Source organism: Brassicibacter mesophilus, assembly GCF_050433385.1.
Classification (GTDB): domain Bacteria; phylum Bacillota; class Clostridia; order Tissierellales; family Proteiniboraceae; genus Brassicibacter; species Brassicibacter mesophilus.
The window spans coordinates 1-44,269 of record NZ_JBNPXI010000031.1 but is presented as its reverse complement, the minus strand read 5'-3'; the positions used below and the strand labels follow the sequence as shown (position 1 = coordinate 44,269).

The window sequence follows — 44,269 nt, the reverse complement described above, 5'->3', positions numbered from 1 at the left end:
GATGAAGGAAGAATACCTTCTTCAGTTACTTAGGTATAGAAAAGGTTAAATATGTATTAGCCTTAATGGCTATATCATTATTATACAAGGAGGTGAAGAGATGAATCGAGCTTTTGTTGGCATAGTTTTGGAACGACTACCACTAATAATTTCAGCAAATATAGGTTACAAGGGAGTAGTGTGTCCAAAATTAAATATTATGTCAACTTAAAGTAAGTAAATCACTTTACCAAATTATATAGTAATTTTGAAATGTATCGTGTCTAGGTAGGGATTTGCTTGCCTAGGCTTTTTTGTATCTATATATTAGTATTTGTGAAGCCTAGGCGAGAATTTACTTGTCTAGACTTTATTTTTTGAATGGAGGGAAATGATTATGATTGAAATCGCATTAAAGGATGTAAACAAATATTATGGTGCAAACAAGGTTTTTGACAATATTACCTTTGAGGTTCATACTGAAGAAAAGGTTGGACTAATTGGAAGAAACGGAACAGGAAAGACTACAGTTTTAAAAATAATAGCAGGAATAGAAAAGCATGATGAAGGAAATATGTCTATTAAAAAGGATGCTACTATCGGATATTTAGATCAGATACCTGAATACCCTGAAAGTTGTAAAGTTATAGATGTTCTCAATATGGCTTTCAAAGAGCAATTTGAAATAAGAGAAAAAATGAGCGAACTTGAAAAAGAGATGTCATCTTGTAATACTGAAGACTTAGAGCTAGCAATGAAAAGATATGGAGAGCTGCAGTATTTGTTTGAACATATGGGTGGATATGAAATAGATGAGAAACTTTCAAAAATCTGTACTGGTTTAAAGATCAGCGAAGAGTTTAAAGAAAGATATTTTAGCACGCTAAGTGGTGGAGAAAAAACTACTATTATGCTAGGAAGGATGCTGTTGCAGAACCCAGATATTTTACTGCTAGATGAACCATCTAACCACTTAGATATGGATTCTATAGAATGGCTGGAGGAATTTTTGAAAGATTATAAAGGTGCAGTATTGATTATTTCACATGATAGATATTTTCTTGATAGAGTAGTAAACAAAATAATTGAAATTGAAGATGGAGAAACATCTCTTTATCTAGGTAATTATTCATACTATTTGCAAGAAAAGGATAGAAGAATCCTTGAGCAGTTTGAGGCTTATAAAGACCAGCAAAAAAAGATTAAAGCCATGGAGGAAGCTATAAAAAGATTTAGAGATTGGGGTACTCGATCAGATGATCCTAGAATGTTCAAAAAGGCTGCAAATATGCAAAAAAGAATAGAAAGAATGGATAAAGTAGCAAGGCCAAGCACCGATAGGCCAAAGATTCAGATAAACTTTTCAGGGAATGAAAGGTCTGGAAAGGATGTAATAAAAGTCGTAGGGCTCAGAAAGCTATTTGACGATAAAGCTATTCTAGATGGCTTAGATTTTCATGTTAGATTTGCTGAAAAAGTATGTATAGTCGGGAAAAATGGTAGTGGAAAATCAACTCTACTAAAAATCCTACTAAACGAGTATGCTCCGGATTCAGGATGTGTTGAGATTGGTTCAAGAGTAAAAGTTGGATATCTAGAACAACAAGTATTATTTGAAGATGAAAACTTAAGTATTCTTGATACACTGAAAAGCAGTTTTACTATGACAGAAGGGAATGCTAGGAGAATACTTGCTAAATTTCTTTTTTTCGGAGAAGATGTTTTTAAAAAGGTTAAAAATCTTTCTGGTGGAGAAAAAAGCAGGCTTAAACTGTGCTTGTTAATGCAGAAAGATATAAACCTGTTAGTACTTGATGAACCTACTAATCATTTAGATATTGAATCAAGAGAGATGCTTGAAGAAGCATTAGAACAGTTTAATGGAAGTATTGTATTCGTATCACATGATAGGTACTTTATAAATAAGATTGCTCAAAGATTAGTAGAAATCAACAATAAAAAATTAAAAGAATATCTTGGTGGATATGACTATTATAGAGAGAAAAAGCTAGAAGAAAAAATTAAAATGGAAGCTATGTCTAAGAAGGCTGAAACTAAAATACATGAAATAAAGCCAAGACAAGAGACACAAAAAAGTAATAAGACAACTAATAAGTGGAAAGAAAAGAGTATACTAGAGCTTGAAGATCAGATTGAGGATATTGAAACTCAGATAAAGCAAAAAAATCAGGAAATGGAGGTTATGGCCAGTGACTATGAAAAGCTTAAGGAATTATTTTCTGAGAAAGAGGAATTACAAAACAAACTAGATGAACTGATGGAAAAATGGATTGAAATGAGCTCTTAAAAATTGTGTTTAAAAATTTTGGTAAAAAATTAGAGGAAATTTTAACAATTAGTAGAATACATATCATATAAAACTTCGGGGTGTGGGTGATGGTATGAATATTAAAGATATAGAGCAGTTTATAAAACAAATAAAATCCATTATTTCATGTAAAGTAGTTGTAGACGAAAACGAAAATATTGAAGAAATACACATACTTTCAGATGTTGGAAGAAGTCCAAAGCAGTTGTCTAGAGACATACAGTCAGGTCTTATTTCTATGTTTGATATAGATATAGACCATAAAAAGATTAGTATAGCTCAAATAAACGACAAAGCAATTAATGAAAAGGATTTTAGATTAAAAGTAAAAAGTATAGAATACTCTACTTCAGGGACAAAAGCTAATGTAAAAGTATTACTAGAAAAAGAAGAAGAGATTTTTGAAGGTGAGTGTTCAGGAGCAAATTCAACATACAACTCTCAGCGTATGCTAGCTAATGCAACTCTGAGGGCAGTTGAGAATTTTTTAGGGATAGAAGATAATTTTATACTTGAAGACATCAAGATAGTTCAACTAGCAAGCAGAGAAGTTGTTGTTACAGCTATCACGTTTATTGCTGAATATGGTGAGCAGATTTTTGCTGGTTGTTCCTTTGTAAATAGAGATAAAAAAGATGCTGTAGTGAAGTCTACCCTAGACGCAATTAATAGAAGAGTAGTAAAATATCACAGTGATAATTAGACCGGCTAAACTATTTGTAATAAGAACAAATTTTCAATCTAGCGAAGCGAATATAGCCTGCTGTCTATAGCGAAACAGCAGAGAATACTAAAAGGGGGCTATATTCAATGAAAAAGGCATTAGTAGTATTAATGAGCATTCTAGCTTTAATATTAGCAAGTGGTGCAAATTTCTCATGGTACTAAAATAAGTACAGCCGGTCTATTTATGTTAAGGGGGAAAAAGGATGCAGCAATTTCCTAAAAAACTAAAGATATACGTTATATTACTTGTTATTATGTCTGCGATTCTTGGACTTTTATTATTTAGCAAATATCATATTATGGATATAAAAGTGTTAGTTCTTTTTTCAGTATTGTCTATCGTAGTAGAGTCACTACTCATTCCATTGCCAAATGGCGGTGCTGTTTCAGTTGGGTTTGCAATTAGTTTATCTTCTATTGTTATTGGTGGTCCTCTAACTGCATATATTGTTAATGGTATAGGTGTATTATTTAGATTTGTTAGAGACCCTAAAAGAGGCACAGAACATGTATTTAATAGACCGATTTATAAAACCCTTTTTAACACATCACAATATACTTTAGCAGCAGGTCTATCTGGAATTATGTATATGGTTGCAGGAGGAACTATAGGAAGAGATAATTTGATATTAGACCCTCTTTCTGTTATTGTTTTAATACTTACATATCTTATAATAAATACATTGTTATTAAGTGAATTGATGTCATTGTTGACTAATCAATGCTTTGTTAAAGTATGGACTAACAATATTAAAGGAATGATACCCAGTGTAGTTTCTGTTGCTTTATTAGGAATAATCATTGCTCTTGCATATAAGTCATACGGAGTTTTTGGTGTACTCCTATTTTTCGGGCCACTATTACTAGCAAGATATTCATTTAAACTATATATAGATATGAGAAAGGTGTATATGGAGACAATTACCGCACTTACTAAGGCGGTGGAAGCTAAGGACCCTTATACAAGTGGACATGCTTCTAGAGTTGGAGAGTATGCTATTAGACTAGCACAGGAATTAAAGCTTCCTGATAATAGGATAGAAAAGATAAGAACTGCAGCAATACTACATGATATAGGGAAAATTGGCATAAATGATTCAATACTTAATAAACCTGGCAGGTTGACTGAAGAAGAATATGATAAAATTAAAGAGCATCCTTTAATAGGTGCTCAAATAGTTGATGATATAGATTTTCTTAAAGACGTAACAAAAATAATAAAATATCATCATGAAAGATATGATGGTAAGGGGTATCCAGAAGGGATAGATGGTGAGAATATCCCACTCGAGGCAGCTATTCTTTCTATAGCAGATGTTTTTGATGCTATGACATCTGATAGACCATATAGAAAAGCACTTTCTACTGAAGAGGCTTTATTTGAGATAGAAAGTAATTCTGGAACTCAGTTTCATCCTAAACTGGCAAATACTTTTGTTGATCTGGTTAGGAAAGACATAAAAAAGGAGATATTAGCTCATGTTAATTGAAACTACAGTTACATCGTTAGCAGTAGGGAAGGTTAGAGGAGGAAAAATAAGAAATATAGGGCAGATTGATTTAAAAGCATGGTATTTATTTATCATAGGTTTTATTTTAGAATTTGCATCCGTATACTTATCTTCAAAAAACATACCATATATGTCAGACTTCATAGGAAAATATTTTATTTTTATACATAGTGCTTCGTATATTCTTATATTAACTGCACTTATACTTAATTTTAGATATAAATCTATGATATTGATATTCATAGGAACGATACTAAATTTTATTGTTATAATTATAAATGGCGGGAAAATGCCAGTATCAGCAGAAGGCTTGAAAGCAGCTGGGTTACATGAATATCTAAAGCTACTTGTAGATGGAAAGGTTATTACACATACCATTATAGATGGTGCAACTAAACTACCTATTTTAGGAGATATCATAAAGATTCCTAAACCTTATCCATTACCTAAGATGTTAAGTATAGGAGACATATTTTTAGCTGTAGGTATATTTTTGTTCTTACAAAAAGCTATGATTAATAAGAATATGTTTAAGCGAGACAGCAAGTTTATTTCATTTGAATATAAAAGTAAAATATAGGCTAGAGTACTTCTAGTCTATTTGTTTTTTTGATATTATCATTATTAATTATTATTAATTTTTATAAATGCTTTTAAGGTATTGAAATATATCAGAAATATGCTATTATATATATTATTATTTGGACAACTTTTGAAAAGGCACTAAGTCAAATACGAGTTTTTAAACAGAAATTAGCTTATATTGGGAAATGAGCTAATTTTTAACAATAAATTGATAATGGCTTTGGGGTTTGATAGGAAAATGTTTTCATGACATGGTAACAGAGGAGGGAAAAAAGTGAAAAAGGTAGATATTATACTTAAGCATGAAACGGATTTGCATGCTAGATCAGCAAGTTTGTTTGTGAAAGAAGCATCAAAATATATTTCAGATATAAGAGTTGTAAAAGAAGGAAACGAATATGAAGCTAAAAGTATCTTGGGAATAATAGGCTTAGGTGCTGAAAAAGGTGATAAAATTACTATTATTGCAAGAGGTGAAGATGAAGAAGAAGCTATTGCAGCTTTAATTAGCGTTCTAGAAAATGATCCAGAAATGCAATAATGATATAGAAACAATGGTTCAATAAAATTCATCCTTCCAACTAATATGCTATCGATTTGTAAGCATATTAATACTAAAAATAGAACATAATAAAAATAGAATTCAAATGGAAGGATGAATAATATGGAAGATACTAGAACTATGCAAAACCTTATTAATGAATTATCAAACATTGAACGAAACAATCAAAACAATCTTGAACATATTACAAGTATTGACTTATTACTTGTCTCAAATAACAATGGAACTGTTAAAGATGCAGAGATTTCAAAGAAAATCTCAAATCTTAAGGAAAAGATTTGGGAAGTTTCTGAAGTCTCAAATCAGTTAACCTCTTTATTAAATCAACATAAGTAAATTGCTCTAAAAGAGCAAAAGGGGACGGTTCTTGCTTGCCTTTTAGGCAAGCAAGAACCGTCCCCTTTTGCCACTTTTACCATAATGATAGGAGGGAAAATGATATGTTCATGAGATTGTTTATAATTGCAATTACACCTGCCATTTCAATAGCCTATGCTGTTTATCTAAGCGATAGATATGATAGGGAGCCTATTTCGCTATTATTTAAAACATTTGCTCTGGGTGCTTTATCAGTTATACCAACTATTGTAGTTGAGAGAATTCTAAATGGGATAAATATCTTCCCAGGGATACTTGGTATTGCTTTTACTTCATTTATTATAGCTGGATTTACAGAAGAATTTTTTAAAAGAGAGGTAGTAAAGAGGCTTATATACCATAATAGACACTTTAATGAAAAGCTTGATGGAGTAGTGTATTGCATATTTTCTGCATTAGGATTTGCAACTGTTGAAAATATAATCTATGTTGTATTCAGATTTAGCTTCAATTCATATGTAGGACTTTATAGAGGGATTTTATCTGTACCTGCGCATAGTATTTTTGCAGTTACTATGGGATATTACCTGTCTCTAGCAAAGTTTGCAAAAAATGACGCAGATGAAGCTCTATACTTAAAGAAATCTTTATATATGCCTCTCATATTACATGGTATATTTGATTTTATGCTTATGGCAAGAATACCTGCATTTGGAGTTGTTTTTATCCCTTATGTAATATATCTTTGGATAACAAATCAAAGAAAACTAAACAAGTACATCCATGAGTCAAAGATGAAATTTGATATTATTGATGAGGATAAGTATGATGATGAGTTATGATCTATGGACTATATCTCATCAAATGATTTCAAAATCTATTTTTATATCAGCTAAAAATCTTGAGAATGTTATGGAAAAAGAAATTAATAAGATCAGCTATGTTATGGCTGATTTTTATTATTGCAATGATTACCTCATTAGACTGAAAACATTTGGAATTTTCCAATAATATATACTAATATATAATAACTATTGAAGAGTGAGTTTTTAATAATTAACTTAATTCCCATAGCTTTATATTATAGAGGAGAATGGTTTATGACCTTATTAACAAAAAGACAAAGAAATATAGTTTTATACCTTACTAAGGAGATAAGATTTTGTACAGTAAATGAAATTGCCTCAAAGTTTAAAGTAAGTAATAGAACCATTAGGTATGACTTAGATTATATTGAGGACTGGCTAAAAGAGCAGAATATACTTCTTGTTAGGAAGCCAAACAAGGGAATTAAAATTTCGGGTATTGAATCAAAAAAGAATGACATAATAAAGCTTTTATCCTGTTTTGAGAGAAAAATTCTATCAATAGAGGAGAGAAGATTCTTTATTATGATTTATCTTCTATTGGCAGAAGACAATACTACTCTCCAACAACTTGCTGATAAGATTTATGTTAGCAAAAATACTGTGATGAGTGACATAGACTGTATAGAAAATATTTTGAGAATTAATGGCATTACACTAGAGAGAAGACCACACTATGGTTTGAGTATTAATAGTGACGAAGAAAACTTGAGAAAGTATTTAGTAAAGCTTTTAATGAATGGGTTAGGAAAACACTTTTTAGCAAGTCATGTAATTATTGATATTTTTAATCAGATGAAATTTGATGATTTTTTAGATGCAATAGATTCTCATGAGAAGGAGTTAAGTATTTTTTATACAGAAGAAGCAAAAAAGGAGCTTATGTTTCATATATTAGTCTCTATTAAGAGAATACTGATTGGCAAGGATATTATTTATTCTGAGGAAGTGATTGAAAAATCCATTAATAATAAAAATTTTAATTCTATAAGGTCATTATTAAAAAAGATAGAGGGAAAATACGATGTGTCTTTTAGAGATGAAGAGATAATTTATTTAGTTAAGATATTTCTTGGAGCAAAAATAAGAAATACCCAAGGATATGGGAAAAGAGACTATGAATCTGATTTTGAAATAATGAGTATTACAGAAGATATAATAAATGAAGCAGAAGGGTTTTTAGGGATAAAATTAAAGGAAGATATTGAATTTAGAAGCGCATTAAATCTTCATCTACAAATAGCCTTTTATAGATTAAAGAACAACCTAGGGATAGTAAATCCTCTAACTGAAAAGGTTAAGTACAGGCACCCTTTTATATTTGAAATATCTAAAAAAATTGTTGGTAAATATGAGAATCTGATAAAAGGTGAATTTCCCGACGAGGAGGTTGCATATATTGCAATGCATATAGGGGCAGCCTTTGAGAGAAATAAGCAAAATGGATTTATGCCAAAGGTACTGGTGGTATGTGGAAGTGGTTTGGCTACATCAAATCTTTTGAAAACTAGACTCAATATTATGTTACCAGAGATTAGTTTAGTAGGACCTGTTGGTATTGATGAGATTAATGAGGTTCTTAAACAGGATAGAATAGACTTTATTGTTTCAACAATAGAACTAGACATTAAAAATCCAAAGGTAGTTATAGTGAATCCTTTATTAGAAAACAGTGATATAAATAGGCTGAAAACCTTAATATTTAAGAATACAATGAGGAAACAGCTAAACTATTTATCTAACCAGAATATATATGAGGAACAGAAGGAGTCTATTATTCTTGGGAATCTAATCCCAGAATTTGCAGTAACACTAGACTATGATTGCAATGATTGGAGAGACGCAATGGAGATAGCAAGCAAGCCAATTGTGAAAAAGGGTTATATTACACAGGAATATGTTAAGGCCATGATAAAGTCAGTTGAGGAATTAGGTGCATATATGGTTATTATTCCAGAAATAGCTTTAACTCATGCATCACCGAAAAAAGGAGTTATAAAGGATTGTATTAGCTTATTAACTTTAAAAAATCACATAAAATTTGGAGATGAAAGTAAAGAACTAGTAAAAATGATTATCGTATTTGGTACAAATCGATCTGGCAATCATTTCGAAATATTGAGTAATTTAGTGAAAATTTTAGAAAATAACGAGAATATAAATAAAATCGCTAATGCAAAAAAATATTCGGACATAAAATATCTAACAAATTATTAATATAAAGGAGCACAAATAGAATGAAGGAATTAATCGAAAAGGAAAATATAGCGTTAAATGTTATCTGCAGCAGATGGGAAGATGCGATTATAAAGGCTGGTGAGCTATTAGTTAATACTAGCTATATAACAAATGAATATGTAGATGAAATGGTTGAAACTGTAAAAGAGCTAGGCCCATATATTGTAATAGCTCCTCATATTGCTATAGCTCATGCAAGACCAAGTGCTAGTGTAATAAAAGAAGGTATTAGCATGATGACTTTAAAAGAACCAGTTAGATTTGGGAATGAAGATAATGATCCTGTACAAATAATTTTTTGCTTTGGAGCAAAATCTCAAGATAATCATCTAGAGGAGCTGAAGGAACTGGCTAGCATTATTGAGAACAGTGAAGTAGTAGAAAAGATAAAAACATCCAATAGCAAGGATGAGATATACAATTTAATTAACAAACAATAATGACAGAAAGGAGGAATAAAATGAGTAAGATAAAGGTATTAACAGTATGTGGCTTTGGCGTTGGTTCATCTATGATACTGAAGATGAAGATAGATGAAGTATTGAAGTCTAATGCAATCAATGCAGAGGTTTTTACAGCTGATGTAGGTTCAGCAACTTCAACGCCTTGTGATGTAATATTTACATCAAAGGAACTAGAGAAAGGGATAAGTGAAAAGGTAAAAGTACCAGTAATAGCAATCAAGAATTTTATTGATAAGAAGGAAATTGAAGAAAAGGGACTACAAATTCTTAAAGAAATAATGAACAAGTAAATAAATAGAAAGGGGGAAGAACATGGATATTGTGATGTTTTTTATTAATCAGATTTTTAGAGAAGCGTCTTTGTTTTTAGGACTTATTGCTTTAATAGGTCTTATACTACAGCGGAAATCAGTATCTGAAATAATTAAAGGAACTGTTAAAACAATTATAGGTGTTGTTATACTGACACAAGGAACTAATATTCTGATTAGTGCAATGATTCCATTAAGCGACGGATTTAATTCTCTATATGGTATTGCTGGAGAAGCAGCTTTAAAACCAATGGGACCTGATAAATTCATTTCAAGCTTTGGTTCTCAGATTGGAATTGCAATGCTTTTAGCATTTCTAATTAACATTTTAGTAGCGAAATTTACAAAGATAAAAAATGTATTTTTGACAGGACATCATTTATTCTGGTTCGCATTTATATTCGTAGCAGTAGGTGTTGAAAGTGGACTTAGTGGGATACCATTGATTTTATTTAGTACAATATTATTATCAATATACATTATATTTGCTCCTGCAATCATAAGACCATATGTGAAAAATGTTATAGGGGATGACTCCTTTACTTTAGGGCATCCAACAGTTATCCTATCACTTGTTTCAGGTTTTGTTGGTAAAATATTTGGAGACAAGAGTCACTCAACAGAGGATTTAAAGATTTCTGAAAAATGGGATTTTCTAAGGGAAATCACAATTACATCTTCTATTGTAATGTTAATCGTATATGTTGTAATAGGTCTCTTAATTGGAGAAGGTGCAGCAGAAGTATTTAAGACAGATAGAAACTTAGTAGTGTACGCATTGATGCAGGGCATCCTTTTCGGAGCAGGATTAACAGTACTTCTTTCAGGGGTTAGAATGATGCTTGCTGAAATCATTCCTGCTTTCAAAGGCATTTCTGACAAATTAATACCAGATGCAATACCTGCGTTAGATTGTCCAATTATATTTCCATATGCTCCAAATGCAGTAATTATTGGATTTATTGTCTCAATGATAACTTCTGTTATTACGATCCTACTAATAGGAAGAACAGGGATATTTCCATATGCAATCGTGCCGCTAACTATAACATGTTTCTTTGAAATAGGTACTGCTGCCATCATAGGAAATGGTACTGGTGGAACAAGGGGTGCAATAATTGGCTCTGGGGTAGCCGGTGTACTTATGATATTTCTTGTAGGTTTTTCAATTCCATTCTTAAGCAATACTGTATCAGATTGGATTATAATATTTGGAGGAAACGACTTCTCGCTATGGTCTATAATTGGAGGAGTAATAGGAAAAATGTTTGGATTAGGAGTGTAACAAATGAGTAAATATGGAGTAGAGTATTTTAAGCATATACAAAACATGCTGGAGGATATATTAGATACACAATATGACAAAATTGAACAAGCAGCAAAAAGTATAGCAGATGCCATTGAAAATGGACACACAGTTTTTGCTTTTGGTTGCTCCCATGGGGGAATAATTGCAGAGGAATTATTTTATAGAACAGGTGGTCTGGCGTTAATCAATCCAATATTTAACCCAACCCTCATGTTAAATACAAGACCCGTTACCATGACTTCAAGGATGGAAAGATTAGAAAACTTTGGTGTGGAGATTGTTGATCAAAGCCCTATTAAGGAAGGAGATATAATAATAATTCACTCTGTATCGGGAAGAAATCCTGTTGTAATTGATGTAGCATTAAGAGCTAAGGAGAAAGGTGCATATGTCATTGGTATAACAAACATGACATATTCTAAAAACGTTACATCAAGACATAAAAGCAGAAAAAGACTTTATGAGGTTTCACATCTAGTTTTAGATAATTGTGGGGATTTTGAAGATGCAAGTATAAAGCTTGATGGATTTGAGCAAAAAATTGCACCAACATCTACTATAACAGGAGCAGCTATTGTAAATGCTATAATCGTAGAAGTATCTTCAACTCTGTTACTAAAGGGAATAAAGCCTCCAATATTCCATAGTGCCAATGTAGATGGAGGAGACGATTTTAATAAAGAGATTTTTCAAAAATACAGAGATAGGATATTTTATTTATAAAATCAACTAAGTAGAGATTAAAAAAAGTAGACATAAAAGTGTCTGCTTTTTTTAGTAATATTTTTAATGTAAGAAAATTGTAACTAGAAAAAGCTTTGGCAATAATGTAAAATGAGTGTATAATAAACTAATTAAATTTACGCCAAGGAGAAATATTATGAAGAAAAAAAAATCAATTCTAATATTTATGTTAGTAATATTTTTTCTAGCTCTCATATCAGTCGGATATATTGCAGAAAAATATAACAATGGAATTGCAGAAGAAGAGAAAATAAAAGATTCTCAAGGAGAAATAGCAGACAGTAGTACTGTTATTGAACAAGAGCCTGTGGTAGAAAAAATCACCTCAACAGTAGTAGCTACTGGTGATATTATGTTTCACTCTACACAAGTAAAGGGAGCATATAATCCTGAAACAAAGGATTATGACTTTGAGTCTACATTTAGTCGTATAAAGAAATATATAGAAAGTGCTGATTTGGCACTTGCTAATTTTGAAACAGTTACAGCTGGTCCAGAGCATGGCTATAGAGGATACCCTACTTTCAACACTCCTAAATCTGCAATCCAAGCTATTAAAAATGCTGGTTTTGATATACTTTCAACGGCAAATAACCATAGCTTAGATAAAGGAAAAGAGGGAATTATAGAGACTATCGACAATATTAATGAATATGGCTTAGAAAGCTTTGGAACATACAAAGAGCCTAGTGAAGACATAATGATTCAAGATGTAAATGGTATAAAAATGGCTTTATTATCATATACCTACGGATGTAATGGACTTGAAACTCTTTTAACTCCTGAAGAACTGAACTATATGGTAAATATAATTAACGAAGATAAGATAAAAAATGACATACAGAAAGCAGACGAATTAGGAGTAGATGTAACAACTGTATTTATACATTGGGGAAATGAGTATCAGAGAGAGCCATCTCAGCAGCAAATTGATTTAGCAAATAAAATGATTGAATGGGGTGCAGATATTATATTAGGTAGTCATCCTCATGTTGTTCAAAGGTCTGAAATAGTAAACTATAATGGTGAAGATAAATTTATAGTATATTCAATGGGTAATTTTATATCGAATCAGAGACGTGAAACATTGACTAATAAGAATAGAAAATATACTGAAGACGGAATAGTTGTTAAGCTCACTTTAGAAAAAGATGTACTAGAAAACAAAACCATAGTAAAAGACATCGATTATATACCTACATGGGTTTATAGATATAGTGAAGGTGGGAAATTTAAATACTCTATAATGCCTACTACAGAATATTTAGAAAAAAATGACGATGGACTTAGTCAAGAAGTTCTTTCTAATGTGCAAGAATCATATAGCAATACTATTAATTTAATGAACCAGAGATAATCATATTCTCTGGTTCAATTTTATATAATAAAGAGTCAACGTATATTTGAAACTCTAGTTCGCAAATAGTATTTCAATTAAGTGGTATTTATTATATAATCAAGTTAGAGATTGTTTTAAATATTAAAGGAATAATTATAAATTGTTTAGAATTAAATAAAATTAACGGTAAAAATATATTTTTTACAGGGGTGTGTAGATTGCAATATTTTCAAGATTTATTTCTAAATATTAGATTAAGAGATATCATAGATATCGCCATAGTAGCTTTTGTTTTTTACAAGCTTTTTATGTTAATAAGAGAAACAAGAGCTGAACAGCTAGTAAAAGGTATAGTGGTTTTATTAGTAGCAACAAAAATTAGTGAAATCCTACAGTTATACACAGTTTTTTGGATACTTGAAAAAACAATGACTGTTGGAGTAATAGCTTTACTAATAGTATTTCAGCCTGAGCTTAGAAGAGCATTAGAGCATATTGGAAGAACTAGATTCTTTACAAAGTCGCTTATTGAAATAAAAGATGAAGATATTGACATTATTACGGATGAAATTGTAGAAGCCACAGCCTCGCTTTCAAGACAGAAAATAGGTGCTTTGATTGTATTAGAAAAAGATACTGGTTTAAATGAAGTTGTAGAGACTGGCACTAAGATAAACGGAAAAGTTTCAAGCGGACTATTAATTAATATTTTTATACCTAATACACCCTTACATGATGGAGCAGTAGTCATTAAAGATGATACCGTAAAGGCTGCAGGATGCTTTCTGCCGCTAACTGATAATATGTATCTAAGTAAAGAACTGGGGACAAGACATAGAGCTGCATTAGGCGTAACAGAAAGATCTGACTCTCTAGCAATAATTGTTTCTGAAGAAACAGGAGTTATCTCAATTGCAGATAGTGGTAAACTTACTAGATATATAGATATAAAGACATTAAAGGAAATTCTAATAGATCTGTACAAGCCGAATTCTCAAAAACAGAGCTTATTCTCTAAATGGAGGAATAAAAATGAGCAAAGGGAAGTATAGAAACCTTACAATAAAAATAGTGGCTATTTTCATTGCCACAGTATTATGGTCTTATGTGATGAGTGAAGTTAATCCTCTTACTACTAAAGAGTTTACTGATGTAAAGGTCAATTTGTTAAATGAGGATTCACTGCAACAGGAAGGACTCGTTATTATGGAGCCAAAGGAAGTAAAGATATCAGTAAAGGTTAAAGGAAGGCGTAGTGATATTAATACACTGAGTAGTAGTGATATAATCGCACAAGCTGACCTTTGGGGATATTCAGAAGGTTCAAATAAGGTTCCTGTGGAAGTTAAGGTACCTGAAAAAATAGATATAGAAAGCACTACTCCTAAGCAAATATTATTTAAGTTTGACAGTATAGTTACAAGAGAGAAACCTGTTATACTAAAGCCAATAGGTGCAGTTGAAGACGGGTATAGTGTAGGACAAGGTCAAGTAAACCCAAATACTATCTTAATAAAAGGCCCTAGAAGTTGGATAAATTCTGTATCACAGGTTATTGCTAGTGTAGACGTGACAAAGCTTACAAGTGATATAAAAACAGATGTGCCTTTAAAAGTAGTAGATGATAAAGGAAAAGAAGTAAGAGGCATAGAAAAAGAACCAAACACAGTACAAGTGACTTTACCTATGCTTCCAACAAAAAATGTGGTTATAGAGCCTAAGACTAAAGGTTCACCACTAAATGGATATAAGATTACAAGAATTCAGACTAACCCAAGTAATATTTTAATTAAAGGGTACGAACAAAATATCAAAGACATTTCTTCTATTGAAACTGAACCTATTGATATAGACTTCATAACTAGTGACAAAGAAGTTGAAGTTGTACTTGTATTGCCAGAAGGAGTAGCGTTGGTAGACAGCAGTACTAAGCCAACGGCTACAATAAAGGTTGAAAAAATAGTAGAGAAAGAGCTTGAATACGACTTAGAAAAAATTACGTTTACTAATTTAAATCAACAGCTTACACTGGACAAATCTAACTCTACAGAAAAATTTAAGGTAACTGTAAGAGGCACAGAAAGCAGTATTGAAAGATTGAAACAGGAAGATATAACACTATATGCTGATTTTCTTGATTTAGAAGAAGGTACACATATTGTTGATATTCAGATAGCTAAGCCAGACAATATTGATTTGGTAGATGTAGAGCCAAGCAGCATACATCTAACTCTTAAGAAAGAGTTTTAGAATACCCTATTTGCTAGAGGAGGTCAAACTTGAGAAAAGAGTTAGAAGTTATTCTAAATTCAACGCACGATGCGATGATAGCAGTCGATAAAAAAGGAATAATTACATTGTTCAACAAGGCTGCAGAAAAACTTACTGGTATATCGCAAAGCTTTGCAATCAACAAGCCAGTAGTAGATGTGATAGTAAATACTAGACTAATGTATGTACTTGAGACAGGAGATCTGGAGCTTAACCGCCAACAGGATCTTGGTAAGATAAAAATCATAACAAATAGAATGCCTATTCGAGACGAAGATGGAAATATAATTGGTGCAGTTGCTGTTTTTAGAGATGTAACAGATTTTCTTGATTTAGCAGCACAAATTACAAACCTTAAAGAAATCCAAAGCATGCTTCAGGCTATATTTAATGCTACGCAAGAAGCAATATCTGTAGTAGATCAAAATGGAATGAATGTCATGATAAATCCTGCATACACGAAAGTTACCGGTTTAAAGGAAGATGACATAATAGGCAAACCAGCTTCTGCAGATATTGTTGAAGGCGAAAGCATTCATATGAAGGTGTTGTCTACAGGGAAGCCAGTGAGAAAGGCTAGAATGAAGGTTGGCCCAAGTAAAACAGATATAATAGCAAATGCAGCACCCATAATTGTTGATGGTGAACTAAGAGGAAGTGTGGCTATTCTAGATGATGTGTCAGAGATAATTAAGCTTACTAAGGAGTTAAAGGAAGCAAAACAAATTATTAGAAAACTTGAAGCAAAATATACCTTTGATGATATAGTTGGAAATAATAAGCTTATGTTGGGCGCTATAGAAAAAGCAACAATAGCAGCAGAGACACCTGCAACAGTATTGTTAAGGGGAGAAAGTGGTACGGGCAAGGAACTATTTGCTCATGCTATTCATAATTCTAGCTCTAGGAAGTTTTGTCAATTTGTTAGAGTAAATTGTGCAGCATTAAGTGAATCATTACTTGAAAGTGAACTTTTTGGATATGAGGAAGGAGCCTTTACGGGAGCAAAAAAAGGTGGAAAGAAAGGATTATTTGAAGAGGCTAGTGGAGGGACAATATTTCTTGACGAGATAGGTGAAATCAGCTCAAATACACAGTTGAAGCTTCTAAGAGTCTTGCAGGAAAGAGAGATAGTAAGAGTAGGCGGCATAAAACCAATCAATATAGACGTTAGAGTCATAGCTGCAACAAATATGAACTTAGAAGAGGCTATTAAAGATGGAAGATTCCGAGAGGATCTATACTATAGGATAAATGTTGTTCCAATTAATATACCGGCACTTAGACTTAGAAAAGACGATATTTACAGCTTAGTCCTTTATTTTATACAAAAGTTTAATCAGGAATATGGAAGAAGTGTCAAAAACATATCCCTAACTGCTATTGAAATGCTCAAAGAGTATGATTGGCCTGGTAATGTAAGAGAGCTTGAAAATGTTATAGGAAGAAGCATAATAAACATGCTGCATAATGAAAATACTATTTTAGAAGGCCATATGCCTAAGCTAAATGTTAAATACAATAACATTCTTGAACCTATTAAAGCCTTAGACGAAGCATATATTATGAATGAAGATGTAAAGCTTGAAGAAGTACTATCTGAGACTGAGAGAAAATTTATTCTCATGACATTAAATAAATATAAAAACAGTAAAACAAAAACAGCTAAAGCTTTAGGAATATCGATAAGGAATCTTTATTATAAGCTAGAAAAGCATAACATAGAAATATAATATGCAAAAAATTGCACGTTATATATAAATGCAAAAAAATGCATGCAAGTTTTTGCAAAATTATTGCCTTATATTATGTGAGAAAGGTATAAAAGCTATGATTTTATACCTTTTTCTCATATTAGAGTATCTAAGCTACAAAGCTTTGTAATTTGGCATAAAAGTTGCAAATATATTGCATGGATAACTTTAATACAGGGGTGAAAAGATGAAAAAAAGATACATATTAGCTATAAACCCAGGTTCAACTTCAACAAAGGTTGCGTTATACCAAGATGAGGAAAAGGTTTTCACGAAAAAAATAGAACATAAAAGCAATGATTTAGAGAAATTTGAAAAGATTCCTGACCAGTATGAATATAGGTTGCAAATGATACTTGATTGGCTTAGTGAAATAGACATTAATACTAATGAATTAAAAGCAGTAGTTGGTAGAGGTGGCTTACTAAGACCAATGCCAGCAGGAACATATATTGTTACAGAAAAAATGATTGAGGACCTGAGCATAGGAATAAATGGAGATCATGCATCTAACCTTGGTGGTATTTTAGCAAAGGGTATAGCAGACAAAGAAGGTATAAATGCTTATATAGTAGATCCTGTTGCAGTAGATGAAATAAATGATATAGCCAGAATATCTGGTATGCCAGAGATACAAAGAAGATCTCAGGTACATGCATTGAATATAAAGGCAGTGTCACATAGATTCGCTAAAGAAAATAATTCAAAATTAACAGAAATAAATTTAATTGTAGCACATTTAGGAGGAGGAATATCTGTAGCGCCTGTCGAAAAAGGTAAGATTGTGGATGTCAACAATGCTAATGAAATGGGTCCTTTTTCGCCTGAAAGAACAGGTACTTTACCTGTAGGTGACTTAATAAAAATGTGTTTTTCAGGTAAATATACATTTAATGAGATAAAGCCAAAGATAAAAGGAAAAGGTGGGCTAGTTGCTTACTTAGGAACAAATGATGCTAAGGAAATAGAAGAGAGAATAGTCAATGGGGATGAAAAAGCAAAGCTTGTGTTTGATGCTATGGCATATCAAATAGCAAAAGAAATAGGTGCAATGACTACAGTTATATATGGAAAAGTTGATACAATAATACTTACAGGTGGCTTAGCTTATGCAGAGAGACTTACACAAAAAATTAGTAGTATGGTGAAGTTCATCGCACCAATTACAATTTATCCAGGGGAAGACGAATTAGAAGCACTTAATAAGGGTGCTCTTAGAGTTATAGATGGCAAGGAAAGTGAAAAAATCTATGAAAACGAGGTGAAAATAGATGATTAGAAGTTTTGGAGATGTTTTAGAGCTGGCAGAAAAAAGAGGACCCAAGACAATATCTGTAGCTGTAGCTCAAGACAAAGAAGTTTTGCTTGCTGTAAAACAAGCTAATGATTTAAATATTGCAGATGCAATTTTAGTAGGAGATAAAGAAAAAATTATAGAAGTAGCTGCTGAAATAGAATTAGATACTAGTAAGTTTGAGATTATTGATATAAAGGACATAGTAGAAGCATCAAGAAAAGCAGTTGAGCTTGTCAGCTCAGGTAAAGCTCATATTGTCATGAAAGGACTAGTTGATACCTCTATCATCTTAAAAGCAGTTTTAGATGAGCAAATTGGGTTAAGAACTGGAAAAGTATTAAGTCACGTAGCAGTGTTTGATATAGAAACATATGATAAGCTTCTATTAGTTACTGATGCTGCAATGAATATAGCTCCAAATTTAAGTCAGAAGAAGGATATCATTGAAAATGCAGCTTTTGTGGCACACTCAATTGATATAGACAGTCCTAAGGTTGCAGTGGTATGTGCCAAAGAAAAGGTTAATCCTAAAATGCCAGCTACAGTAGATGCTCAAGCCCTAGAAGAAATGAATAAAAATGGTGATATTGAAGGCTGTATAGTTGGAGGACCATTTGCCCTAGACAATGCAATATCAAAAGAAGCGGCAAGACACAAAGGAATAGAGCATCCAGTTGCAGGTGATGCAGATATTATACTTGCACCCAATATTGAATCAGGTAACATTTTATATAAATCATTAGCATTTTTAGCCAAATCAAAGAATGCAGGTATCATAGTAGGTGCAAAAGCCCCTGTTGTTTTAACATCAAGAGCTGATAGTGATGAAGCAAAACTAAATTCGATAGCATTAGGCGTGCTGATGGCATCAAAATACTAAGGGAGGGATAAAATTGGCAGAAGTTTTCCGAATATTAGCTATAAACCCTGGATCTACTTCAACAAAAATAGCTATATATGATAATGAAAAGTTAGTGTTTGAAGAAACATTGAGACACTCTGCAGAGGAGTTATCTCAATACAGTACAGTTTTTGAACAGTATGAATTTAGGAAGAATATTATTCTTGAGATATTAAATGAAAAAGGAATAAATGTTACAAAGCTTAGTGCCGTAGTTGGAAGAGGAGGGCTATTAAAGCCTATATCTGGTGGAACATATGAAGTAAATGATGTAATGCTTGAGGATCTTAAAACAGGTGTTTTAGGGGAGCATGCTTCTAATCTTGGTGGAGTAATAGCATATGAAATAGCTTCACACTTAAATATACCTTCATATATAGTAGATCCAGTTGTTGTTGATGAAATGGAAGACATAGCTAGGATTTCAGGTATGCCTGAAATAGAAAGAAAGAGTATTTTCCACGCATTAAACCAAAAAGCTGTTGCAAGAAGAGCAGCTAATGATTTAGGTAAAAAATATGAAGAGGTTAACTTCCTTGTTGCACATTTAGGTGGAGGGATTTCAGTAGGTGCACATAAACAAGGCAGAGTTATAGATGTAAACAATGCACTTGATGGAGAAGGACCATTTTCTCCTGAAAGATCAGGTAGTCTTCCAGTAGGAGATTTAACAAAACTATGCTTCTCTGGTAAGTATTCATTAAATGATTTAAAGAAAATGATAAAAGGTAATGGTGGTTTAGTAGCATACTTAAATACAAATGATGCTAGAGAAGTTGGAAAGATGATAGATAATGGAGATGAAAAAGCTGAGCTAGTATATAAAGCGATGGCATATCAAGTTGCAAAAGAGATAGGCAGTCAAGCAGTAGTATTAGAAGGAAAAGTAGATGCCATAATATTAACAGGCGGAATCGCATATGACAAGAGATTTATTGAATGGATAAAAGAAAGAGTTAGTTTTATTTCAGATGTAATCGTATATCCAGGCGAAGACGAGCTAATAGCTTTGGCAGAAGGTGGACTTAGAGTTTTAAGAAAAGAAGAAAGTGCTAAACAATATATTTAATATTTAAATTACATTTAAACTAATATTCAAAAATGCATAGCATTTTTGTAGAGGGTGATTATATGCTAAAGGACAACAGAATAAGAGTTATAGTTGGACATTATGGAAGTGGGAAAACAGAATTTGCAGTAAACTATGCAGTTAAATTAGCTGAACAAGGCAAAAAAGTGGCATTGGCTGATTTAGATGTAGTAAATCCTTATTTTAGAAGTCGTGAAAAATCTGAAGAACTAGAGAAAATAGGCATAAAGGTTTTAGGTAGCTCAATAAAGGGCTCTGCTGTAGATGTCCCGTCTGTTTCTGCTGAAGTTTTCACGCCGTTACAGGACGAAAGCTATGAAGCAATTCTTGATGTTGGAGGAGACCCCGCAGGTGCTAGGGCTTTAGGAAGATACTACAACTATTTTCAAGAAGGCAAATACGATATGCTGTTTGTAGTAAATGCAAATAGACCAGAAACTCAAAATGCTGAGAATACCATTAAATATATAAAAGAAATTGAAAGAGTATCTAGAGCTAAGGTAACAGGATTAATCAATAATACTCATCTATTAAAAAGCACAACAGTTGAAGATGTTCTATCAGGTCAAGGACTAGTAGAAGAAGTATCGAAGATATTGAATATACCTGTAAAGTATGTAGCCGCTTTAGAAAAAGTTGCTAAAGAATTACCGGCAGGAATTAAGGGAGAAATATTCCCTATAAAATTATATATGAGAGAAGAGTGGATGTGCTAATCTCAATTTTAAATTTCAAGAAAATGGGAGGGTGAAAAATGGCAAAAGCAAAAGGTAAAGTTACTTTTAATGAAGACAGATGTAAAGGCTGTGAACTTTGTACTACAGTATGCCCAGTTAAAATTGTTGTAATGAACAAAGAAAAAATTAATGTTAAGGGTTATCATCCAGCTACAGTTAAGGAAATGGACAAATGTATAGGATGTGCAAACTGTGCAACAATTTGTCCTGATACAGTTATTAAAGTTGAAAGAGAAATGGAAGAATAATCATTTTAAGGAGGGGAATTAAATGGCTAAAGTCTTGATGAAAGGTAATGAGGCAATAGGTGCAGCTGCTATTAAAGCTGGCTGTAATTATTTCTTTGGTTATCCTATTACACCACAAAATGAGCTACCAGAGTTTATGTCAAGGGAACTACCAAAAAACGGTGGAGTATTTTTACAAGCAGAAAGTGAAGTTGCTGCTATTAATATGGTATATGGAGCAGCTGGTGCAGGAGCGAGAGTTATGACTTCTTCTTCAAGCCCAGGAATAGCACTTAAGCAAGAAGGTATTTCATATATTGCAGGAGCAGAGCTTCCATGTGTTATCGTAAATATAGTTAGAGGAGGTCCTGGTTTAGGGGGTATCCAACCAGCTCAATCTGACTACTACCAAGCTACAAGAGGAGGAGGAAATGGAGACTACAGACATGTAGTATACGCTCCAGCTTCACTTCAAGAAACTGTTGATATGGTAATGGAAGCATTTGATGTTGCTGACTACTATAGAACTCCAGTAATGGTTCTAGGTGATGGTATGATAGGTCAAATGATGGAGCCAGTAGAGTTTAATGAGCCTAAGAAAAGAGACCTTAAACCAAAAGATTGGGCTACAGTAGGTACTAAAGAAACTAGAAAGCCTAATATAGTTAATTCACTATATATAGATCCAAAAGTACTTGAAGATCATGTTATCAAACTAGAAAAGAAGTATGCTGAGATCAAAGAAAAAGAAGTAAGATGGGAAGAGTATAACCTAGAAGATGCAGATGTAGTAGTTGTTGCATATGGAACTACTTCAAGAATAGTTAAGAATGCTATAGCAAAATGTGAAGAGGAAGGCTTAAAAGTAGGTCTTATCAGACCAATTACATTATGGCCATTCCCAGACGAAGCATTCAACAAAATAGGCGAAAAAACTAAAGGTATATTAACTGTAGAAATGAGTACAGGACAAATGATAGACGATGTTAAGATAGCTATTAACGGTAGAAAGCCTGTTTATTTCTATGGTAGAACAGGTGGTATGGTACCAACACCAAACGCTGTAGTAGACGAGATTAAGAAAATTGCAGGGGGTGACAAATAATGACTGTAGTATTTCAAAAAACTAAAGGTTTAACAGACAAGCCATTTCATTATTGTCCAGGATGTACCCACGGTATTATTCATAGATTAGTAGGAGAAGTATTAGAAGAACTTGGAGTATTAGGAGATACAATAGGAGTTGCTCCAGTAGGATGTGCAGTTTTTGCATATGATTATTTTAATTGTGATATGCAAGAAGCAGCTCATGGTAGAGCGCCTGCTGTTGCTACAGGTATTAAGAGAGTTCATCCAGATAAAGTTGTATTTACTTATCAAGGTGATGGAGACTTAGCATCAATTGGAGCTGCTGAAATAGTTCATGCCGCTGCACGTGGCGAGAAAATAACTACTATATTTGTTAACAATGCTATTTATGGAATGACAGGTGGACAAATGGCTCCTACTACATTAGTAGGTCAAAAAGCTACAACTGCTCCATACGGAAGAGATGAAAATCACGCAGGTAAACCTATAAGAGTTTCTGAAATGCTTGCTACTCTAGATGGAGCTAAGTTTGTTGAAAGAGTTTCAGTTCATGATCCTGCAAATATTAGAAAAGCTAAAAAAGCTATTAAAAAGGCTTTTGAGCTTCAATTATCTGGAAAGGGCTTCGGAATCGTAGAAGTATTATCTACATGTCCTACAAACTGGGGATTAACACCAGTTGAAGCTTTAGGATGGTTGAAAGAGAATATGATACCTTATTATCCATTAGGTAACCTTAGAACTCCTGAGGAGGTGGAATAGCATGGAAGAAAGAGTAATAGTGGCTGGATTTGGTGGTCAAGGTGTTATGTCAATGGGACAATTATTAACTTATTCAGGAATGATTGAAAATAAAAACGTTTCATGGTTACCTTCATATGGTCCTGAAATGCGTGGAGGTACTGCTAATTGTAACGTAATTGTTTCTGATGGACTTATAGGTTCGCCTATAGTTACAGAAGCAACTACTGCCATAGCTATGAACAGACCATCTCTTGATAAATTTGAGAAGGATGTTGTTAGTGGAGGAAAACTATTAATTAACAGCTCACTTATAGATAAAAAAGCTGCAAGAGATGATGTTGAAGTTTATTATGTACCTTGTAATGATATAGCTCTTGAACTAGGTAACACAAAAGTAGCTAATATGGTTATGCTAGGAGCATATCTTGAGTTGACTAAGGCTGTTAAGGTTGATTCTATAATAGAAGCATTTAAAAAGGTATTTGGTGAGTCTAAAGCACACTTAATTCCAGTTAACCAAAATGCATTAGAAAAAGGTGCAGAAGCAGTTAGAAATAAATAGAAGAAATTCAAATTGAGGATAAATAAGAAAGAGCAAGAAATTTTGCGGTTTTGCTGCAAGAGTTCTTGCTCTTTTCATTTAAGCAATACCATATGCAAATGTTCTTGCAGCCAAACTGCAAAAATATTTGCATATGATACATGTAAACAAAGATTATTGAATCTATATTAAAACTAAAAGCCTTAAAATGACTTGAAATACTGACCTTAAACGATGTGATTTGTATTCGGGAAATTCAATGAATTGGCACAGAAATTGCTTATGTTCTATAATGGGTAGTATCTAGTAGATTATTGAGGCTACCTTGTAGAAAAACGTTTTCATGAACTGTACTGGAAAAATGCTAATAACTAATTACATAAAGGAGGAGTAAAAATGGCATTTAACTTAAAAGGAAGACATTTTCTAACATTAAAGGACTTTACACCAAAGGAAATAGAGTATCTTATCGATTTAGCAGCAGAGCTTAAAAGACTTAAATATGCAGGTATAAGACCAAGAACTCTAGAAGGAAAAAACATAGCACTTATATTTGAAAAACCATCAACTAGAACAAGATGTGCATTCGTAGTAGCAGCAGTAGATGAGGGAGCACATCCAGAATATCTAGGAAAAGGTGATATCCAGTTAGGTAAAAAAGAATCAGTAGCAGACACAGCAAGAGTACTAGGAAGAATGTTTGATGGAATAGAGTTTAGAGGATTCAAGCATGAAACAGTAGAACAATTAGCAGAGTATTCAGGGGTGCCAGTATGGAATGGATTAACGGATAGATATCATCCAACACAAATATTAGCAGACTTCTTGACAATAAAAGAGCATAAAGGATACTTAAAAGGAATAAAGTTTGCATATGTAGGAGATGGAAGAAACAATATGGCAAACTCCTTAATGATAGGAGCAGCAAAGATGGGAATGGATTTTAGAATAGTATCACCAAAAGAATTGTTCCCAGAAGAAGAACTAGTAAAAACAGCAAGAGAAATATCACAAGAAACAGGTGCAACAATAACACTAACAGAATCAGTAGATGAAGGAGTAAAAGAAGCAGATGTAATCTATACAGATGTATGGGTATCGATGGGAGAAGAAGAGCACTTTGCAGAGAGAATAGCACAATTAAAGCCATACCAAGTAAATATGGATATGATAAATAAAGCAGATAAAGAAGTATTGTTCTTACATTGCTTACCAGCATTCCACGATAGAAAAACAACAGTGGGAGAAGAAATATATAAGGAACATGGAATATCAGAAATGGAAGTTACAGATGAAGTATTTGAAAGTAAGCATTCAGTAGTATTTGATGAAGCGGAAAACAGAATGCATACAATCAAAGCTGTTATGGTTGCTACATTAGGGAAATAGTATATAAGGACAGGGGGATAAAATATGCAAAAGGTGGTAGTAGCATTAGGAGGAAATGCATTACAGGCGGCTGGCAAGCCAGCTACAGCTGAGGCTCAGTTAGAGGTAGTGTATAACACAAGTAAATACTTAGCTGATTTGATAGAAGAAGGATATGAAGTAATAATAGCTCATGGAAACGGACCGCAGGTAGGAAGATTAGTTCTACAAAATGAGGCAGCTGATAATATTACACCTGCAATGCCTTTTGATGTGTGTGGAGCTATGAGTCAAGGAATGATAGGATATCATATACAACAAGTATTAGGAGATGAATTAAAAAGCAGGGGAAGTAAAAAGTCCGTAGTTACATTAGTGACTCAAGTAGTTGTTGATAAAAACGATGAGGCATTTAAAAAACCGACTAAGCCAATAGGACCTTTCTATTCAAAAGAAGAGGCGGATAGAATAAAGGCTGAAAAAGGTTATGATATAGTTGAAGATGCTGGAAGAGGCTATAGAAGAGTAGTTGCTTCTCCAGATCCAAAGAGAATTGTAGAGATCGACTCTGTGAAAACATTAGTAGATAACGGATATGTAGTGGTAACGGTAGGGGGTGGCGGTATCCCTGTAATTGAAACAGAAGAAGATAAACTAAAAGGAGTAGCAGCAGTAATAGATAAAGACCTTGCTTCAGAAAGATTAGCGGAAGACTTAGATGCTGATATGTTGTTAATATTAACTGCAGTTGAAAAAGTTGCTATAAATTTTGGGAAACCAAATCAGCAAGATTTAGATAAAATAACTGTTGAAGAATTAGGTAGATATATTGAGGAAAAGCATTTTGCACCGGGAAGCATGCTGCCAAAGGTAAAAGCTGCTATGAGATTCGCAGAATCAAAATGTGGTAGAAAGGCTATTATTTCATCTTTAGATAAAGCCAAAGAAGCCCTTAGAGGGGAAAGTGGGACAGTTATATTTAAATAGAAAAATATATAAATATAGAAAGAGGCACTCAGTGCCTCTTTCTATATTCCATAATCACAAGGAGCGAAGATTTTATGGAATGACAATTGGCTCTTCAGATATTCCAGTAGGACCTTCAAGACCTAAAGCAAATATAACAACAAGCATGGAAACTATTGATAGAAGAAGAGTATGTTGACTTTCTTCGCTAATAAACAACATAATCACCTCGCGCTAAGTAAAAATATATACACACTATTAATTTATAATATGAAATGATAGCTTTTAGGTGATAGTTATTTTGGTAATATTATTTTAACTAATATAAAAAGATTTAGTAATAAGTGTTGAAATAATAGTGGGCTCTTAGTATAATGAAGGTGAAAACTCAATATAGCATTCAAAAAGAGAGGTATAGTATATTGCAAGCTGCTAAAAGGGTTATGCCCCGTCCAATTTTTGTTTCGGAATATATATATAAGCTGGCTATCATAATTATGGGGAATCTGCTATGTGCTATAGCATTTAATGGATTCTTTATACCTAATCATCTATTAAGCGGTGGAGTTGGTGGTATTTCAATAATGGTTTACTACCTTACCGATGTATCAACTGGATTAGTAGTATTTTTAATCAATATACCTATATTTATAATTGGAGCAAAGATAATTGATAAAAAGTTTACTGTATATAGTTTTATTTCAATGCTTTCATTATCTTTTTTATTAGGATTCACTCAAGATATTGGTAAATATATAGAACTAAACGATGTTTTACTTGGAGCTGTTTTTGGAGCTGTATTCAACGGACTTGGAATGGGTATATTGTTCAGGAACAGGATATCGCAAGGAGGCATGGATATAATAGCAGCTGTATTGAAGAAGAAGTTTAATATTAACGTAGGTACAGGACTAATGGCAGTAAATACAATGATAGTAGCTTTATCTTCAACATTATTTGGATTAAAGCCAGCTATGTACACATTTATAGCGATGTACATAGGTTATCAGATAGTAGATAAAGTTCAAGAAGGTATAGATACAAAAAAGAATGTTATTATTATATCGGACAATGCTGAAAAATTAGCTGAAGCAATAATAAAAAGATTGAAAAGAGGAGTAACTTTTCTTCAAGGCGAAGGCGGATATAGCAAATGCAATAAGAAGGTGATTTATTGCATAGTTACTTCTACTCAAATAGGAAAACTGAAAGAAATATTAGAAGAACTAGACCCTAATGCATTTATGACAATAAATAATATACAAGAAGTAAAAGGGACAGGATTTAAAAATGCCGGTATATAAGGTAAGACATTAGTCTTACCTTATATTGTGCGCAAAATTCGTCGAACATCTTATATTTGTAGATAGTGGTTGGTTATGGTATTATATGAAGTGTAACGTTGAAATAAGGAGGTATTTTTTTGTGGGAAGACTTTTTGGAACAGATGGAGTAAGAGGAATAGCTAATAAGGAATTGACCTGTGAACTTGCATATAAAATAGGTAGGGCAGGAGCATATATATTAACAAAAGAGAAAAAAGAAACTAAGATTGTTGTAGGTATGGATACAAGAATATCAGGAGATATGTTAGAAGCAGCATTAGTTGCCGGCATATGCTCCACTGGTGCAGATGTCATATCTGTTGGCATTGTTCCTACACCTGCAGTGTCTTATTTAACAAGAGTATATAAAGCAGATGCTGGTGTAGTTATTTCTGCGTCTCATAATCCAGTAGAATATAATGGAATTAAGTTCTTTAACTCTCAAGGATATAAATTAAAAGATGAGATTGAAGAAGAAATAGAAAATATAGTATTAGATAATAAAGATATTTTAGCTAATCCAATTGGTGAAGAAGTAGGAAGAAGATTTATAATCAATAATGCAGTAAAAGAATATACTGATTATATAAAGAAAAGTATAAATACTGATTTTAAAGGACTAAAAGTAGCTATGGACTGTGGCAACGGTGCCGCGTATCAGGCAGCTCCAATGCTAATAAAAGAGCTTGGTGCAGACATAGAGGTTATACACAATACTCCAAATGGTACCAATATAAACGTAAATTGTGGATCAACAAAGCCAGAGGAAGTACAGCAATTAGTATTGAAGGCAAAAGCAGATATTGGTATATCATTCGACGGAGATGCAGATAGACTTATTGCTGTAGATGAAAATGGAAGAATAGTTGACGGGGATCACGTAATGGCCATATGTGGTTTACACCTTAAGAAAAAAGGTAAGCTTTCTAAAGATACAGTTGTAGCTACAGTTATGAGTAATATGGGACTAGATATGTGTTTAAAAGCTGAAGGAATAAATACTGTTAAATCAAAAGTTGGAGACAGGTATGTTATAGAGGAGATGCTTGATAAAGGATATTCTCTAGGTGGGGAACAATCAGGCCATATAATATTTTTAGATCATAATACCACTGGAGATGGATTATTAACAGCACTACAGCTAATATCTGTAGTGAAAGAATCAGGTAAAAAGCTGTCAGAGCTTGCCGATGTTATGACTACTTTACCTCAAGTGCTTATAAATGCAAAGGTAAATAGTGAAAAGAAAAATAGCTATCTTGAAGATGAAGTAATAAATTCAGAGATTAAAAAGCTTGAAGAAAAATTCCATGGAGAAGGAAGAGTACTTATAAGACCTTCAGGTACTGAACCTTTAGTTCGTGTAATGATAGAGGGTAAAAACCAAGATGAAATTACAGAGATGGCACAAGCTCTTGCGCATCTTATAGAAGAGAGACTTAAATAACAATTGCTTATTAGCAATATATAATGTAAAATTATCTAATAGCACTAGGGAGGAATTATCCTCCCTGACTATAATATTTTGAAATTAATATAAAAACTTTGCTTTAAGGAACAAAATTAATTTAATTTACGTCAATATCTTAAGAGTATTTTGTTCCTATTATTTTATTATATGAAAGGTGGTGATGAGTATAGGATGATGAATAACAACTAAATAACAAAGCGCCAGAACTCAAAGCTGCTTTGAGTTGACGAGGACATGGTTTAGCGAAATATTCGGCGGATGCCATGCGGTGTTACTACCACCGATAAAGACCGGACAAATCCCATGAGCGATCATGGGGACAAACAACGGTCAGGTAGATTTAAATCCATTTTTTGATGGGTCTATTTGTTGTGCCCAAAAACGGTTTGGGAAAAGTATTAGTAATATTTTTAGGTTAAACTAGCTAATAAGAGAATAATAATAAAAACTAATAAATATTTGGAAGGTGAAATTTATGTGTGGAATAGTTGGATATATTGGAAATAAAAGTGCTACAGAAGTGTTAATCGATGGCTTAGAAAAGCTTGAATATAGAGGATATGATTCTGCAGGTGTAGCAGTACTTGAGGAAAACGAACTAAAGGTAAGAAAACATAAAGGTAGATTATCTATACTTGAAGAGAGTTTAAATAAAAGCCCAATTGAAGGACATATTGGAATAGGTCACACTAGATGGGCAACACATGGAGAGCCATCAGATGTGAATTCACATCCGCATTCAAATTCATCAGGAAGTATAGCTATTATTCACAATGGAATAATAGAAAACTACATGAAGCTGAAAGAATGGCTTATAGATACAAATGGTGATAAATTTGTTTCTCAGACTGATACGGAGGTAATAGCTCATTTGATAGATTATTTCTACGAGGGAGATTTATTAGATGCAGTATATAAGGCAGTAGAAAAAATGGAAGGGGCTTATGCTATTGGCGTTATATGTAATGAGGAGCCAGACAAGATTATAGCTGTAAGAAAAGACAGCCCATTGATAGTAGGTATAGGAGAAGGAGAAAACTTTTTAGCATCTGATATACCTGCATTATTAAAGTACACAAGAAATGTGTATTTAATTGAAAATGATGAATTTGTAGTACTAACAAAGAACGAAATAAAGATCCTTAATGAACTAAGACAAGAGGTTAAGAGAGATGTATATGAGGTAACATGGGATGTCAAGTCAGCAGAAAAAGAAGGCTTTGAGCACTTCATGATTAAAGAAATTCACGAACAACCTAAGGGTGTATCAGAAACTCTTCATAGAAGACTAGATAAAGATGGAAGAGTTTATCTAGATGGAATTAAAATTACTAAAGAAGATTTAGATAGGATTAATAAGGTATATATAGTTGCTTGTGGTACTGCTTATCATGCTGGATTAGTTGGAAAAAATGCAATACAAAAGTTTGCTAGAATTCCAGTAGAAGTAGATATAGCTTCAGAATTCAGATATAGAGATCCGTTTATCGACGAAAACACTTTATTTATTGCAATCAGTCAATCAGGAGAAACACTTGATACATTAGCAGCTCTTAGAGAAGCTAAAAAAAGAGGAGCAAGAATACTATCAGTAGTAAATGTAGTTGGTAGTTCAGTAGCAAGAGAATCAGATGATGTATTCTATACTTGGGCAGGACCAGAAATAGCGGTAGCATCAACTAAGGCCTTTACTACTCAACTAACTGCTATGTATCTTCTAGCTTTACACATGGGAGTTACAAAAGGAACTATGAGTGAACAGAAATATTTTGAAGTGTTAGAGGAAATGAAAAGCGTACCAGACAAAATAAAGAAGTTAGTAGATGATTACGCTATATGTCAAGAGCTAGCTGATAAGCAGTTTAACAATGAAAAAGTATTTTTTATGGGTAGAGGTGTAGACGTAGATGTAGCTCATGAAGGTTCACTCAAGTTAAAAGAAATATCATATATCAACTCATTTGCAATAGCAGCTGGAGAACTAAAGCACGGAACTATAGCATTAATTGAAGAGGACACGTTAGTTATAGCATTGGCTACACAAGACAGATTATATGATAAAATGCTTTCGAATATTAAGGAAGTTAAAGCGAGAGGAGCACATGTACTTGCGTTAGCAAAGGAAGGTAATAAGGAAATAGAGAAGTCAGCTGATGAAGTAATATACATCCCAGATACAATTGATGAACTTACTCCACTATTAAGTGTAATTCCTCTACAAATATTTGCTTATTATGTATCAATTGCAAGAGGTAACGATGTAGATAAACCGAGAAATCTAGCAAAGAGTGTAACTGTAGAGTAGAAATTTCCCGGGGAATATCGCTGTTGTAGAATGTAAAAAAGTTTGATATTTTGTAAAAAAGTCTGATATTTTGCAAGAAAGTTTGATATTTTGCAAAAAAGTTTGATAAAATCACCTTTCTTAGAGTAGAATATATTCTAAAGAGGTGATTTTTTTATGTCGAAACGAAATAGAGACATAACACAAAATAGAATTGAAAGATTGATAAAGGAAGGAAGAGGTCAAGGTATAGGAAGAGATTATAAACCTTGTGTACACTCCCAAAAAAGTTCACCTACTAACAATAAAGTCCACCTAGAACAAATAAAGTTGACCTAAAAATCATGGATAGATATCAGTTTATCAGACTGAATCTTCCATGATTTTTTTATTTATGGACTGAAAAACAGAAGAACTATGGAGAAGAAAAAATTGAAAATAATATTGGTAAAACCATTGAAAATAAAGGGATTGAAGGATATGTTGATTTCTTGTATTGATTAATTTTATTGAAAAACAGAACAGAAAAAACCCCAATCTTAACCCTTATTTCTTGATCCTTATCCCTGTACTTTCGGTCAACTTTATTGTAATTTTTAGAGCCAAGATTTAAGGAAAAAGGCTCAAGAAAGAGCCTGTTTTTCGGTGAACTTTATTGTAATTTTGAAAATGAAAAATTGATAAAAAATGGGCTGAAGGGCTGATGGGAAAAGGGGTTGAGGGTGGTGGTGCTTTTAGGTGGAGTTTTTTTGTATTATACACCTTGGATATTGATTCAGGATGTTCCATCGCTAGGAAGAGCAACAAGATTAAAAGGAATTAAAACTAGTCGACAGCATGAGTTTCTTTCAGATTTAGAGAGAAACTATTTTTACATTCTTGAATATTCGGATACTGTAGTTGATATTAGAGAGCAATTTCCTTTATTACCATTAGAAGAAACAGTACTTATTGCAAAAGAATTAGGGATAAAGCATCCTACAGATCCAAAAACAAGCGAGTATACAGTTATGACTGCAGATTTTCTAGTTACTACAATTAGAAACGAAGAATTGATAAATGTAGCTAGAACTATAAAAAGTAAAGAAGATTTAATAAATAAAAGAACTTTAGAAAAATTTGAAATAGAGAGAAGATATTGGGAAAAACAAGAAGTAAATTGGGGAATAGTTACAGAAAATGAAATAGATAAAACACTTGCTCAAAATATTTCATACATGCATTCTTATTATAATGATTTGTATGAACTAGATAGTTTCATAAGCATAGAAAAAGAAGTGGTAGATGATTTGGTGATAAATTACATAGATAGAATAATAGGAGAAAGCGTAGATATAAGGAAAATATCTAAGTGCTTTGATAAGGATTTTAGCTTAAAAAGTGGAACGGGATTATCTATTTTTTACTATTTGATTATAAGAAAAATAGTAAAAATTAATATGCTTGAAGAGTTAAACCTATCCAAAGTAAAAGATATAAGGATAGATTGGAATTTTCAGAAGGAGATGAAGATTATATGATTTTGGTAAACTCCGTCCTTCAAAATGTAAAAACAAAAGAAAGAATAAGAATTATATCTCAGGATGAAGATGATAATTCAGTATATGTAATCAGTTTAGAAAAAAACACATCAATGCCTATGAAAGTTGACATACCTTCATTACAAGCTGAATTAGAAAATGATTTATTAATAAAGATAATAAACCCTTATTTAAAAAATATAGATGAAGAATCATTAAATGAAAAACAAAAAGAAAAAAGAGATAATGACTGGCTATTAATAAACAATATTTGGAATGATCATAAAGAGAAATTATTAAATAAAAGAATTAGAAATGAATTTTTAAAGAAAGAAGCAATTAAATTAGGAGTAACAGATATTAAACTAAAGAGAATATTAACTAGATTTTGGCAAAGAGGAATGAATAAAAACGCTCTTCTTCCAGATTATATAAATTCAGGGGGAAAAGGTAAAAATAAAAAATTAAAATTAGATAGCAAAATAGGTAAAGCTAAAAAAACTGATTATAATGGAGAAATCATACAAGGAATAAATGTAACAGAAGATATAAAAAAAATATTTGAAATATCAATAAATAGATTTTATAGACGGAAAGAAAAACTAAGCTTAACTGAAACTTATAACTTAATGCTTAGAGAATTTTTTTCAGATAAATATTATGAAGATGGACAAGAACAATATAAAGTATGGGATAAATCAAGAATACCGACTTATTATCAGTTCTACTATTGGTTTAGAAAACTACAAAACATAGAAAAAGATATATCATTTAGAATAAGCGACAAGGAATATAATTTGAAACATAGACCTTTATTAAGTAATTCTACAATAGAAACGAATGGACCAGGAACAAGATTCCAAATAGATGCAACCATAGCAGATATTTATATAGTAAGCTCACTTAACAGAAATAGAATTATAGGAAGACCTGTTGTATACGCAATTATTGACGTGTATTCAAGGCTAGTTACAGGAATATATGTAGGTTTAGAAGGACCTTCCTGGCTTGGAGCTATGATGGCTTTAGATAATATGATAACTGATAAGGTTGAATTTTGTGAAAGGCATGGAATAGAAATAACCGAAGAACAGTGGCCATCACAGTACTTACCAGAAATTATAATAGCAGATAGAGGTGAATTTGAAGGCTATTCAGTAGAAAATTTAATAAATAATTTGAATATTAAAATAGAAAATACTTCACCTTATCGTGGAGATTTAAAGGGTATTGTTGAAAGAAGCTTTAGGACGGTAAATGAGAAAATAAAGCACAAGACCCCAGGGGCTATACAAAAAGAGTATAGAGAAAGAGGAGACAGAGATTATAGATTAGATGCAACGCTTACTTTAGAAGAATTTACTCAAATATATATAAAAATGGTTTTACATCATAATCATAAAATGAAAGTTGACTATCCTGTAGATAAAGATATGATATCAGATGAACTAACTCCAACACCTATTAATCTATGGAATTGGGGAATTGAAAATAAAAAAGGAAGGCTTCGAGTTGTAGATAGGGATATTATGAGACTAAATATACTTCCTAAGGGAAAAGCCAGTGTATCAAGAGCTGGACTTAAATTTAAAAACTTGTACTATAGTTCTTAAAAAGCAGTAGAAGAGCAATGGTTTATAAAGCCTAAGTTTAGATGGGCTGAATTAGTATATGATCCAAGAAATATAAATCAAATATATATTCCGCATGAAGATGGTAAAGGCTATAAAATGTGTTATCTTCTAGAAAAAAGCAGACAATATAAAGATCATTTACTTGAAGAAATAATATTTCAACAAGAACTAAAGGAAGAGTTAATAGACAGGGAGTCAATTCAACAAACTCAACTGAACATAGATTTAGATAAGGAAATAGAACATATAGTAAAAAAAGCTGAAAAGAAGAGAAAAATAACTGTTGTTGAGACTACTTCTAAAACTAGGAAAATAAAAGGTATAAAAGAAAATAGACAACTCGAAAAGGAATTAAATAGAATAGATGAAGCTTTTGAAATCGGCAAAAAAGAAAATAAAGAAGGTATAATTAAAGAATTTAATAAGAAAACAGAAAAGAAAGAAGAGCAAAAGGATATAAGACATGAAATGATAATGAGTAAATTAAGAAAGAAAAGAGATGAGAGTCTTGGAAAAAAATAAGATAACTCCTTTATTAAAGGGGAGAATTGAACTAGCATGTTATAAGGAACAAGAGATAATAGAATATGCTAACAATCCATTCATAGAAGCTCTACCTCCTATATTTTCAGAAGATGATGTATTGGAGCAATTTACTAGATACCCAATAATAGATGATATTGAAAAAACTAAAAATAGAAATTTAAGGCATCATATGATAAAAAGAATAAAAAATTTTATACAGCCATTACCAGATCATTTCATAATAGAGAATAAGCTTTCAACGCTGATAAGAAGGGGATATCTTGCAAGAAATCCATTAGATAAAACCTATTTTGAGAGATTGAAGATACTAAATGATATCCATTCTATGAAGCAAGAAGAAAGAGAATCTATGTTAAATAGAAATATGGAACATATACGTTCTACGGCCGATAGTCTTTCTGTAATAGGGATCTCAGGAATAGGTAAAACTACAACAATAGAAAGATTATTACTTATGTATCCACAAATTATCAAACATGAAGAGTATAAAGGAAGGGCATTAAGTAGAACACAAATAGTATGGCTAAAAATTGATTGTCCATATGATGGCAATCTTGCTACCCTTTGTAAAAGCTTCTTTAAGACTATTGATGATTTACTTGGGACTAGATACCTTGAGAAATACGGATATTTGAATAGGATAACATCTTCAATGATGCTGCACATGACATCCTTAGCAAGCATGTATGGAATAGGAATTTTGGTGATAGATGAAATACAGCATTTGATTAACTCAAAGAATGACCCTGATGAAATGCTTAACTTTTTTGTGACCTTAACTAATACTATTGGAATACCAACTGTTTTGATAGGAACATTTAAAGCACTTAAAATATTTAAAAGAGATTTTAGGCAGGCTAGAAGAGCAGGAAGTGAAGGAAATATTATATGGGATAGAATGACTAAAAATAGCGATGAATGGGATTTTTTTATAGAAACCTTATGGGGATTTCAATGGCTAAAGAATAAAACTGAGTTAACTCAAGAGATTAAGGATTTTTTCTATAATGAATGTCAGGGAATAACTTCAGTAGCAGTGAATTTATTTATACTTACACAAGAAAGAGCTTTAAATACAGACAGTGAAAAAATAACTAAGCAAATTATAAGTAAGACTTCTAAGGAAGATCTTTATATGATACAACCAATGATAAAAGCACTTAGAAATAATAATAGATTAGAAATAATGAAATATGAAGATATTTCTATAAATTTAGATGAAATAATCTTTAAGCATAAAAACAATTTGCAATTAACAGGTAAAATTAAGGAAATGGCTAAAAATCAAGAAAAGCTATTTGAATTAAAAAGAAATAATATTGCAGAAAATCTAATAATAGATATGAATGAATTAGGGATATTTGATGAACTTACTGAAAATGAATTAGAAAATTTAGTGAGGAAGGTTGTTGATAGATTTGGTATAGATGATAATTATAATAATATTAAATCAGATGCTATAAGGAAGGCTTTACAGTTAAATGAGAAGAAGAAAGATATTAAAGATAAGAATAAAAATGTATTACGCGAAAAAAAAGATTTAAGAAATCTATATGAATCTGCAAAAAAGAAAAAGGTTCATGTATATGAAGTATTAAAAGAAAATGGATATATTAAAAATCCTTTAGATGAATTTTTAAAGGTGGAATAAAATATGCTTACTTTTTTTACAGATCCTTATAAAGATGAGCTTCTATATGGAGCTATTGGGAGATACCACTATTACGTTGGGAATATAGATTACAAAGATACTTTAAGAGAGATTTTTGAAAATGAAAGTGTAATCCCAAGCTTAGAATTATGTGGTTATTTAGATGGAGTTTCAAAAAATCTAGGCGAGAAATATACACCTGACTACATTATAAATAATCATACTATATTTCCTTTCTATGCGCCTTTTATGCCTATATGTAGAAGAAAAGAATTAATAAATGATATGAAAAATAAAGACGGAAAAGGGTTATATACTAAAATAGGTATGGTGGCAGGTTCTGTGTGTAAAAAAGAAGGCATTTACTACTGTCCTATGTGTTCTAAAAATGAAATTAAGAAATATGGAGAGGCATATATCCATAGAGAGCATCAATTACAAGGAGTATTTTTATGTCCAAATAATGGGGTTAAGTTAAAAAGGTATAAAATAGATAGGGCAAATTTAAGTAGATTAGAATTTATAAGATTAAATGAAAAATTACTAGACTTAAATGTTGAATATGAAAATAATGAAGATATCTACAGAAAGCTATTAAAAATATCCGAAACTGCTTATTACATACTAAATAATAATCTTTATCATTTAAATAAAGATATTCTAGCTAAAAAATATAAAGAAAATCTTTATTCTAAAGGGCTATTATCTGTAAATAAAAGAGTAAAGCAACAAGAATTATATGAAGAATTCATCAAATTTTATGGAATTACCTTTCTTGAAGTAATGGAATCTAGTATAGATAAGAATGATGAATATAATTGGCTTAAAGTTATAACAAGAAATTCAAAAAGAACAGTACATCCTATAAGGCATATACTATTAATAAATTTTTTAGTTGAAGATATAGAAGAATTTTTTAGGTCAGAAGAAATAGATAAATATAATCTATTTGGAAAACCCCCTTGGACATGTTTGAACCCTGTAGCCGAGCACTATAAAAAAGATGTAGTTGAAAGTTTAGTGATAACAGCTGATTATAAAACTAGGCTTCCTGTTGGGACATTTCTATGTAATTGTGGATTTACATATTCAAGAAAAGGACCTGATAAAGATATAAAAGACAGGTATAAAGTAGGTAGAGTTAAAAAATTTGGTCATGTATGGGAAGATACATTAAAGGGATATTTACAGCAAGGGAATTATTCACTTAAAAAGTTAGCAAAAATTATGCAATGTGATCCTAAGACCATTATAAAGTTTGATAAAAAACTGAATATAAACTATTTTGATACTTCTATTATTAGGATAGAAAAGCCAAATATTAAAAAGCAAAATAATAATATAGATATACAAGACTATAAAGAAAATATATTAAATATCATAAATAAATATCCTAATTACTCAAGAACACAAATAAGAGAGCTCTGTAAAAAGGAGTATTCATATCTTTATAAACATGATGGAAATTGGCTTTTTAAAAATCTGCCTCAAGGTATCGATAGAAAGAATATAGATTATAAAAGCAATAAAAGAGTTGATTGGGAAAAAAGAGATGTTGAAGTACTAGAATCTATAAAGCAACAATATAAGGGTTTATTATTAAGAGAAAAGCCTGTAAGAGTAACTAAAGGAAACCTATGCAAAGGGGTAGGGATACTTCCTATTGTTGAAAAGCAATTGGATAAACTTCCAGGAACAAAAGAGTATTTAGATAGTATTCTTGAATCTGTAGAAGAATTCCAGTTAAGAAGAAGTAAACTGATAATAGAAAAAAAGGTTGAAGCAAAAGAAAGATTAAGACTATGGGAAGTGCAGAGATTAGCAGGAATTAAAACAGAAGACTTTAGTAAAATAAGAACTAATCTTGAAGAATATATAGACAGGGGGTATAAACATTAGTATAACAATAGAAAATAAAATAATTCAGAAAAATTGGCCTTTTAGACCAGAAGAAAAGGTGAAACTTTATTGGATAGATAAACCATATAAATTAGATGACAAGTGGGCAATAGATGCTTATTTCATAAGTGACAAATTTTCAAAAAAGATTACTCTTGATTGGGCTTCAATCCATTTTCTAGCTTTTGGGAGATATTATACTAATGAAAATTTGAACAATAGCCAAATACATAAAAACGCAGCTATTGAAGATTTAAATTTAAATAAGGTCAAATTTAATTTAACACAAGATTTTTTAAATATAGAATGTAAAGAGATAAAAACAGAAATATTTGTTGGATATAAAAATGGAATAGAGTATAGAATACCTGCATTAGAAATAATAAGAGCTGTTATAGCTACAAACAGATTTTTATTAAACAGAATAGTAGAAATAGATTCCTTTACCAAGTATTTTGTTTATAAATATGACGATGAAAACAATTTATTTATAGATTTTTTTGATGAATATGAAAGAAAACTCTTGAGTGGAGGTTATGTAAGACATTTAGCTTGGATTTTAACTAATGAAAACGTTTTAATGATGTTTAATGAAGTAGGAAAATCTTTATGGCTTGAAGGGAATATAAAATACAATTTTTTATTTAAAGAATTTGATATTAAAGCTAGAATACATAAAGATAAAAAAGTAGTGAGGATTTTAGAAATAATGGAATTTAGAAGTAAGAAAATAAATGCTAATGAAATATTTATAGGTTCAAAATATATTAATGAAATAAATGTGAGTAGTGAACCGAAGCTTAGGAAATATAAAAGTTTAAACATAGTTGATGAAAAGATGCTAGATGCTAAAATAGATGGAGCTAACAATGTAGAATCTGATTTTATAAATTCACTAAATACAAATCACATATACTGTAGCAATACCAAAATAAACAGAAGAAAAAAAGGAAAAAGGATTTTAAGAACAAAAGAAGATAAGAATACTCAAACTTATGAAATAGAAAATGATAAATTAAGGACTACAGCAGATACAGGTGGACTGGATAAAGCTAAAGGACTTGAATATAAAGATATTGATGATGTTGAAATAGAAGGAGAATTAGAACAGTTTGTAGAAATATTAAAACTAATAAGAAAAAAGCCAAATATTAAAGATGTACAAGTTATAATAGAAAATCTGCCCGAAGGTAAAAAAGGCAAGCGATTTGCTTACCTGTCTGATAGATTGAATAAAAGAAAATATGTGATTGGGGAAATAAGTACAAATAATAAAAGATATAATTTAATAGAAATAGAAAGACAGAATAGATCTTTATCAATATTACTGCTATATTCTAGTAAAATCGTTAATTGGAAAAAAGTATATTTGTCTATATTATTAGGATTAGTCAATAAAAGTGGTGCTTGGGATTTCAGTATAATAAATAAGATGCAGAAAATAGGTATATCTTCTGATAGAATAAGACATATATCGGACACTAGAAGTATAACAGAAAAGGCAGAATATATATATAATAAGTTAAACATATAAAAATATACTAGACATAATGAGTTTAAGTACAAAACGTATCTTGTAGGAACATTTTATTTAAAATAAAACGTTCTGTAACAGTTGTAAGTTTGAGAGGAACCAATTAGGCTTATAGAATATGGTGTTAAAGTATTAATTCATTTGTATATTATATTAGGTTTTACTTAAGGGTATTAATTCCATAGTATTCGTAAAATTAAATATATTTTTCTATATTACAATGTGTTTCATAATTTACTAATGTGATTGGGGGGGTAAAATTGAAAGAATCTGTAGCATTTAAACCAAGAGCAAGGCTTATGTCTCAACTAGGTGAGCAGTTAATAAAGGATGAGAACATTGCGGTTTTAGAATTAATAAAAAATTCTTATGATGCTGATGCAAAAGAGGTTAAAGTGACTATGCTAAATTTAGAAAATCCAATAACAGGTACTATAATTATCGAGGATAATGGAGATGGAATGTCTTTAGATATAGTAAAAAATTATTGGATGGAGCCTGGAACTGATAACAAGGAAAAAAAATTACAAGATATGATAAAGAATAATAGACGTAGCAAATTAAATAGATTACCTATGGGAGAAAAAGGTATAGGTAGGTTCGGTGTACATAAGTTAGGCAATAAGATTACTCTAATAACTTGTTCAGAGGGTGAAAATGAGGTTTATTTACAAATTGACTGGTCAATATTTAACTCTAGTAAATACCTAGCAGATGTCCCTATAGAAATTATAGAACGCACTCCTATTCAAAAATTTCTAAACAATAGTTCCAAAGGGACTAAGATTATCATTGAAAAACTAAAAACAACTTGGACTAGAGGAAAAGTGAGAGAGTTATATCGTTCAATGAACTCTTTAAATTCACCATTTAAAGCAATAGATTCATTTAAGGTTAGTATGGATATTGACAAAAAAGAATGGTTGAAGGGATTACTAGAATATAAGGATATTAAGGACTATTCATTGTTTAAAGCTAATATGGTACTATCAGGCGATAAGATAAGAGATTATGAATATCATTTTAAGCCTTGGAAATCCATGAAAAAACTTGATGAAAGATATAACAGAGTCGATGAAATTGATATGGTAGATGAAACTAGAGTTAGAACGGATAAAGGGAAATTTAGGAAGGAGCTTATCCCCATAGATTTAAATGATTATAAAATAGGGGATGTGGAAATAGAGCTACTAAGTTTTGATTTGGATTCATCTATATTGAAAATGGAAGTAACGGATAGAAGTGGATTAAAAGAATATCTAAGAATTAATGGAGGAATATTTGTTTATCGTGATAATATTAGGATTTATTCGTCAGGAGAAAACGATTGGTTAGACTTAGGACGAAGCCGAGTAAATGCTCCTGGAGAGAAATTAAGTAAGAACTTAGTATTAGGAAGTGTTAATATAAAGCGTAATGCCAGTTCAGATTTAAAAGAAAAAACAAATAGAGAAGGTTTTATTGAAGATGAGACATACGATATATTTAAGAAAGCAGTTAGCTTTGCAGTAGAAAAATTTGAAAGAGATCGAGCACAGGATAAACTACTAATAAAACAATACTATGGGAGTACATCAAAATCTGAACCTGTTATAGCAGAAGTAGATAAACTTAAAAAGAAAGTAGAAAAAAAGATATCTGATGAAGAGCTAAAGAAAGAAATATTTGGATGTTTAAATAATATTGAGAAAGATTATAAGCATATTACAGAAGTTTATCAGAAAAGTTCAAGTGCAGGATTAAGTATGAGCGTAGTTTTACATGAAATTGACAAGATAATTTCTGAGCTTGAGCATGCTATTGTCGTAGAGCAAGCATCGGAACATGTACATTTTTTAGTAAAGAGGCTAGGTACTTTAACAGATGGATATGCTTCGGTTGTAAAATCAAAAACAATAAGATATTTTGATTTAAAGAAAATGATAAATCAATCTTTATTTATGGTGGATTTTAGATTATCAGCTCATGAGGTTACTATTGATAAGCAGTATATAAATAAACAGGATAGTTTTAAAATAAAAGGAAATGAAAGTCTTATTGCAAGTATTATAATAAATATTATAGATAATGCAATATGGTGGCTTCACTATGCTAAGATAATCAATAAAAGAATATATTTTGATATTACACGTGATATACTAGGATATCTAAGTATAATCATTGCAGACAATGGAAAAGGTTTTACCATACCAACAGATATTGCAACAAGACCATTTATAACAGATAAACCAGGGGGTATGGGTTTAGGTCTTCATTTGGCAAGTGAACTAATGAAACAACATGGAGGAGATCTTTTTTTTCCAGAATTTAATGATCTACAATTACCAGATGAATATGAACATGGAGCAATAATAGCTCTTTCGTTTAAGGAGGAATAAAGCAATATGGGAAATATAGATATCTTTGACAAAATTTTTATAATAGATGATAAATATGAAGAAGTACTTCCGATTATTAAAGTATTGGGAAGTCGAGGAATTTCTTCGATATATTGGAATGGAGATTTAGAAACGAAACCTAAAGAACCTTTAAAAGGTATAAGGCTAGTAATTTTGGATATGCGCTTTTCGTATGTTACTGACTCAAGAACTATAACTACAACTTTGTATACATTATTAAAATATGCTATTAGCAACGATAATGGTCCATATATTCTATGTATATGGAGTAAACATGATAGTGAATATTTAAAAGATTTTAAGGAAGGACTTGAAGAGGCATCTGATGTTCCTCAACCATACTTAATACTTAATATTGAAAAAAGCAAGTTTGTTAAAACCATTAATGAGAAAAATGTGGTATATGATGAGATAGCTACGAGTTTAGCCTTTGAAGATAAACCAGAGTTAAAAGAGGAAATACTTTCTATATTGAAAACTACAGGGATACATGAGTCTGTAGAAACAATTGATCTAGATGAAGATATTATTGAACAGCTAAGTACCAATTTAGATGAAAAATTAAAAGAAATTAATTCGCTATCTATTCTACTTTTATGGGAACATTTAGCAAATAAATCTATTAATAACTTAGTTAAAGAAATTGCGAATTTCTCTGAACTAGATGGGACTTGGGATAACAATATTAAAACTTTAATTCAACGCTTAGCAACTGCTAATGCCGGAAAATCTCTAGGCGCTACTACAACAGAATATATTTTAAATTCTTTATCGGCATTGAATTATATGTTACCTGATGAATTACTCAATCAATTAATGAAATATTCTATAGATGAAGACAGATTTAAATTTATAAGTAACCCTGCTATAATAAAAAATGTAGATGATGAGATATTTTCAATTTCAAAACCTAAGAAAACATTTATTGTTAAAAAAGGTAACAGTGATTATAAAGTATTTAAAAATACAGCAGATATATTAAATTTTGAAGAAAAAGATAGACAAGTATGCAGAGAACTATATGACAAATATTTAAAACTTTTAGGAAATAGTAATTTTAAGTTGTTATGTGAGAGGAAGGAATCTGTTAATATTAATAAGCCAGGAAATTTATATAAAGTTGAAGATGGTAAATTTTTGGAACAAATAAGCCAATCAATATTTAAAGAAAAAAGTAAAGTAGATTTAAGAAATGCTAGCTTGGTAAAATTAGATATATCTTCTTCTTGTGATTATGCTCAAAACAAACTTAAAAGAGTCCGGGTGTTATTTGGGATTAAGATTAAAGATACGTATTTTGCTGATATTGCTGATACTGAGGATATATACTGTACACCAGAACTAAATATAGGTGATGGTGAAACTTTTAAAATAGTGTTTAACTTTCATTATATTACTAATGAAAGTTATAATAATTTAATAGAAACGGATAAACTTTTTTCATTTAGAGAGTTACTATTAACGGAAATAAAGCATACACTTTCTTCATATATATCAAGAGTAGGAATTATAAATTTATAGAAAAAAGCTGCCAAAAAAGAAGGCAGCTTTTGATGGTTATTTGACTTATTAGCAAATTTATGATAATTATGTTTACAATCTTGAATTAACCTGGTATGCTTTATATATAAAGATAATGTTATAAATAGGTAATTGCGAAACTCATGATTAAAAGAGGTGTAGAAAGAACCTATAGATGTAGAAGTGAATTTTTAAATGTAAACTAATGTGTTTTATGCA

40 protein-coding genes are annotated in these 44,269 nt (G+C 31.4%); all 40 read left to right on the top strand.

Annotated elements, in window-relative coordinates; translation table 11 throughout:
* Nucleotides 1-376: 376 nt before the first annotated feature.
* The 40 genes from abc-f (at nt 377) to HNR33_RS20535 (ending at nt 44,050) form a co-directional block, all read left to right on the top strand.
* On the top strand, nt 377-2,287 hold the full coding sequence (gene abc-f, locus HNR33_RS20730) for a ribosomal protection-like ABC-F family protein (RefSeq protein WP_429087407.1): 1,911 nt from the start codon (nt 377-379) through the stop codon (nt 2,285-2,287).
* 94 nt (nt 2,288-2,381) lie between these two features.
* Entirely contained in the window at nt 2,382-3,011 is a 630-nt protein-coding gene (locus HNR33_RS20725) for a hypothetical protein (RefSeq protein WP_429087405.1), read from the top strand.
* A 226-nt stretch (nt 3,012-3,237) separates the two neighbouring features.
* The gene (locus tag HNR33_RS20720; RefSeq protein WP_429087403.1) at nt 3,238-4,524 is read left to right on the top strand and encodes an HD-GYP domain-containing protein; all 1,287 of its coding nucleotides are present in this window, start codon (nt 3,238-3,240) and stop codon (nt 4,522-4,524) included.
* On the top strand, nt 4,514-5,125 hold the full coding sequence (locus tag HNR33_RS20715; RefSeq protein WP_429087401.1) for a DUF5317 domain-containing protein: 612 nt from the start codon (nt 4,514-4,516) through the stop codon (nt 5,123-5,125). Before HNR33_RS20720 ends, HNR33_RS20715 begins: the two co-directional genes overlap by 11 nt.
* 279 nt (nt 5,126-5,404) lie before the next feature.
* Nucleotides 5,405-5,671 (top strand): HPr family phosphocarrier protein, encoded by a 267-nt coding sequence (locus tag HNR33_RS20710; protein ID WP_429087400.1) that lies wholly within the window; start codon nt 5,405-5,407, stop codon nt 5,669-5,671.
* 123 nt (nt 5,672-5,794) lie between these two features.
* The gene (locus HNR33_RS20705; RefSeq protein WP_429087399.1) at nt 5,795-6,028 is read left to right on the top strand and encodes a hypothetical protein; all 234 of its coding nucleotides are present in this window, start codon (nt 5,795-5,797) and stop codon (nt 6,026-6,028) included.
* A gap of 104 nt (nt 6,029-6,132) precedes the next feature.
* Nucleotides 6,133-6,852: a PrsW family intramembrane metalloprotease gene (locus HNR33_RS20700; RefSeq protein WP_429087397.1), complete on the top strand. Its 720-nt coding sequence runs from the start codon at nt 6,133-6,135 to the stop codon at nt 6,850-6,852.
* Nucleotides 6,839-7,021, top strand: coding sequence for a hypothetical protein (locus HNR33_RS20695; protein ID WP_429087395.1), 183 nt, complete (start codon nt 6,839-6,841; stop codon nt 7,019-7,021). Before HNR33_RS20700 ends, HNR33_RS20695 begins: the two co-directional genes overlap by 14 nt.
* An 89-nt stretch (nt 7,022-7,110) precedes the next feature.
* Nucleotides 7,111-9,093: a BglG family transcription antiterminator gene (locus HNR33_RS20690; protein ID WP_429087394.1), complete on the top strand. Its 1,983-nt coding sequence runs from the start codon at nt 7,111-7,113 to the stop codon at nt 9,091-9,093.
* Nucleotides 9,094-9,113: 20 nt separating this feature from the next.
* Complete coding sequence (locus tag HNR33_RS20685) at nt 9,114-9,554, top strand: PTS sugar transporter subunit IIA (RefSeq protein WP_429087392.1); 441 nt, start codon at nt 9,114-9,116, stop codon at nt 9,552-9,554.
* Nucleotides 9,555-9,574: 20 nt separating this feature from the next.
* A complete protein-coding gene (locus tag HNR33_RS20680) occupies nt 9,575-9,868 on the top strand; it encodes a PTS sugar transporter subunit IIB (RefSeq protein ID WP_429087390.1) in 294 nt (97 codons plus the stop codon).
* A gap of 22 nt (nt 9,869-9,890) precedes the next feature.
* Nucleotides 9,891-11,174: a PTS ascorbate transporter subunit IIC gene (gene ulaA, locus HNR33_RS20675; RefSeq protein WP_429087388.1), complete on the top strand. Its 1,284-nt coding sequence runs from the start codon at nt 9,891-9,893 to the stop codon at nt 11,172-11,174.
* A gap of 3 nt (nt 11,175-11,177) precedes the next feature.
* On the top strand, nt 11,178-11,921 hold the full coding sequence (locus HNR33_RS20670; protein ID WP_429087387.1) for a sugar isomerase domain-containing protein: 744 nt from the start codon (nt 11,178-11,180) through the stop codon (nt 11,919-11,921).
* Nucleotides 11,922-12,078: 157 nt separating this feature from the next.
* Nucleotides 12,079-13,299: a CapA family protein gene (locus HNR33_RS20665; RefSeq protein WP_429087385.1), complete on the top strand. Its 1,221-nt coding sequence runs from the start codon at nt 12,079-12,081 to the stop codon at nt 13,297-13,299.
* A gap of 200 nt (nt 13,300-13,499) precedes the next feature.
* A complete protein-coding gene (cdaA, locus tag HNR33_RS20660; RefSeq protein WP_429087383.1) occupies nt 13,500-14,333 on the top strand; it encodes a diadenylate cyclase CdaA in 834 nt (277 codons plus the stop codon).
* A complete protein-coding gene (locus HNR33_RS20655; protein ID WP_429087382.1) occupies nt 14,314-15,531 on the top strand; it encodes a CdaR family protein in 1,218 nt (405 codons plus the stop codon). Before cdaA ends, HNR33_RS20655 begins: the two co-directional genes overlap by 20 nt.
* A 29-nt stretch (nt 15,532-15,560) precedes the next feature.
* Nucleotides 15,561-17,285: a sigma 54-interacting transcriptional regulator gene (locus HNR33_RS20650; RefSeq protein ID WP_429087380.1), complete on the top strand. Its 1,725-nt coding sequence runs from the start codon at nt 15,561-15,563 to the stop codon at nt 17,283-17,285.
* Between the two features lie 208 nt (nt 17,286-17,493).
* Nucleotides 17,494-18,585 carry a butyrate kinase gene (gene buk, locus HNR33_RS20645; protein WP_429087379.1) on the top strand — a complete coding sequence of 364 codons (1,092 nt, stop codon included), beginning with the start codon at nt 17,494-17,496 and terminating at the stop codon, nt 18,583-18,585.
* On the top strand, nt 18,578-19,483 hold the full coding sequence (ptb, locus tag HNR33_RS20640) for a phosphate butyryltransferase (RefSeq protein WP_429087378.1): 906 nt from the start codon (nt 18,578-18,580) through the stop codon (nt 19,481-19,483). Before buk (HNR33_RS20645) ends, ptb begins: the two co-directional genes overlap by 8 nt.
* A 13-nt stretch (nt 19,484-19,496) precedes the next feature.
* On the top strand, nt 19,497-20,573 hold the full coding sequence (gene buk, locus HNR33_RS20635) for a butyrate kinase (protein WP_429087376.1): 1,077 nt from the start codon (nt 19,497-19,499) through the stop codon (nt 20,571-20,573).
* Nucleotides 20,574-20,635: 62 nt separating this feature from the next.
* Nucleotides 20,636-21,310 carry a nucleotide-binding protein gene (locus HNR33_RS20630; protein WP_429087374.1) on the top strand — a complete coding sequence of 225 codons (675 nt, stop codon included), beginning with the start codon at nt 20,636-20,638 and terminating at the stop codon, nt 21,308-21,310.
* A gap of 38 nt (nt 21,311-21,348) precedes the next feature.
* Nucleotides 21,349-21,579 (top strand): 4Fe-4S dicluster domain-containing protein, encoded by a 231-nt coding sequence (locus HNR33_RS20625; protein ID WP_429087372.1) that lies wholly within the window; start codon nt 21,349-21,351, stop codon nt 21,577-21,579.
* A 22-nt stretch (nt 21,580-21,601) separates the two neighbouring features.
* Nucleotides 21,602-22,663 carry a 3-methyl-2-oxobutanoate dehydrogenase subunit VorB gene (locus HNR33_RS20620; RefSeq protein WP_429087370.1) on the top strand — a complete coding sequence of 354 codons (1,062 nt, stop codon included), beginning with the start codon at nt 21,602-21,604 and terminating at the stop codon, nt 22,661-22,663.
* On the top strand, nt 22,663-23,409 hold the full coding sequence (locus HNR33_RS20615; RefSeq protein ID WP_429087368.1) for a thiamine pyrophosphate-dependent enzyme: 747 nt from the start codon (nt 22,663-22,665) through the stop codon (nt 23,407-23,409). The genes HNR33_RS20620 and HNR33_RS20615 overlap by 1 nt, the downstream gene beginning before the upstream one ends.
* Before the next feature lies 1 nt (nt 23,410).
* Complete coding sequence (locus tag HNR33_RS20610) at nt 23,411-23,953, top strand: 2-oxoacid:ferredoxin oxidoreductase subunit gamma family protein (RefSeq protein WP_429087366.1); 543 nt, start codon at nt 23,411-23,413, stop codon at nt 23,951-23,953.
* A 375-nt stretch (nt 23,954-24,328) separates the two neighbouring features.
* Nucleotides 24,329-25,321: an ornithine carbamoyltransferase gene (argF, locus tag HNR33_RS20605; protein WP_429087363.1), complete on the top strand. Its 993-nt coding sequence runs from the start codon at nt 24,329-24,331 to the stop codon at nt 25,319-25,321.
* Nucleotides 25,322-25,345: 24 nt separating this feature from the next.
* Nucleotides 25,346-26,287 carry a carbamate kinase gene (gene arcC, locus HNR33_RS20600; RefSeq protein ID WP_429087360.1) on the top strand — a complete coding sequence of 314 codons (942 nt, stop codon included), beginning with the start codon at nt 25,346-25,348 and terminating at the stop codon, nt 26,285-26,287.
* 31 nt (nt 26,288-26,318) lie between these two features.
* Nucleotides 26,319-26,465: a hypothetical protein gene (locus HNR33_RS20595; protein WP_429087358.1), complete on the top strand. Its 147-nt coding sequence runs from the start codon at nt 26,319-26,321 to the stop codon at nt 26,463-26,465.
* A gap of 175 nt (nt 26,466-26,640) precedes the next feature.
* Complete coding sequence (locus HNR33_RS20590) at nt 26,641-27,570, top strand: YitT family protein (RefSeq protein WP_429087356.1); 930 nt, start codon at nt 26,641-26,643, stop codon at nt 27,568-27,570.
* A 121-nt stretch (nt 27,571-27,691) separates the two neighbouring features.
* The gene (gene glmM / locus HNR33_RS20585; RefSeq protein ID WP_429087354.1) at nt 27,692-29,038 is read left to right on the top strand and encodes a phosphoglucosamine mutase; all 1,347 of its coding nucleotides are present in this window, start codon (nt 27,692-27,694) and stop codon (nt 29,036-29,038) included.
* Between the two features lie 499 nt (nt 29,039-29,537).
* Complete coding sequence (gene glmS / locus HNR33_RS20580) at nt 29,538-31,367, top strand: glutamine--fructose-6-phosphate transaminase (isomerizing) (RefSeq protein WP_429087352.1); 1,830 nt, start codon at nt 29,538-29,540, stop codon at nt 31,365-31,367.
* 156 nt (nt 31,368-31,523) lie between these two features.
* Nucleotides 31,524-31,685, top strand: coding sequence for a hypothetical protein (locus HNR33_RS20575; RefSeq protein ID WP_429087349.1), 162 nt, complete (start codon nt 31,524-31,526; stop codon nt 31,683-31,685).
* Between the two features lie 383 nt (nt 31,686-32,068).
* Complete coding sequence (locus HNR33_RS20570; RefSeq protein WP_429087347.1) at nt 32,069-32,866, top strand: TnsA endonuclease N-terminal domain-containing protein; 798 nt, start codon at nt 32,069-32,071, stop codon at nt 32,864-32,866.
* Nucleotides 32,833-34,479: a hypothetical protein gene (locus tag HNR33_RS20565; RefSeq protein ID WP_429087345.1), complete on the top strand. Its 1,647-nt coding sequence runs from the start codon at nt 32,833-32,835 to the stop codon at nt 34,477-34,479. Before HNR33_RS20570 ends, HNR33_RS20565 begins: the two co-directional genes overlap by 34 nt.
* A gap of 117 nt (nt 34,480-34,596) precedes the next feature.
* Nucleotides 34,597-35,022, top strand: a complete 426-nt coding sequence (locus HNR33_RS20560) for a hypothetical protein (protein ID WP_429087343.1) — start codon at nt 34,597-34,599, stop codon at nt 35,020-35,022.
* Complete coding sequence (locus HNR33_RS20555; RefSeq protein ID WP_429087341.1) at nt 35,009-36,697, top strand: ATP-binding protein; 1,689 nt, start codon at nt 35,009-35,011, stop codon at nt 36,695-36,697. The genes HNR33_RS20560 and HNR33_RS20555 overlap by 14 nt, the downstream gene beginning before the upstream one ends.
* A 3-nt stretch (nt 36,698-36,700) precedes the next feature.
* Complete coding sequence (locus HNR33_RS20550; RefSeq protein ID WP_429087339.1) at nt 36,701-38,596, top strand: TnsD family Tn7-like transposition protein; 1,896 nt, start codon at nt 36,701-36,703, stop codon at nt 38,594-38,596.
* Between the two features lie 58 nt (nt 38,597-38,654).
* Entirely contained in the window at nt 38,655-40,130 is a 1,476-nt protein-coding gene (locus HNR33_RS20545) for a Tn7-like element transposition protein TnsE (protein ID WP_429087337.1), read from the top strand.
* A 260-nt stretch (nt 40,131-40,390) separates the two neighbouring features.
* Nucleotides 40,391-42,508, top strand: a complete 2,118-nt coding sequence (locus HNR33_RS20540) for an ATP-binding protein (RefSeq protein ID WP_429087334.1) — start codon at nt 40,391-40,393, stop codon at nt 42,506-42,508.
* A 6-nt stretch (nt 42,509-42,514) separates the two neighbouring features.
* Nucleotides 42,515-44,050, top strand: a complete 1,536-nt coding sequence (locus tag HNR33_RS20535) for a hypothetical protein (protein WP_429087332.1) — start codon at nt 42,515-42,517, stop codon at nt 44,048-44,050.
* Nucleotides 44,051-44,269: the final 219 nt, after the last annotated feature.

Excerpts from the sequence above, each read along its gene's own strand:
- abc-f (WP_429087407.1), top strand. The coding sequence starts at position 377 with ATGATTGAAATCGCATTAAAGGATGTAAACAAATATTATGGTGCAAAC.
- HNR33_RS20725 (WP_429087405.1), top strand. The coding sequence starts at position 2,382 with ATGAATATTAAAGATATAGAGCAGTTTATAAAACAAATAAAATCCATT.
- HNR33_RS20720 (WP_429087403.1), top strand. The coding sequence starts at position 3,238 with ATGCAGCAATTTCCTAAAAAACTAAAGATATACGTTATATTACTTGTT.
- HNR33_RS20715 (WP_429087401.1), top strand. The coding sequence starts at position 4,514 with ATGTTAATTGAAACTACAGTTACATCGTTAGCAGTAGGGAAGGTTAGA.
- HNR33_RS20705 (WP_429087399.1), top strand. The coding sequence starts at position 5,795 with ATGGAAGATACTAGAACTATGCAAAACCTTATTAATGAATTATCAAAC.
- HNR33_RS20700 (WP_429087397.1), top strand. The coding sequence starts at position 6,133 with ATGTTCATGAGATTGTTTATAATTGCAATTACACCTGCCATTTCAATA.
- HNR33_RS20695 (WP_429087395.1), top strand. The coding sequence starts at position 6,839 with ATGATGAGTTATGATCTATGGACTATATCTCATCAAATGATTTCAAAA.
- HNR33_RS20690 (WP_429087394.1), top strand. The coding sequence starts at position 7,111 with ATGACCTTATTAACAAAAAGACAAAGAAATATAGTTTTATACCTTACT.
- HNR33_RS20685 (WP_429087392.1), top strand. The coding sequence starts at position 9,114 with ATGAAGGAATTAATCGAAAAGGAAAATATAGCGTTAAATGTTATCTGC.
- HNR33_RS20680 (WP_429087390.1), top strand. The coding sequence starts at position 9,575 with ATGAGTAAGATAAAGGTATTAACAGTATGTGGCTTTGGCGTTGGTTCA.
- ulaA (WP_429087388.1), top strand. The coding sequence starts at position 9,891 with ATGGATATTGTGATGTTTTTTATTAATCAGATTTTTAGAGAAGCGTCT.
- HNR33_RS20670 (WP_429087387.1), top strand. The coding sequence starts at position 11,178 with ATGAGTAAATATGGAGTAGAGTATTTTAAGCATATACAAAACATGCTG.
- HNR33_RS20665 (WP_429087385.1), top strand. The coding sequence starts at position 12,079 with ATGAAGAAAAAAAAATCAATTCTAATATTTATGTTAGTAATATTTTTT.
- HNR33_RS20655 (WP_429087382.1), top strand. The coding sequence starts at position 14,314 with ATGAGCAAAGGGAAGTATAGAAACCTTACAATAAAAATAGTGGCTATT.
- buk (WP_429087379.1), top strand. The coding sequence starts at position 17,494 with ATGAAAAAAAGATACATATTAGCTATAAACCCAGGTTCAACTTCAACA.
- ptb (WP_429087378.1), top strand. The coding sequence starts at position 18,578 with ATGATTAGAAGTTTTGGAGATGTTTTAGAGCTGGCAGAAAAAAGAGGA.
- HNR33_RS20630 (WP_429087374.1), top strand. The coding sequence starts at position 20,636 with ATGCTAAAGGACAACAGAATAAGAGTTATAGTTGGACATTATGGAAGT.
- HNR33_RS20625 (WP_429087372.1), top strand. The coding sequence starts at position 21,349 with ATGGCAAAAGCAAAAGGTAAAGTTACTTTTAATGAAGACAGATGTAAA.
- HNR33_RS20620 (WP_429087370.1), top strand. The coding sequence starts at position 21,602 with ATGGCTAAAGTCTTGATGAAAGGTAATGAGGCAATAGGTGCAGCTGCT.
- HNR33_RS20615 (WP_429087368.1), top strand. The coding sequence starts at position 22,663 with ATGACTGTAGTATTTCAAAAAACTAAAGGTTTAACAGACAAGCCATTT.
- HNR33_RS20610 (WP_429087366.1), top strand. The coding sequence starts at position 23,411 with ATGGAAGAAAGAGTAATAGTGGCTGGATTTGGTGGTCAAGGTGTTATG.
- argF (WP_429087363.1), top strand. The coding sequence starts at position 24,329 with ATGGCATTTAACTTAAAAGGAAGACATTTTCTAACATTAAAGGACTTT.
- arcC (WP_429087360.1), top strand. The coding sequence starts at position 25,346 with ATGCAAAAGGTGGTAGTAGCATTAGGAGGAAATGCATTACAGGCGGCT.
- HNR33_RS20590 (WP_429087356.1), top strand. The coding sequence starts at position 26,641 with ATGAAGGTGAAAACTCAATATAGCATTCAAAAAGAGAGGTATAGTATA.
- glmS (WP_429087352.1), top strand. The coding sequence starts at position 29,538 with ATGTGTGGAATAGTTGGATATATTGGAAATAAAAGTGCTACAGAAGTG.
- HNR33_RS20575 (WP_429087349.1), top strand. The coding sequence starts at position 31,524 with ATGTCGAAACGAAATAGAGACATAACACAAAATAGAATTGAAAGATTG.
- HNR33_RS20560 (WP_429087343.1), top strand. The coding sequence starts at position 34,597 with ATGTGTTATCTTCTAGAAAAAAGCAGACAATATAAAGATCATTTACTT.
- HNR33_RS20550 (WP_429087339.1), top strand. The coding sequence starts at position 36,701 with ATGCTTACTTTTTTTACAGATCCTTATAAAGATGAGCTTCTATATGGA.
- HNR33_RS20535 (WP_429087332.1), top strand. The coding sequence starts at position 42,515 with ATGGGAAATATAGATATCTTTGACAAAATTTTTATAATAGATGATAAA.